This is a genomic window from Thalassovita aquimarina, assembly GCF_018219815.1.
Lineage (GTDB): Bacteria > Pseudomonadota > Alphaproteobacteria > Rhodobacterales > Rhodobacteraceae > Thalassobius > Thalassobius aquimarinus.
Map to the genome: position 1 here is coordinate 1 of NZ_JADMKU010000023.1, position 55,697 is coordinate 55,697.

The 55,697-nt window shown below is 64.1% G+C and carries 55 protein-coding genes, 1 tRNA gene and 1 riboswitch (1 of these 57 running past the window's edge); of the genes, 23 read left to right on the plus strand and 33 right to left on the minus strand.

The features are described from left to right. Window positions 1-379: 379 nt before the first annotated feature. Together IT775_RS18455 and IT775_RS18460 are read right to left on the minus strand one after the other, a co-directional pair. Window positions 380-1,111 carry an NAD(P)-binding domain-containing protein gene (locus IT775_RS18455; RefSeq protein WP_212702716.1) on the minus strand — a complete coding sequence of 244 codons (732 nt, stop codon included), beginning with the start codon at window positions 1,109-1,111 and terminating at the stop codon, window positions 380-382. A gap of 109 nt (window positions 1,112-1,220) precedes the next feature. Beyond that, on the minus strand, window positions 1,221-2,798 hold the full coding sequence (locus IT775_RS18460) for a trimethylamine methyltransferase family protein (protein WP_212702717.1): 1,578 nt from the start codon (window positions 2,796-2,798) through the stop codon (window positions 1,221-1,223). Between the two features lie 161 nt (window positions 2,799-2,959). On the opposite strand from IT775_RS18460, the gene IT775_RS18465 reads away from it, so the two are divergent. Continuing rightward, window positions 2,960-3,871 (plus strand): LysR family transcriptional regulator, encoded by a 912-nt coding sequence (locus IT775_RS18465; RefSeq protein ID WP_212702718.1) that lies wholly within the window; start codon window positions 2,960-2,962, stop codon window positions 3,869-3,871. Between the two features lie 45 nt (window positions 3,872-3,916). Here the strand turns inward: IT775_RS18465 and IT775_RS18470 are convergent, their stop codons facing one another. Next, entirely contained in the window at window positions 3,917-5,800 is a 1,884-nt protein-coding gene (locus IT775_RS18470; RefSeq protein WP_212702719.1) for an acyl-CoA synthetase, read from the minus strand. Window positions 5,801-5,970: 170 nt separating this feature from the next. Beyond that, a complete protein-coding gene (locus IT775_RS18475; RefSeq protein ID WP_212702720.1) occupies window positions 5,971-7,767 on the minus strand; it encodes an ABC transporter transmembrane domain-containing protein in 1,797 nt (598 codons plus the stop codon). Window positions 7,768-8,011: 244 nt separating this feature from the next. On the opposite strand from IT775_RS18475, the gene IT775_RS18480 reads away from it, so the two are divergent. Together IT775_RS18480 and IT775_RS18485 are read left to right on the plus strand one after the other, a co-directional pair. Beyond that, complete coding sequence (locus IT775_RS18480) at window positions 8,012-8,476, plus strand: Lrp/AsnC family transcriptional regulator (RefSeq protein ID WP_212702721.1); 465 nt, start codon at window positions 8,012-8,014, stop codon at window positions 8,474-8,476. Next, entirely contained in the window at window positions 8,469-9,092 is a 624-nt protein-coding gene (locus IT775_RS18485) for a LysE family translocator (RefSeq protein WP_212702722.1), read from the plus strand. The genes IT775_RS18480 and IT775_RS18485 overlap by 8 nt, the downstream gene beginning before the upstream one ends. 5 nt (window positions 9,093-9,097) lie before the next feature. On the opposite strand, the gene IT775_RS18490 is transcribed toward IT775_RS18485, so the two are convergent. From IT775_RS18490 to IT775_RS18510, 5 genes are all read right to left on the minus strand, one after another. Beyond that, a tRNA-Gly gene (locus IT775_RS18490) sits at window positions 9,098-9,171 on the minus strand. A gap of 122 nt (window positions 9,172-9,293) precedes the next feature. Then, window positions 9,294-9,611, minus strand: coding sequence for a 2Fe-2S iron-sulfur cluster-binding protein (locus IT775_RS18495; RefSeq protein WP_212702723.1), 318 nt, complete (start codon window positions 9,609-9,611; stop codon window positions 9,294-9,296). 181 nt (window positions 9,612-9,792) lie between these two features. Then, window positions 9,793-10,332, minus strand: a complete 540-nt coding sequence (locus IT775_RS18500) for a biotin transporter BioY (RefSeq protein WP_212702724.1) — start codon at window positions 10,330-10,332, stop codon at window positions 9,793-9,795. A gap of 34 nt (window positions 10,333-10,366) precedes the next feature. Further along, complete coding sequence (locus IT775_RS18505) at window positions 10,367-10,966, minus strand: energy-coupling factor transporter transmembrane component T family protein (RefSeq protein ID WP_212702725.1); 600 nt, start codon at window positions 10,964-10,966, stop codon at window positions 10,367-10,369. Next, window positions 10,947-11,645: an energy-coupling factor ABC transporter ATP-binding protein gene (locus tag IT775_RS18510; RefSeq protein WP_212702780.1), complete on the minus strand. Its 699-nt coding sequence runs from the start codon at window positions 11,643-11,645 to the stop codon at window positions 10,947-10,949. The genes IT775_RS18505 and IT775_RS18510 overlap by 20 nt, the downstream gene beginning before the upstream one ends. Window positions 11,646-12,104: 459 nt before the next feature. Between IT775_RS18510 and IT775_RS18515 the strand changes: the two genes are divergently transcribed. Beyond that, a complete protein-coding gene (locus IT775_RS18515; protein ID WP_212702726.1) occupies window positions 12,105-13,079 on the plus strand; it encodes a pirin family protein in 975 nt (324 codons plus the stop codon). 38 nt (window positions 13,080-13,117) lie between these two features. Here the strand turns inward: IT775_RS18515 and IT775_RS18520 are convergent, their stop codons facing one another. Both IT775_RS18520 and IT775_RS18525 read right to left on the minus strand, forming a co-directional pair. Further along, on the minus strand, window positions 13,118-13,423 hold the full coding sequence (locus IT775_RS18520; RefSeq protein WP_212702727.1) for a DnaJ family domain-containing protein: 306 nt from the start codon (window positions 13,421-13,423) through the stop codon (window positions 13,118-13,120). A gap of 69 nt (window positions 13,424-13,492) precedes the next feature. Then, window positions 13,493-14,428 carry a GlxA family transcriptional regulator gene (locus IT775_RS18525; protein WP_246525732.1) on the minus strand — a complete coding sequence of 312 codons (936 nt, stop codon included), beginning with the start codon at window positions 14,426-14,428 and terminating at the stop codon, window positions 13,493-13,495. Between the two features lie 77 nt (window positions 14,429-14,505). On the opposite strand from IT775_RS18525, the gene IT775_RS18530 reads away from it, so the two are divergent. Then, window positions 14,506-15,054: a cysteine hydrolase family protein gene (locus tag IT775_RS18530; RefSeq protein WP_212702729.1), complete on the plus strand. Its 549-nt coding sequence runs from the start codon at window positions 14,506-14,508 to the stop codon at window positions 15,052-15,054. Window positions 15,055-15,129: 75 nt separating this feature from the next. On the opposite strand, the gene IT775_RS18535 is transcribed toward IT775_RS18530, so the two are convergent. After that, window positions 15,130-16,689, minus strand: coding sequence for a bifunctional metallophosphatase/5'-nucleotidase (locus IT775_RS18535; RefSeq protein ID WP_212702730.1), 1,560 nt, complete (start codon window positions 16,687-16,689; stop codon window positions 15,130-15,132). Between the two features lie 121 nt (window positions 16,690-16,810). Here IT775_RS18535 and IT775_RS18540 point away from each other — a divergent pair, with 121 nt between their 5' ends. The 3 genes from IT775_RS18540 to arsC are packed head-to-tail and all read left to right on the plus strand — an operon-like array spanning window position 16,811 to window position 18,536. Then, complete coding sequence (locus IT775_RS18540; protein ID WP_212702731.1) at window positions 16,811-17,149, plus strand: DUF952 domain-containing protein; 339 nt, start codon at window positions 16,811-16,813, stop codon at window positions 17,147-17,149. Beyond that, a complete protein-coding gene (locus IT775_RS18545) occupies window positions 17,146-18,204 on the plus strand; it encodes a quinone-dependent dihydroorotate dehydrogenase (protein ID WP_212702732.1) in 1,059 nt (352 codons plus the stop codon). The genes IT775_RS18540 and IT775_RS18545 overlap by 4 nt, the downstream gene beginning before the upstream one ends. After that, window positions 18,201-18,536, plus strand: a complete 336-nt coding sequence (gene arsC / locus IT775_RS18550; RefSeq protein WP_212702733.1) for an arsenate reductase (glutaredoxin) — start codon at window positions 18,201-18,203, stop codon at window positions 18,534-18,536. Before IT775_RS18545 ends, arsC begins: the two co-directional genes overlap by 4 nt. A gap of 79 nt (window positions 18,537-18,615) precedes the next feature. Here arsC and IT775_RS18555 read toward each other — a convergent pair whose 3' ends face one another. Genes IT775_RS18555 through IT775_RS18565 form a run of 3 tightly spaced genes read right to left on the minus strand, consistent with a single transcriptional unit; the run spans window position 18,616 to window position 20,883 of the window. Next, a complete protein-coding gene (locus tag IT775_RS18555) occupies window positions 18,616-19,959 on the minus strand; it encodes an MATE family efflux transporter (RefSeq protein WP_212702734.1) in 1,344 nt (447 codons plus the stop codon). Continuing rightward, on the minus strand, window positions 19,952-20,461 hold the full coding sequence (locus IT775_RS18560) for a PaaI family thioesterase (RefSeq protein WP_212702735.1): 510 nt from the start codon (window positions 20,459-20,461) through the stop codon (window positions 19,952-19,954). The genes IT775_RS18555 and IT775_RS18560 overlap by 8 nt, the downstream gene beginning before the upstream one ends. Then, window positions 20,461-20,883: a PaaI family thioesterase gene (locus IT775_RS18565; protein ID WP_212702736.1), complete on the minus strand. Its 423-nt coding sequence runs from the start codon at window positions 20,881-20,883 to the stop codon at window positions 20,461-20,463. Before IT775_RS18565 ends, IT775_RS18560 begins: the two co-directional genes overlap by 1 nt. A gap of 116 nt (window positions 20,884-20,999) precedes the next feature. Here IT775_RS18565 and IT775_RS18570 point away from each other — a divergent pair, with 116 nt between their 5' ends. The 7 genes from IT775_RS18570 (at window position 21,000) to IT775_RS18600 (ending at window position 28,397) form a co-directional block, all read left to right on the plus strand. Next, window positions 21,000-21,374, plus strand: coding sequence for a MerR family transcriptional regulator (locus tag IT775_RS18570; RefSeq protein ID WP_212702737.1), 375 nt, complete (start codon window positions 21,000-21,002; stop codon window positions 21,372-21,374). Between the two features lie 237 nt (window positions 21,375-21,611). Then, window positions 21,612-22,013 carry a MerR family transcriptional regulator gene (locus IT775_RS18575; protein WP_212702738.1) on the plus strand — a complete coding sequence of 134 codons (402 nt, stop codon included), beginning with the start codon at window positions 21,612-21,614 and terminating at the stop codon, window positions 22,011-22,013. Between the two features lie 24 nt (window positions 22,014-22,037). Then, a complete protein-coding gene (locus tag IT775_RS18580; protein ID WP_212702739.1) occupies window positions 22,038-23,816 on the plus strand; it encodes an acyl-CoA dehydrogenase C-terminal domain-containing protein in 1,779 nt (592 codons plus the stop codon). A 107-nt stretch (window positions 23,817-23,923) separates the two neighbouring features. Next, window positions 23,924-24,136, plus strand: coding sequence for a hypothetical protein (locus IT775_RS18585; RefSeq protein ID WP_212702740.1), 213 nt, complete (start codon window positions 23,924-23,926; stop codon window positions 24,134-24,136). A 161-nt stretch (window positions 24,137-24,297) separates the two neighbouring features. Continuing rightward, window positions 24,298-24,936, plus strand: a complete 639-nt coding sequence (locus IT775_RS18590) for a glutathione S-transferase family protein (RefSeq protein ID WP_212702741.1) — start codon at window positions 24,298-24,300, stop codon at window positions 24,934-24,936. A 20-nt stretch (window positions 24,937-24,956) separates the two neighbouring features. Beyond that, the gene (locus IT775_RS18595) at window positions 24,957-26,168 is read left to right on the plus strand and encodes an acetyl-CoA C-acetyltransferase (protein ID WP_212702742.1); all 1,212 of its coding nucleotides are present in this window, start codon (window positions 24,957-24,959) and stop codon (window positions 26,166-26,168) included. 21 nt (window positions 26,169-26,189) lie between these two features. Beyond that, window positions 26,190-28,397, plus strand: coding sequence for a 3-hydroxyacyl-CoA dehydrogenase NAD-binding domain-containing protein (locus IT775_RS18600; RefSeq protein ID WP_212702743.1), 2,208 nt, complete (start codon window positions 26,190-26,192; stop codon window positions 28,395-28,397). 146 nt (window positions 28,398-28,543) lie between these two features. On the opposite strand, the gene IT775_RS18605 is transcribed toward IT775_RS18600, so the two are convergent. After that, window positions 28,544-29,215 (minus strand): sulfotransferase family 2 domain-containing protein, encoded by a 672-nt coding sequence (locus IT775_RS18605; protein WP_212702744.1) that lies wholly within the window; start codon window positions 29,213-29,215, stop codon window positions 28,544-28,546. Window positions 29,216-29,344: 129 nt separating this feature from the next. Here IT775_RS18605 and IT775_RS18610 point away from each other — a divergent pair, with 129 nt between their 5' ends. The 3 genes from IT775_RS18610 to IT775_RS18620 all read left to right on the plus strand — a co-directional run bounded on the left by IT775_RS18610 (window position 29,345) and on the right by IT775_RS18620 (window position 32,408). Then, a complete protein-coding gene (locus IT775_RS18610; protein ID WP_212702745.1) occupies window positions 29,345-30,970 on the plus strand; it encodes an AMP-binding protein in 1,626 nt (541 codons plus the stop codon). Between the two features lie 125 nt (window positions 30,971-31,095). After that, a complete protein-coding gene (locus IT775_RS18615) occupies window positions 31,096-31,287 on the plus strand; it encodes a YgaP family membrane protein (protein ID WP_212702746.1) in 192 nt (63 codons plus the stop codon). Between the two features lie 101 nt (window positions 31,288-31,388). Beyond that, window positions 31,389-32,408: a hypothetical protein gene (locus IT775_RS18620; RefSeq protein WP_212702747.1), complete on the plus strand. Its 1,020-nt coding sequence runs from the start codon at window positions 31,389-31,391 to the stop codon at window positions 32,406-32,408. Window positions 32,409-32,500: 92 nt separating this feature from the next. Here IT775_RS18620 and IT775_RS18625 read toward each other — a convergent pair whose 3' ends face one another. From IT775_RS18625 to IT775_RS18695, 15 genes are all read right to left on the minus strand, one after another. After that, window positions 32,501-33,337, minus strand: a complete 837-nt coding sequence (locus IT775_RS18625; RefSeq protein ID WP_212702748.1) for a TonB family protein — start codon at window positions 33,335-33,337, stop codon at window positions 32,501-32,503. Further along, window positions 33,334-33,711 (minus strand): ExbD/TolR family protein, encoded by a 378-nt coding sequence (locus IT775_RS18630; protein ID WP_212702749.1) that lies wholly within the window; start codon window positions 33,709-33,711, stop codon window positions 33,334-33,336. The genes IT775_RS18625 and IT775_RS18630 overlap by 4 nt, the downstream gene beginning before the upstream one ends. Window positions 33,712-33,716: 5 nt before the next feature. Then, the gene (locus IT775_RS18635) at window positions 33,717-34,094 is read right to left on the minus strand and encodes an ExbD/TolR family protein (protein WP_212702750.1); all 378 of its coding nucleotides are present in this window, start codon (window positions 34,092-34,094) and stop codon (window positions 33,717-33,719) included. Then, window positions 34,094-34,723 carry a MotA/TolQ/ExbB proton channel family protein gene (locus IT775_RS18640; protein ID WP_212702751.1) on the minus strand — a complete coding sequence of 210 codons (630 nt, stop codon included), beginning with the start codon at window positions 34,721-34,723 and terminating at the stop codon, window positions 34,094-34,096. The genes IT775_RS18635 and IT775_RS18640 overlap by 1 nt, the downstream gene beginning before the upstream one ends. Before the next feature lie 45 nt (window positions 34,724-34,768). Beyond that, window positions 34,769-35,440 carry an adenosylcobinamide amidohydrolase gene (locus IT775_RS18645; RefSeq protein WP_212702752.1) on the minus strand — a complete coding sequence of 224 codons (672 nt, stop codon included), beginning with the start codon at window positions 35,438-35,440 and terminating at the stop codon, window positions 34,769-34,771. Beyond that, a complete protein-coding gene (locus IT775_RS18650) occupies window positions 35,437-36,207 on the minus strand; it encodes an ABC transporter ATP-binding protein (RefSeq protein WP_212702753.1) in 771 nt (256 codons plus the stop codon). The genes IT775_RS18645 and IT775_RS18650 overlap by 4 nt, the downstream gene beginning before the upstream one ends. Beyond that, window positions 36,204-37,193, minus strand: coding sequence for a FecCD family ABC transporter permease (locus IT775_RS18655; RefSeq protein WP_212702754.1), 990 nt, complete (start codon window positions 37,191-37,193; stop codon window positions 36,204-36,206). Before IT775_RS18655 ends, IT775_RS18650 begins: the two co-directional genes overlap by 4 nt. After that, window positions 37,193-37,990: an ABC transporter substrate-binding protein gene (locus IT775_RS18660; RefSeq protein WP_212702755.1), complete on the minus strand. Its 798-nt coding sequence runs from the start codon at window positions 37,988-37,990 to the stop codon at window positions 37,193-37,195. The genes IT775_RS18655 and IT775_RS18660 overlap by 1 nt, the downstream gene beginning before the upstream one ends. Window positions 37,991-38,030: 40 nt before the next feature. Further along, entirely contained in the window at window positions 38,031-39,848 is a 1,818-nt protein-coding gene (locus IT775_RS18665) for a TonB-dependent receptor plug domain-containing protein (protein ID WP_212702756.1), read from the minus strand. 129 nt (window positions 39,849-39,977) lie between these two features. After that, window positions 39,978-40,191: riboswitch (cobalamin riboswitch) on the minus strand. Window positions 40,192-40,282: 91 nt separating this feature from the next. Further along, window positions 40,283-41,617: an SPOR domain-containing protein gene (locus IT775_RS18670; protein ID WP_212702757.1), complete on the minus strand. Its 1,335-nt coding sequence runs from the start codon at window positions 41,615-41,617 to the stop codon at window positions 40,283-40,285. Between the two features lie 68 nt (window positions 41,618-41,685). After that, the gene (gene upp, locus IT775_RS18675) at window positions 41,686-42,318 is read right to left on the minus strand and encodes a uracil phosphoribosyltransferase (RefSeq protein WP_212702758.1); all 633 of its coding nucleotides are present in this window, start codon (window positions 42,316-42,318) and stop codon (window positions 41,686-41,688) included. Further along, entirely contained in the window at window positions 42,315-43,301 is a 987-nt protein-coding gene (locus IT775_RS18680; RefSeq protein WP_212702759.1) for an adenosine deaminase, read from the minus strand. The genes upp and IT775_RS18680 overlap by 4 nt, the downstream gene beginning before the upstream one ends. After that, complete coding sequence (locus IT775_RS18685; RefSeq protein WP_212702760.1) at window positions 43,298-44,512, minus strand: phosphopentomutase; 1,215 nt, start codon at window positions 44,510-44,512, stop codon at window positions 43,298-43,300. The genes IT775_RS18680 and IT775_RS18685 overlap by 4 nt, the downstream gene beginning before the upstream one ends. Further along, window positions 44,512-45,816 (minus strand): thymidine phosphorylase, encoded by a 1,305-nt coding sequence (locus IT775_RS18690; RefSeq protein WP_212702761.1) that lies wholly within the window; start codon window positions 45,814-45,816, stop codon window positions 44,512-44,514. The genes IT775_RS18685 and IT775_RS18690 overlap by 1 nt, the downstream gene beginning before the upstream one ends. Window positions 45,817-45,822: 6 nt before the next feature. Further along, a complete protein-coding gene (locus IT775_RS18695) occupies window positions 45,823-46,215 on the minus strand; it encodes a cytidine deaminase (protein WP_212702762.1) in 393 nt (130 codons plus the stop codon). A 182-nt stretch (window positions 46,216-46,397) separates the two neighbouring features. Here IT775_RS18695 and IT775_RS18700 point away from each other — a divergent pair, with 182 nt between their 5' ends. The 3 genes from IT775_RS18700 to IT775_RS18710 all read left to right on the plus strand — a co-directional run bounded on the left by IT775_RS18700 (window position 46,398) and on the right by IT775_RS18710 (window position 51,211). After that, window positions 46,398-48,677: an NADP-dependent malic enzyme gene (locus IT775_RS18700; RefSeq protein WP_212702763.1), complete on the plus strand. Its 2,280-nt coding sequence runs from the start codon at window positions 46,398-46,400 to the stop codon at window positions 48,675-48,677. Window positions 48,678-48,920: 243 nt separating this feature from the next. Next, a complete protein-coding gene (gene prpE, locus IT775_RS18705; RefSeq protein WP_212702764.1) occupies window positions 48,921-50,813 on the plus strand; it encodes a propionate-CoA ligase PrpE in 1,893 nt (630 codons plus the stop codon). 95 nt (window positions 50,814-50,908) lie between these two features. Further along, window positions 50,909-51,211, plus strand: a complete 303-nt coding sequence (locus tag IT775_RS18710) for a DUF4342 domain-containing protein (protein ID WP_212702765.1) — start codon at window positions 50,909-50,911, stop codon at window positions 51,209-51,211. Between the two features lie 54 nt (window positions 51,212-51,265). Here IT775_RS18710 and IT775_RS18715 read toward each other — a convergent pair whose 3' ends face one another. Both IT775_RS18715 and IT775_RS18720 read right to left on the minus strand, forming a co-directional pair. Continuing rightward, window positions 51,266-53,203, minus strand: coding sequence for a cytochrome c3 family protein (locus tag IT775_RS18715; RefSeq protein WP_212702766.1), 1,938 nt, complete (start codon window positions 53,201-53,203; stop codon window positions 51,266-51,268). A gap of 99 nt (window positions 53,204-53,302) precedes the next feature. Beyond that, window positions 53,303-54,064 carry an NAD kinase gene (locus IT775_RS18720; protein ID WP_212702767.1) on the minus strand — a complete coding sequence of 254 codons (762 nt, stop codon included), beginning with the start codon at window positions 54,062-54,064 and terminating at the stop codon, window positions 53,303-53,305. Between the two features lie 170 nt (window positions 54,065-54,234). Here IT775_RS18720 and glyA point away from each other — a divergent pair, with 170 nt between their 5' ends. Continuing rightward, window positions 54,235-55,518 (plus strand): serine hydroxymethyltransferase, encoded by a 1,284-nt coding sequence (gene glyA, locus IT775_RS18725; protein WP_212702768.1) that lies wholly within the window; start codon window positions 54,235-54,237, stop codon window positions 55,516-55,518. Between the two features lie 10 nt (window positions 55,519-55,528). Continuing rightward, window positions 55,529-55,697 carry the start of a saccharopine dehydrogenase family protein gene (locus tag IT775_RS18730; protein ID WP_212702769.1) on the plus strand. 929 nt of this gene lie beyond the right edge of the window, so the window shows 169 of its 1,098 coding nt (coding positions 1-169); it begins with the start codon at window positions 55,529-55,531; the stop codon falls past the right edge of the window.

Below are 55,697 nucleotides of genomic sequence, written 5' to 3' on the forward strand. Positions count from 1 at the left end.
ATCTGCGTTTCATGGTCCATCCTTTACTTGGACGGATCACTAACACCGCAATGGCCTGAATTCAGGGGGCAACGTCACAACCCAAAGCAATGGCTCAGTGTTCGGGCAACCAGTTGCGACACAAGGTGGAGCGCTCCACCTGTTGGCTGTCGGCATAGCTGGGCCTTTGTCGCCACGGTGTTTTCTACTTTCGCTGCCCCCTGCCCCGAACAGACCCGGCACACCGCTGGGCACGACACTCCCGTCAGACGGCGTTCATCGCGCGGCTTCCAGAGCCCGGTCGTCTTGGAGCGAAGGGCTTTTCATCGAAAAGCGGCAAACCCGGGGCATTGATATGCCTCTCTGGCACTTGGGAATCGGATCGCCACGAACGCGGATTTCAGTCCTTGCCGCCGAGTTTTTCCAGTCCTGCAATCAGATCATCGCTCATGTTGTTTTGCACCATGTGGTCGCGCAATCTCTGGTTATAACCGCCGGGCGTATCCAGCGCCTTGAGCAGCGGCGCGCAGTCGGAACCTGCTAGGCTGGAACTGACCAGATGGCGCAGGAACGCTTCGCCCTGATCCGGGTCGGACACCCGCGCGCCCAGCCATTCGGCGGCATCCGCAACCAGCTTCACCGCCGGCGAAAGCACCGCCTGCGCGGCAAGGTAGGCGGCCATTTCCCCGGCATCCTGCAATTCGTAGACGGTGTTGCGCACGCCAAAGATCGCATTCACCAATCCGGTATCGCCCTGCGCCATGATCGGCGATCCGCCGCGGGCAATGCCCGGAAACGGCATCATGATCGCCGCGGCGCGGGCCGGGGCGACCAGCGCCGCCACGTCTTCCAATGACGCCCCCGCCATCAGGGTGATCACCTGCCGATCGGCGCGGAATGGAAGCCCCGTCAGGACTTCGGCCGCAGTTTCGGCCAGCAGGCCGAGAACAACCACGTCGCTGTCAGCCACCACCTGCGGATTGTCGGCGACGGAAACATTGGCGAACGCGCCCGACAACCGCGCCGCATGGGCCGCGCTGCGCCTGGAAACGGTGATGTCATGGCCGTCGCCCGCGATCCCCTCGACCAGAGCCGAGGCGATGGTGCCCAGTCCCAATACTCCGATTTTCATGCCGTTCTCCGTCTGTCACCACGTTCCGTATCGTCATCCCCAGCATGTGCCGCTCGAGGCCGGCGATCCAGCCCCATCCGCACACGACCGGATTTCCCCGGCCGGGCGGTCAGTACCACGCGTCCAGCATGGAGGTCTTTTTGCGCGCGATGAAGTCCTTCAGCGCCAGGTCGGTGTCTTCCGCCATCGGCGGCGGCTGATAATTGGCCAGCAATTCCTTCCAGCGCCGGTTGGCGCGGATGGCGGAATCCGCACCGCCCTGTTCGGACCAGGTCTCGTATGGCTGATCGTCGTTCAGCGCGCTGTCCCAATAGGCGGCCTTGTAATGGCGCAGCGTGTGGGCGGTGCCGAAAAGGTGTTCGCCCGGCCCCTGCTCGGCCAGCGCGTCGATCCCCAGCGTTTCGTCATCCACCGCAATTCCGTTCAGATAGGCATGCAGCGCACCGCACATGTCGCAATCCATGACGAATTTTTCATAGGACATCGACAACAGCCCATCCAGAAATCCGGCCGAATGCAGGATGAAATTCGCCCCGCCCTGCACCGCCGACATCATTGACATCATCGCCTGCTGCATCGCCTGCCCGTCCGGCATTTTCGAGGTGGCGAAATTCCCCGCGCAGCGCAGCGGCAGCTTGAACCGCCGCGCCATCTGCCCCATCACGAGCGAACCAAGCGCCGGTTCAGGGGTGCCGAAGGTGGGCGACCCCGTCCTCAGCGCCATCGAGCTGAGGAACCCGCCCAGCACGACCGGCGCGCCGGGGCGCACCAGTTGGGTCAGCGCGCAGGCCGTCATCGATTCGGCAAGACATTGCGCGATGGCCCCCGCCATGGTCAACGGTGCCACCGCCCCGCCCAGCAGGAACGGCACGTGGATCGACCCCTGCCCAGCGCGGGCATAAGCGGTGATCGCCTGCGTCGTCACCCCATCCAGAACCAGCGGCGAGGTGGTGTTGAAATTGCCCATGATCACGCAATGACTGTCGACGAAATCCGACCCGAACAGGATGCGGCACATCTCGATCGAATCCTCTGCCCTTTCGGGCGCGGTGATCGACCCGAGAAAGGGCCGGTCGGAATAGCGCATATGGGCATAAACCATGTCGAGATGCCGCTTGTTCACCGCGATGTCGGTCGGTTCGCAGATGGTGCCGCCGGAATGGTGCAGCCAGGGCGAGGACTGGCCCAGCTTCACGAGGTTTTCGAAATCCGCGATGGTGCCGTAACGCCGACCGTTGTCCAGATCCATCACGAAAGGCGATCCGTAGGAGGGCGCGAAAACCATCGCATCGCCGCCGATTTCCACCGAATTGGCCGGATTTCGGGCATGCTGGGTGAACCGTTCGGGGGCGGTTTTTACAAGGTCCCGGATCATTCCCGGTTCGAACTTGATATTCCAGACGGTGCGGCTGACCTCGGTCACCTTGCCGCCTGCCACGCGGAACAGATCCACCGTCGTGGGGTCATCGCGGAACTCGATGCCGATTTCGGACAGGATGCGGTCCATTCCCGCCTCGATCCGGTCCAGCGCCCCCTCGCCCAGCAGGTCGTAGGTCGGAATAGCACGGGTGATATAGGGCACCTGCAAATGCGGGTTCTGTCCGGGGCCGTCGGTCCTGTCCGCCCCCGCCGCGCCGCGCCGCGCCCGCCGCCCGGCCCGTGCCGGTCTGGATCCCTCTGCCAACATGGCCTTCCCCTTCTGTTTTCCATCCGATGGCAAATCCTGCGAAGGGCGGGCTGCATTGACAACGGCAATTAGACTCACCAAGGATTAACTCAGCTAAGCCTGAATGCCGCAATCGGCACACATCCAGCGGCCCGAACGGCCCAGCTCAGGACAATCATTCTATGGCACAGCGCCCCTACAACCTGCCCCCGATGAGCGCCCTTGTCAGCTTCGAGGCGGCGGCGCGCCATGTCAGTTTCAAGGCGGCCGCGCAGGAACTGAACGTCACCCCGGCGGCGGTCAGCCACCAGGTCAAGGCGCTGGAAACCGAGCTCCGGCAGGTGCTGTTCCGGCGCAATCACCGCGGGGTGGAACTGACCGAAACCGGGGCCTACATGCTGGTCGCGCTGCAACGCGGGTTCGAGGAAATTTCCGACGCGGTTGCGCAGCTGCGCTCGGACGCGGCCAGCGCCACCGTCACCATCCGGGCCTCGACCGCAGTCAGTTCGCTGTGGCTTGCGCCGAAACTGGCCGAGTTCTGGAAGACCTACCCGCATATCCCGGTATCGCAGAATGTCACCGACTTTCCCGATCACGCCCCCGCCTGCGACCTGAGCATCAATTATGGCCACATGGACCGCGACAAGGGCGATGTGCGGTTCCTGTTCCGAGACCGGATCGCGGCGCTCGGCAGCCCGCGCTTCGCCGAAAGGCATCCGATTGACGCCATTGCGGATTTCGCCCGCACGCCGCTCATCCACATGGAGATGCCGACATCGGAATGGACACATTGGGGCGATTGGTGCCGGGAACTGGGCTATGACGGACCGGTGGGCGGCGGCTACCGGGTCAATAATTACGTCATCGCGCTGCAGGCGGCGCAGGACGATGTCGGCGCAGTTCTGGGCTGGGGCGGCCTGACCGGGCCGCTGGTGGGATCGGGCGCGCTGGTCAAGCTCTGGCCCGAGGAAGTGGCGTCACCGCGGGATTTCTACATCAAGCTGCACCCGGGCGCCTCGGATCATGCGGCGATCGTGCGCGACTGGCTGCTGAGCTTTGCCGACCGCGACGAAGCACAGCCGTTTTCAATGTAAAACGCGCCCCCGAAGAGGCGCGCTTCCCATCCTATCGGGGCCGGATCAGTCGGCCCATTCCCACGGCCGGGTATAGGCGCCCAGCACATGGCCCACCTCTTCGTCATGCACCACGCCGGTGCGTTCGACCCGGGCGACAAGGCCGCGCTTCTTGTCGTCGATGACCTCGACCACCTTCGCGTTCAGCTTCGCCTCGTCCAGCGCGGCGTTGTAGATGCGGGTGATCGCCCGCTTGCGCAGGTCGGGCTTGAACACCTTGCCGACGGCGGTCTTGGGCAGTTCGTCCAGCACCTCGACATGTTTCGGGATGGCCGCGCGTTCGTGGATATGAACCTTGCAGTGCTTCAGCAGTTCCTCGCCGGTCACGCCGGCCCCCTCGACCAGTTCGACATAGGCGCAGGGAATTTCCCCCGAATGGGCGTCGGGCTGACCGATGGCACCGGCGAAGGCGACGTCGTGATGCGCAAGCAGCGCCTCTTCGATCTCGGCCGGGTCGATATTGTGGCCGCCGCGGATGATCAGATCCTTCGCCCGCCCGGTGATCCAGATGTAGTTGTCGCCGTCGATCCGGCCCAGATCACCGGTGCGCAGGTATTTGTCAAAGTGGTAGAGGTTCTTGTTCTTGTCCGCCTCGGTATAGGTATTATCCGGCCAGACGCCCGGATTGGACACGCAGATTTCGCCGACCTCGTCGGTGTCGCATTCAACCGGTTCGCCGTTCACTTCCTTGAAGATGCGCACATCGGAATAGGGGAAGCGGACGCCGACCGACCCGACCTTCTTGTCCCCGTCGACCGGGTTGCAGGACACAAGGCAGGTCGCCTCGGTCAGGCCGTAGCCTTCGACGATTGACACCCCGGTGGCGCTTTCGAACCGATTGAAAAGTTCCAGCGGCAGCGGCGCCGACCCCGAGAACGAGGTTTTCACGCTGCTGACATCGGCATCCACAGGCCGCTGCATCAGCGCCGAAATGGCGGTAGGCACGGTGATGATGAAGGTGATCTTCCAGCGCTCGATCAGTTTCCAGAAATTGTCGAACACGCCGTCGCCGCGATATCCGGCCGGGGTCGGGAACACCACATGCGCGCCCGAGAAGATCACCGCCATCAGGATCACATGGCAGGCGAAGACGTGGAATAGCGGCAGCGGGCAGATCACGTTGTCTTCGGGCGTGTAAAGCAAGGTACCACCAAGCCAGCCGTTATAGATGATGCCGGAATAGCGGTGCTGCGCCACTTTGGGCATGCCGGTGGTACCGCCGGTGTGGAAATAGGCCGCCACCCGGTCCTCGGTGGCGTCGGCAAAGGACAACGAGCGGGGGTATTTGCGCATCGTCTTGTTGAAATCCAGAACATCGGCGTGATGGTTCCCAGGATTCTTCGGCCGCACCAGCGGCACGATCAGGCTTTTCGGCGGGGTCAGGTAGCGGTTCAGGTCGATTTCCAGCACCGTGTGCACCCCGGGGGCATGGCGCACCGCCTCGGCGGTCTTCTGTGCCACGTCGGTTTTCGGAAAGGCCTTCAGCGTGACCACCACCTTAGCGCCGGTTTCGCGCAGGATGGCACCGATCTGTTCGGGTTCCAGCAGCGGATTGATCGGGTTGACGATCCCGGCGATGGCGCCGCCCAGGATGGTCAAGATGGTTTCGTTGCAGTTGGGCAGGACGCAGGCCACCACGTCGGTTTCACCGATGCCAAGGTCGCGGAACATGTTGGCCGCCTGGCAGGTGCGGGCGTGCAGTTCGGTCCAGCTCAGCGTTTCGGCCTTGTCTGTGGGGCCGCTCAGCAACTGGAACGTCACCGCGTCGCGATCCCCGTGCAGATCCTTGGTCCGGGTCAGCATCTGGTACAGCGTTTTAGGTGTATCACGGCCTTCCCAGGGCATTTCCTGTTCGATGGCGATGGTGTCGTCGATTGACGCGAATGGCATCTTGATGTCCTCCCTCCGTCGGCCCCCTCCGGCCGGCTTGCCTTGCTAGACAATCTGAAAGGGTTTGCAGCCACACACAAGTCAGGCAGCACCCTCTTGCGCAACGTCAACCTGCAAAAAGGACGCCGAAAGCGCCCTTTTCATGCATTTCCGGATGACCTCGGATCAGCTCAGGCCGCGTCGACGGCCCCGTCGGTGAATTGCAGACGCGCCAGCCGCGCGTAAAGCCCGCCCTCGGCCACCAGTTCGTCATGGGTGCCCTGCGCCACGATCCGGCCGTCTTCCATCACCACGATTCGGTCGGCCTTTTTCACCGTGGCAAGGCGGTGCGCCACGATGATCGTGGTGCGGTCCTTCGACAACTCGTCGACCGCGGCCTGCACCGCGCGTTCGCTTTCGGCATCCAGCGCGCTGGTCGCTTCGTCCAGCAACAGAACCGGCGCGTCGCGCAGGATCGCGCGGGCGATGGCGATACGCTGCTTCTGCCCGCCCGACAGCATCACGCCGCGCTCGCCCACCTGACTGTCATAGCCTTCGGGCAGCTTCATGATGAAATCATGCGCCGCGGCGGCATTGGCGGCGGCCTCGACCTCGGCATCGGAGGCGCCGGGACGGCCAAAGCGGATGTTTTCACGCGCCGTCGTGGCAAAGATCACCGGATCCTGCGGCACCAGCGCAAGGTTCTTGCGGAACTCGGACCGCGCCATGCCCTTCAGATCCGCCCCATCGAGCAGGATGCGCCCCGCCTGCGGGTCATAGAACCGCAGGATGATCTGGATGATCGTGGTCTTGCCCGCCCCCGACGGCCCGACCAGCGCCACGGTTTCGCCCGGCCGGATATCCAGATCGACCCCGTCCAGCGCCGACACGTCGGGGCGCGAAGGATAGCGGAAACTCACGTTTTCGAACCGGATATGGCCGCTGACCGGCGCCGGTACCGGCGCGGGGCTGGCCGGATCGGCAACGCTGTCCTCGGCCCGCAGCAGTTCGACCAACCGTTCGGTCGCCCCCGCCGCGCGCTGCAATTCGCCCCAGATTTCCGACAGCGCGGCGACCGACCCGGCGACCATCACCGAATAGATCACGAACTGCACCAGGGCTCCCGCGCTCATGCTGCCCGCGCGCACATCGTTGGCACCGATCCACAGAACGCCGACCACGCCGGCGAAGACGAGAAAGATCACGATCACCGTCATCACCGCACGGGTGGTGATCCGGCGCTTGGCCGAGCCATAGCTGGCCTCGGTCACATTGGCGAAATCGCGCCGGGCGCCGGTTTCATTGGTAAACGCCTGCACCGTCTGCACGCTCAAGAGCGCCTCGGACGCATTGCCAGAACTCTCGGCGATCCAGTCCTGGTTTTCCCGGCTCAGCTTGCGCAGCTTGCGGCCCAGCGTCAGGATCGGCACGATCACCAGCGGCACGATCAGAAGCACCAGCCCGGTCAGCTTGGCCGAGGTCAACAGCATCAGCCCCAGCCCGCCAATACCGATCAGCACGTTGCGCAGCGCTACCGATATCGACGATCCGATCACCGACAGGATCAGCGTGGTGTCGGTTGTGATCCGGCTCAGCACCTCGCCGGTCATGATGTTTTCGAAGAAGGCCGGACTCATGCCGATGACGCGGTCGAACACGGCCTTGCGGATATCGGCAACCACCCGTTCGCCCAGCCGCGTGACCAGCGCGTAACGCAGCCCGGTGCCAATCGCCAGCAGAGCCGCCAACGCCATCGCAGCGCCGAAATACTGATCCAGCAGCGCGCCGTCGGCGCCGCTGAAATTGTCCACCACCCGGCGCACCGCCAGGGGCAGGGTCAGCGACACGCTGGCGGTCAGCACCAGCGCCAGACCGGCACCAACGACCATCCATTTGTAGGGGCTCAGAAACGGCCAAAGTTCGCGCAACGCGCCGACCTTCTTGGATTTCTCGCGATCCTCAGTGACCGTTGTCGGGGTCCGGGCCATCGGCATTCCTTTCCTGTCCTGCGCATTCGGGTTTATGCGACGCCGTCCGCAGGAGCAAGCGGCAGGACTGTCGCGGGTGGGTCGACGCCCGGCGAAACCGTTTGCGCCGGCCAGTATGCGGCGCGTCCCTTCATTTGCCGCAAGACTTGCAGCCTTACCGGAAAAACGCAGGTTCCGGACTTGATTTACCACACCATCACGACAACAATCATTGCAACCAAATCGCTTCTCCGGACTTCTTCCCATGATCGACGCCATTGACCGCAAAATATGCGCCCTCCTGCAGGACAACGCCCGCGCCTCAAGCACCGAGGTCGCGCAGGCCGTATCGCTGTCGGTATCGGCGGCGAATGAACGGATCCGGCGCCTGTCGTCGAGTGGCGCGATCCGGGGCTGGCACGCGTCCTTGTCGCCCGATCTGTTCGGGGCTTCCTTCTGTGCCTTCGTTCTGATCGACATGGATTTCGACGGCGAAGCCGAAGCAGTGGCGGAGCTGAGCGCGCGGCAAGAGGTGCAGGAACTGCATCACGTCAGCGGCCCGCATTCCTACCTGATGAAGCTGCGGCTGGCCGACACCAAGGCGCTGCAGTCCTTTCTGACCGAAGTGGTGAAACCGCTGCCTGCCGTGTCGCGGACGGAAACCATCATTGCGCTGGATACGGCAAAGGAAACGCCTGCCATCGCCCTGCGGGGGAGTGCCGATGCTTGATGTCTTCGTGAAGGGTCTGGGCGTCGGGCTGGCCATCGCCGCGCCGGTGGGGCCGATCGGGGTGCTGTGCATCCGGCGCAGCGTCGCCGAGGGCCGCGCGGCGGGACTGGCCACCGGCTTCGGCGCGGCGGCGGCGGACGGCACTTACGGATTACTGGTGGCGGCAGGGGTGTCGGCCAGCGGGTTGTTGACCCGATACGCCACGCCGATGCAGCTTTTCGGCGGGCTGCTGATCGCATGGCTGGGCGTGATGACGCTGCGCGGTTTCTTCGCCGACCGCCCCGGCGAAGCCGCCGCCCCGCCCGCCAAGTCGGTACTCGGCGCCTTCGGCACCACCTATGTGCTGACGCTGTCCAACCCGATGACCATCCTGGCCTTCGCCGGCATGATCGCCGGGCTCGGGGCCAGCGCGGCGGGCACGCCGAATGCGGCCTATTGGCTGGTGACCGGGGTGTTTCTGGGATCGGCGCTGTGGTGGCTGATTCTTGTGCATGCGGCGCTTTGGGCGCGGGCGCGGATTGCGGCGGACATGCTCAAGTGGCTCGACCTCATCGCGGGCACGATCCTGACCGGTTGGGGTATCAGCCTGGCGCTTGGCGCGATGTCGGGGGGATAGAATGTTGGAGCGGGCGGCGGGAATCGAACCCGCGTCATTAGCTTGGAAGGCTAAGGTCTTACCACTACACAACGCCCGCTCAACAGGTGTACTTCCTATGACATCGGAATTTTGAGGTCAAGGCCGCTCGGACACAGTTTCTGTCGATTGCCGCATCCGTTTCCGACCCCGCCCCGCGACGCCGATTGCCCGGCGTGACGATCACCCCGCAGGCACCCGGATCACCGCCCCGTCCAGATCGGGCGACACCTGCACCTGGCAGGCCAGACGGCTGCAATCCTGCCGTTCGGTTTCGGCGAATTCCAGCATGTCATCCTCATGGGACATGGGCGCGCCCAGCTTGTCGAACAGATCCTGCGGCAGGACGACGTGGCAGGTGGCGCAGGCCAGCGACCCGTTGCATTCGGCAGTAATCCCGATGACGCCGCTGTTCACCGCATTTTCCATCAGGCTCAACCCGTTCTTGGCCTCGACCGGCTTTTCGCTGCCATCGGGTTGGATGAATGTAATCCTGGTCATGTTTCCTCCGTTCAGGCTGACCCAATTGCGATCGCGACGGACCATAAGAAAACGGAAACATTGAGCAATGCGATGGATTGAATGATTTGGATCGAAATATTCGATCCGCCCAGAGAACCACTTCGGAACAAACGAAAACGGGGCCCGCCGGGCCCCGTTTCATCCGTGTTTCAGGCGCCGATCAGGCCTGCAGCAGCCCCGGGCGGGCCTTTTGCAGCCCCTGGGTGATCAACCCGGCCAACACGCATTTCAGCACATCCCCCGGTATGAAGGGCGTCGCCAGCAGCGATGCCTCGACCAAGGTCTTGTCCAGCTTCACCGCCATGCCGGCGATGCCGAGGATGTTCATCACCACGACGCCGCCGATCAGCGCCGCCACCGACGGGAAAATCCAGCCGCCGCGATCACGCCAGGCCTGCGCCAGCGCCCCGGTGACGAATGCCGCCACGGGGAACCCGATCAGGTAACCGACGGTCACGCCGTTGAACACGCCCAGACCGCCGCGGCCGCCCGCCAGAAGCGGCAGCCCAAGCGCGACGAGGCCGAGAAACAGCAGCACCGCCAGCGTGCCGCGCTTTGCGCCCAGAACGGTGCCGCACAGCATGATGCCAAGCGATTGCGCTGAAATCGGCACGCCGCTGGCCAAGGTGAATTTCGGGATCAGCCCGAGCGCGGCAATCAGCGCCGCGAACAGGGCAATCAGGGTCAAGTTGCGTTCCATAGCAGGGGTCCTTCCGTGAGATTCTATTAGCTTATCATAGTCCGCCGCTGCGCGCCTTCAGCGCCTCGGCCACCCGGTCGGCATCGTCCACCGCCAGCAGTGCGATGGGCAGCACCAGCCGCCAGCCGGGCCGTTTCACGCTGCGCGCGCGCCACGCTTCGATCAGCCGCGCGCCCTTCTGCGCCAGAACCGGGGTGAACCGGATCACCAGCGCCACCGCCAGCGCCAGCCGCCGCCGCGCCCGTTCCGACACGCCGATCCGGGCCAGCATCCGTTCAATCACCGCAAGCATGTCGTCGAGCCGCGTCGTCATCGTCACCAGATTGGCCAGCCCCACCGCCGCGATCAGCCGCAGCACCACGATCGCCCCTTCGGCCCATTCACGGATCGCAAGGTGATAGGCCAGAATGATCAGCGCCATCCAGAACACCGGCCGCATCATCCGCAATCCCTGCCGCGCGAAACGCATCCCGCCAATGCCATAGGCCACGGCCACCGCACCGGTCACCGCCAACGCCGCCGCGACGGTATCGAGGTAAAACACCGCGAAGGTGAACAGGCACAGCGCCAACAACTTGCCCCCGGCGGGCAAGGCGTGAAACGGTGTGCGGTATTCAGAGGTCAGCGAAATCATCGCGCCCTCCCCTGTCGCGCATTTCCGCCTCATAGACGGGCAATACGGCATCCGGCCTGCCGTCCATGCGAATTGTGCCCTGATCCAGCCAGACCACCCGGTCATAGCCCCGGATACTGTCGAGGTCATGAGTGATATGGACCAGCCCCGGATCCAGCGCGTCGAGGTAGCGGCTCAACCGTACGGTCGTGGCAAGGTCGAGCCCGGCAAAGGGTTCGTCGAGCACGATCAGCTTGGGCGCCATCACCAGCACCGCCATCAGGCAGACCAGGTGCCGCTGCCCTTGGCTCAGCCCGTGGATGGGCCGGTCGTACCAGTCCGGCCGGTTGAACCGGGCGAGGATGTCCAGCGCCCGTTGCCGTGCCGCGGCCTTGTCCAGCCCCTGCGAGGTCAGGCCGAATCCCAGCTCCTCGCCAACGGTGGGGAAAATGATCTGATGATCGGGATTCTGGAACAGGATGCCGACGGTCGACAGCGCCGCCTTGCGGTCGGTGGCGACCTCGACACCGCCCACCGTGATCGTGCCCGCATCCGGGGCGGCCAGCCCGGCGATGAGCCGCGCCATCTGGGTCTTGCCCGACCCGTTGCGTCCGATGATGCCGACGCGGTGGTCCGACAAGTCAAGGTTCAGCCCGGCAAAGACCTGATGCCCTTCGCGGGCATAGGACAGGTCGCGCATAATCACGCTGCATATTTCCGATGCTGGCTGCTGCATGGCGGCGCCCCGTCCGTTTCACTGGCCGAGGGGCATACAGTTAAAATCCCCCGCAAACAAGCGACGCTGCGACAGCGCGCTTCGCGGGGAAGGCCCGACGCCTAAACAAAAGCGCATTTTGTCCGTATGATTAAGATACAGATGATCGCTCCATCGAGCCCACGCTTGCCGCGGTGGTTTATCCTCCTCCCTGGCCGCGGCCGGATCGATCTCTCCCCGTACGACTGGCCGCGCGACGTTTCGCGCGGTCTTTTTTTGCCACCGCAATCGCGCCGCCCGTTAGGTAGACCCGAGGATTGCGGCTGCGCCGGGCGCGATGGCCGGTGTCGCGCAGTCCCTGTGCGCGGCTGCCCGATGCGATGCCGGGCGTTTCACGCTATCTTCTTTGCAGACCCGACGTATGCGCAAAACAGGAGTTCGGTCATGAGTTGGAATCCGACACAATCCCCCGAAGGTCCGGGCGGTACCGGAGCGAACGGCATCGACACCCTGATCGTCCCGCGCGCCCGCGACATCGGCGGTTTCGAGGTGCGGCGCGCCCTGCCCGCCCCGGCCCGCCAGATGGTCGGCCCGTTTATTTTCTTCGACCAGATGGGGCCGGCGGAATTCATCACGGATGGCGGCATCGACGTGCGCCCGCATCCGCATATCGGGTTGGGGACGGTCACCTATCTCTTCCAGGGCGAATTCGAACACCGTGACAGCCTCGGCACCCACCAGATGATCCATCCCGGCGAGGTGAACTGGATGCTGGCGGGCCGCGGCGTGACCCATTCCGAACGCACCAGCGCGCAAACACGGACTTCCCGGCACAAGCTGTTCGGCATCCAGACATGGGTTGCGCTGCCGGAGGACCGCGAGGATATGGCTCCGGATTTCGAGCATCACAAGCAGGACGCCCTGCCGGTGCTGGAGGATGACGGCAGCCATGCGCGGCTGATCCTGGGGACCGCGTGGGGCGCGCGCGCGCCCGTCACGATGCAGTCGGAAATCTTCTATGCCGACGTGACCCTTGCCCCGGGCGGCCAGCTGCCCTTGCCTGACGATCACGAAGACCGCGGCCTCTATATCACCGAAGGATCGGTCGAAATCGCCGGGGAACGCTTCGAAGCCGGGCGCATGATGGTGTTCCGCCCCGGCGACCGGATCAGCGTCAAGGCGGGGCCGCAGGGCGCCCGGCTGATGGCCCTGGGCGGTGAAACACTGAACGGCCCGCGCTACATCTGGTGGAATTTCGTGTCTTCGTCACCCGAACGGATCGAAGCGGCCAAGGCGGCGTGGAAGGCGGCGGACTGGGAAACGGGGCCGTTTCGGCTGCCGCCGGGCGACAGCGACGAATTCATTCCGATCACCAAGGAAATGGACCGGATGAAGATCAAGAAACGGCCGCGCCCCTAGGGTATGGCAGCAAGGACGCCGACGGACCGGCGGCATGATCAGCGATACGCCTTGCGCGCAAGTTCGATCCGCGTCTCCATCATCGATATGTCCTTGAGGATATCGCGGCGGCGGACGCGGTCGCCGGTTTCGCGCAATTCCTCGCGCAGTTTCTGCAATTCGCGTGACACGCTGACGAATTCCGGCACCCCGCCCGCTTCCTTCACCAGCCGGTTCAGCAGCGCGTTTTCGGGGTCGTCGCAACTGGGCAAGGGTTTGCCCGCCCCTTCGAGATTGTCGAAGGCGCCCTCGGCTTCGGCCTGTTCGATCTTGGCGTTGATCAGGTCAATCAGCGGGTGGTCCATGCGGGAATGATACCGCTGCAGCGGCCGATTGAAAACACGCGGCGGTCCGGCAACCGGACGCAACCGTGATCAGCCCCTTTGCGCCATCCCGCGCAACCCGAAACGGCGCCGATAGTCACCGGCGGAAAGGCCGGTGACCGCCTTGAAAACACGGGCAAAGGCCGACGGATCGGCATAGCCCACATCCCACGCGATCTGCGACACCGGCAAGCGGCTGCGTTCCAGCAGCCCGCGCGCCTTTTCCACCCGCAACTGCTGCAGATAGGCCGAGGGCGACAGCCCGGTCGCCGCTTGGAAACGGCGCAGGAAGGTTCGTGCGCTCAGCCCGGCGTGCGCGGCCATGTCGTCAACCGTCACCGCGTCTCCGACGCGCGTTTCCAGCCAGGTCTGAACCTGCAGGATCGCCGCCTCGCCATGCTGGCGCCGGGGCCGGAAACTGCGATAATTGCGCTGTTCGCGGCCCGACGGATCGACCAGCAAGTGCCGCGAGACCTGAGACACCAGGTGCGGGCCGCCCCACAACCCGACCAGGAACAATCCCAGATCGAGCCAAGCCATCAAACCGCCCGCCGTCACGATGTCGTGGTCATCGACCAGGATCAGTTCGGGGAACAACCGGGCCGTTGGGAATGTATCGCGGAACTCGTCTTCCAGCGCCCAATGGGTGGTGGCCGAACGCCCGTCCAGAAGCCCCGCATGCCCCAGCCAGAACGCCCCGGCGCAGACCGAACAGGCCCGCGCGCCGCGCCGGTGCTGATCCGCGGCCCACCGCACCAGCGGATGATCGGGCGCGCCGCGCGCGCCCTCCAGGTTGGGCGGGAAGAGGAACGCATCGAATGGCTGCGCCACCGGATCCGCGACCGTGGTCACCACGATCCTGCCCTGCCCTTCGGCATAGCGATTGGCGACCTTGAACAGGTCGCTTAGCCCATACAGGGCGGCGGCCTGCGCCCCGGGATAATCCACCAGCGCAATGTTTTGATCAGATTTTGGCGCGTTCTGCATAGCATTGGTCATATTCGCCAATCGGCCTGACGGTCAAGCGCGGGCATAATTGCCGATATGTTGGAAAGGAGCCGATGATGAGTAAAACCGCCCTGATCCTGGTGGATATCCAGAACGACTATTTCGCAACCGGGGCATGGCCCGTCGCCCTGATGAACGAGGTCGCCGAAAACGCCGCCCACCTGCTGGCGCATGCCCGCGCGACCGGTATGACGGTGGTCCATATCCGGCACGAAACGCCGCCCGGCGCGCCGTTTTTCCAGCCCGGCACGGAAGGGGCGGAAATTCATACCCGAGTCGCCCCGGCCGGAAACGAAACGGTGCTGACCAAGCACCGCCCCAACAGTTTCCATGAAACCGAGCTGCTGGACCTGCTGCGCGAAGCCGGGACCGAAACGCTGATCATCTGCGGCGCGCAAAGCCAGATGTGCATCGACGCCACGACGCGGGCGGCGGTGGATTACGGATTTAAGGTGATCCTGCCGCATGACGCCTGCGGCGCGAAAGAGGCCACTTTCGGCGACATCACCGTGCCGCCCGAACTGGTGCAGGCCGCCTTCATGGCGCCGCTGGCGGCGTCCTATGCCAAGGTGGCGGCGACCGAAGATGTTCTGACGCTGATCTGACACACCACGCCGCATGGCCCAAATAAAAAACGCGCGCGGGAGACCGCGCGCGTTTTCATATTGGCCGGGCCGCAGTTACTTCGCGGTGATCCGGCCGTCTTTGTAAGGTTTGAACGGGCTGTGCTTGGCGATGTATTCGGCGGTCACATCGGCCAGGTCGGGGCCGAAATCGTAGACGTTCATCGCATCGCGGAACATCCCGTAACCGTCACCGCCATTGCGGACGAAGTTGTTCGACACCACGCCATAGACCTTTTCCATCTGCAACGGTTCGCCGCCGACCATCACGTCGGAAATCCGGCTGCCCGCAGGCTGCGACTTGTCGAAGGCAAAGGTCATCCCCGCCACCTGGGGGAACCGGCCGGCGCCGTCCTCGATCTGGCTGACGCCGTTTTCAAGCGCCTCCAGGATCGTCGCGCCGGTGACTTGGAAGGTCGACAACGTGTTCTGGAATGGCAGCACGGTCAACACTTCGCCCATCGTCACCGGCCCCGCGTCGATCGAGGCGCGGATGCCCCCGCCATTCTGGATCGCGATCTCGATGCCCTGATCCTTCACCCGGTCCAGCATCGCGTCGGCAATCAGGTTGCCCATCGCGCATTCCACCGCGCGGCATTCCGTTTTCACGCCGATGATTTCCTCGGCGGTTTCGGCGACGACCTTGTTGCGGATTTCCTCCAGCGGAATGGCGGCCTCGGTGATGCGGGCCTTGGTGGCTTCTTCCTCGGCCACGCTGGCATCCATGATGATCGGCTCGCCCTTGGCCTCCACGACCTTGCCGGCATCATCGAAGGTGACGTTCAATTCACCGAGGAACTTGCCATAGGCATACGCCGATACGATCGCCGTGTCGCCCACCATCGTCGGGTACGGCCCTTCGGCCCGGTCTGAGGTGTTGGAAAGATAGGTGTTGGAATGGCCGCCGACGATCACGTCCACGCCGGTGGTGCCGGCAGCGACCTTCTGGTCGACGTGATAGCCCGAATGCGACAGCACGATGATCTTGTTGACGCCCATTTCGGTCAGCTTGTCGACCTCGCCCTGCACCGCCTGCACCGGATCGGTGAAGATGATGTTGGGGCCCGGGCTGGACAGTTCGGGGGTGTCGTGCGGGGTCAGGCCGATCAGTCCCAGCTTTTCGCCGCCGCGTTCGATCACCATCGATTTCGCCAGCTTGCCGGCAAGCATTTCCTCGCCCGACACGTCGGCATTGGACATCAGGACCGGGAAATCGACCGCGTCCATGAAACCGCGCAGGACCTCGGGGCCGTCATCGAATTCGTGGTTGCCCACGGTCATCGCGTCATAGCGCATCTTGTTCATCATCTCGGCCGCCAGTTTACCCTTGTAGTAGGTGTAAAACAGCGTGCCCTGGAATTGATCGCCGCCATCGACCAGAATCGAATTGTTGCTCCGCGCCCGGGCCGCGTCGATCGCGGTCACCAGACGCGCCGAACCGCCGAAGCACTTGCCTTCGGTGTTGTCTTCGGCCGAACAACCGGAATCATACTTGCTGATCGGTTCGAACCGGGCGTGAAAATCGTTGGTGTGCAGGATGGTCAGCGAATAGTCGGCCTGGACCATCCCGGCGGACAGCGCGACAACGGCTGCCCCAGACAGTAAACGAGCAAACATTGGAAATTACCTCCATGGAGTCGAAATAAATGGATGCTGAGTGATCCAGTTGGCGTTTGTCAAACTCCATGTGACAGTTCGGGCGCTTGACCGGAGGTCACGTTGAAGGCACAGAGCGCGCATGCTGATTTTCAAAATATTCCGCGCCGATGAATGGCAGGACCTGGTCGATCAAGGCGAAACCGACGGCGCGGCCGTCGATGTCGCCGATGGCTTCGTGCATTTTTCCACCGCCGGACAGGTGGCCGAAACCGCCGCGAAACATTTCGCAGGCGAAGACGGGCTGGTTCTGCTGGCGCTTGAAAGCGAAACCTTGGGCGAGGCCCTGAAATGGGAAGCGTCGCGCGGCAACGCGCTGTTCCCGCATCTCTACCGCAAACTGCGCTTCGAGGATGTGCTGTGGTCCAAACCGCTGCCACTGTTTGAAGGCGAACACCAGTTTCCCGAGGGCGTGTTATGAATCTGATCGAAAAACTGGGACTGACCGCGCTGCACCGGATCGATCCCGAAACTGCGCATGGGCTGGCGATCAAGGCTCTGCGATTGGGGGCAACCCCGCTGCCCGGGCTGGTCACCTCGCCCCGGCTTCGTACGCGGGTTGCGGGGCTGAGCATGACCAACCCGGTGGGACTTGCCGCCGGGTTCGACAAGAACGCCAGCGCGCTGCTGCCGCTGTCGCGGGCCGGTTTCGGTTTCGTCGAGGTCGGCGCCGCCACGCCCCGGCCGCAGCCGGGCAATCCGAAACCGCGACTGTTCCGGCTGTCCGAAGACCGCGCCGCGATCAACCGGTTCGGCTTCAACAATGACGGCATGGAAAAGATCGGCGCGCGGCTGGCCAAGCGCCCGCGCGACATGGTTCTGGGCCTGAACCTTGGTGCAAACAAAGACAGCGACGACCGCGCCGGAGATTTCGCCCGGGTGCTGACCCATTGCGGTGCGCATCTGGATTTCGCCACCGTCAACGTGTCCTCGCCCAACACCGAGAAACTGCGCGACCTGCAGGGCGCGGCGGCGCTGACCGGGCTTCTGTCCGGCGTGATCGAGGCGCGCAACGCGCTGGAACACCCGATCCCGGTGTTCTTGAAAATCGCCCCCGACCTGACCGACGCGGAAATCGGCGACATCGCCGAAGTGGCCCTGTCCACCGGCATCGACGCGGTGATCGCCACCAACACCACGCTGGACCGGACCGGGCTGCATGGCCCGCACGCGAATGAGGCCGGCGGGCTGTCCGGCGCGCCCTTGTTCGAAAAATCCACCCGGGTTCTGGCGAAAATGTCGCAACGGCTCGACGGGCGGTTGCCGCTGATCGGTGTCGGCGGCATTTCCAGCGCCGAGGACGCCTATGCCAAGATCCGCGCCGGGGCCTCTGCGGTCCAGCTTTACACCGCGATGATCTATCACGGGCTGAGCCTGGGGTCCGAGATCGCCCGCGGCCTCGACCGGCTGCTGGACCGCGACGGTTTCAGCAATGTGGCCGACGCGGTGGGCACCAAAAGGGAGGACTGGCTATGATCACCATCTGGCACAATCCGCGCTGTTCGAAATCGCGCCAAACGCTGGCGCTGATCGAGGATCGCGGCGTGACCATCCGCAAATATCTCGAAGACGCGCCAAGCGCCGATGAAATCCGCGCCGCGCGCGATGCTCTGGGCGTTGAAGCGATCGAGATGATGCGGGTGAAGGAAGCGCGTTTCAAGGATCTCGGCTTGTCCAAAAACGATGATGACGAGGCGTTGATCGCTGCAATGGCTGAAAATCCTGTCCTGATCGAACGTCCCATCGTTTTCAGCGGCGACAAGGCCGCCATCGGACGGCCGCCCGAGGCGGTACTGGATATTCTCTAGCGTAGTGCGCAACCGGGGCGGCTCCGATCGCGCCGTCCCGGTTCTCCACATCTTATCCACAGGGCAAGCCCTGTGGAAATCATCCCCCCGCCACGCCGGCAGGCATCGCCCGGCGTTCCAGGGACGGGTAACGCAGGCCCAGCGTCACGCCTCGCGCCACGAAGGATATCAACAGGGATATCCACAGGCCATGATTCCCGAAAATCGGCAAAAGCACAGCCAGCGCAATCAGATAGACGGCGAAGCTGACCAGCATCATGTTGCGCATGTCGCGCCCGCCGGTGGCGCCGATGAAAATCCCGTCCAGCATCCAGGCCGCGACGCCGGAAACCGGCGCCAGCACCATGTAGAACAGGAACACCCGCGCCTCGGCCCGCACGGGTTCGGATGTGGTCATGATGTCGATGATAGCGCCCCCCGCGATGGCGAAGAACAGCGTCATCACCAGCCCCACCATCAGCCCCCAGAAACTGCTCAGCAGCGCGGCGCGGCGCATCTTCAGATGGTCGCGCGCGCCCATGTAGCCGCCCACCAGCGCCTCGGCGGCGAAGGCGAACCCGTCCATCCCGTAGGCGGTGATGTAGAGGAATTGCAGCAGCACCTGGTTCGCCGCCAGCGTGGTGTCGCCGAAATCCGCGCCCAGCATCACGAAGGACAGGAACATCAGCTGCAACAGGGCCGAGCGGATCAGGATATTGGTGTTGAGCGCCATCATGTGGCGCAGGCGTTCGCCGTCGAACACCCGTGGCCAGTCGCGCCAAGCCGGCACAGCGAAGGCGCCGCGGCACAGGTAGAGGGCCAGCCCGAAGGCGCTCCATTCCGACAGGAATGTGGCCCAGGCTACCCCTTGCACGCCCCAATCCAGCCCCAAAACGAAGACGAGGTCGAGAAGGATGTTCAAGCCGTTCATCCAGAACTGGATCAGGAACATGCTCTTTGCCCGTTCCTGAGCGATCAGCCAGCCGGTCAGCCCGTAAATGGAAATCGCCGCCGGGGCGCTGAACACGCGGATCTGCATGTATTCGCGCGCCAGAGATTCGACCTCCGACGTGGCCGGCGACATCCAGAACGCGGCGGCGAAGATCGGCAGTTGCAGAAGGATGATGGCCAGCCCGGCCGTCCACGCGATCAGCAGCGCCCGGGTCAGAAGCGCCGCGACCTCGCCGGTCTGCCCGGCGCCGTGCGCCTGGCTGACTAGGCCGGTCGTGCCCATGCGCAGGAAGCCGAAGATCCAGTAGATCGCGGTCAGGATGATGGCACCTACGCCCACCGCGCCGATCGGCGCGGCCTGCCCCATCTGCCCCACCACGCCGGTGTCGACCGCGCCCAGCAGCGGCACGGTTGCGTTCGACAACACGATGGGCAGGGCGATTTTCAGCACCCTGCGATGCGTCAACGGACGCGCCGCCGCGGCCTCAGCCATCGCTTTGCGGCATCAGGAAATGCCCGGTCGCCTGGGCGAAGGGGCGGCCGCGATTGTCCTGCCAGGCTTCGACATGCACAGAGGCATAGCGCCGCCCCGACCGGTTCACCCGGGCGCGCGCATAGGCATCGCGCGGCAGGCCGGAACGCAGGTAATCGACGGTGAAATCGATCGTCTTCGGCAGGCTGGGCAAGTTGCCCGCGACCAACGCTTCGGCATCGATTTCGCCGCTTTCGATCTTTTCCCACAGAATCGACCAGCTCAGCCCGATGATCGACGTCACTTCCAGAAACGCCGCGGTCGCGCCGCCGTGGATCGCCGGCAACATCGGGTTGCCGATCAGCATTTCCTTGAACGGCATGATCGCGGTCAGTTCGTCGCCACGGCGGTCGAATTCGATTCCGAGGAACTGGATATAGGGCACGCCGTTGACCAGCGCGTTGAGCGCGGCATCGCGGCGCTGCTTGACCACCTGAACGGGTTCCATCGGTTTGCGGCCCATCAGTTGCCCCCCACGGTGAAGGTTCCCGTGGCGGTCGCCACCGGGTTTTCGTCATTGTCGTCGAGCGCCTCGGCCCGCACGAAGGCGACCGAGCGCGTCATGCGGTAGCAGGTCGCGCGGGTGCGGATGGTCTGGCCGGGGGCGGCCGGGCGCATATAGTCGATTCGCAGGTCGATGGTGGCGGTATGCCCCTTCATCTTGGGATGGCTCATCACCGCAGCGCCGCAGGTGGTATCGAGCAATGCGAATACCGCGCCGCCGTGAATCACCTTGGTCTGGGGATCGCCAACGAAGCGTTCGTCATAGGGCATCTGCATCGCGGCATAGCCTTCGGCCACCTCGGTATACTCCATCCCCAGTTCCTTGGAATGGGGAATGGCTGCAATGAATTGCTGAGCCATTTTCGTCTGATCGCCCGACATCGGCTGCTCCTGATTTTTCACGTAACGTTTATGGGCTTCAAACGCCGGAATCCGCAAGGGCGGCGGTTGCCCTCGCCGAATCTTGATCCTACCCTATGCGCCAAGGGAGCGATGCAATGTCCGAAACTCGACTATCATTCAAGGAAATGTGCGCAAAGTTCGACGTAACGCCGCGCACTCTGCGGTATTACGAATATATCGAACTGTTACAGCCTGATCGCGAAGGTCGGGCGCGGTTTTACGGCCCGCGCGAAGTTGCCCGAATGACCCTTATCCTGCGCGGGCGGAAGTGGGGCTATTCGCTGGAAGGCATGCGCCAGTGGCTGCTGATCTACGATCAGGAAGGGTCCAAGGCACAGATGGAAGCCTGGGTCGAAAGTGCGACCAAGCAGCTGTCGGAACTGATCGAGCAGCGCCACCAGCTGGACGAGGCGATCGCGGAACTGACCAAGTCCCGCGACGATACGGTCGAAGCGCTGAAATCCATGTGATCCGAGTGAAGGATCAGCATGTGCAGGGCCGGATTTTTCCGGCCCTTTTATTTTTTTGACCAAGCATTCGAAATTTTTTCTCGAAAAGATTTTTCGTTCCGCTAAGGTTACCTTGGTTGATCTTACGTCAAGCTGGAAAGTGACGCAACGTACCGCTTACGTAAACGTCAACCACTGGTGTAACCACCGGTCAGAGGTCCAAACTTTGATCCGGTGACGCAATCCGCGAGCGATAAAATGACCGAAAAGACAATGACGATCCGTGAAATGTGCGATGCATTTCAGGTCACACCGCGCACCTTGCGCTTTTACGAAGCCAAGGAATTGCTGTTCCCGATCCGCGAGGGTCAGAAACGGCTGTTCACCCGGCGCGACCGGGCGCGGCTGAAACTGATTTTGCGGGGCAAGCGGTTTGGCTTCAGCCTCGAAGAAATCCGGCAATTGCTGGACCTCTACAACATGGGCGACGCACAGCTGACCCAGCTGAGCCGCACCTTTGAAGTCGCAAAGGATCGGCTGCGCGACATGGAAGAACAACGCGATGAGCTGAACAAGGCCATCGCTGAATTGAAAGAGCAGATGAAATGGGGCGAAGAGATGATTGCTTCGCTCCGCCAGGAGAAGAAAGCCGCCGAATGACGGTGGCCTGAAAGGGAGACAGAAATGCCCAGCTACACCGCCCCCACCAAGGACATGCAGTTCGTGCTGCACGAATTGCTGAAGGTCAGCCAGACGGATATTCCCGGCTATGCCGATCTTGAGGCCGACTTCACCTCGGCGGTACTGGAAGAAGCGGGCAAGATCACTTCCGAGGTTCTGGCGCCGCTGAACGTCGTCGGCGACACCGAGGGCTGCGTGCTGGAAAACGGCGTGGTGCGCACGCCGACCGGGTTCCAGGAAGCCTTCGACCAGGTCCGCGAAGGAGGCTGGACCGGGCTCGACATGCCGGAAGATTTCGGCGGCCAGGGCCTTCCTTACGTGATGGGCACGGCGACCGGTGAGATGTTCAGCGCGGCCAACCAGGCCTTCACCATGTATCAGGGCCTGACCCACGGCGCGGCTTCGGCGATCCTTGCCCATGGCAGCGACGAACAGAAGGCCACCTATCTGCCCAAGATGGTCAGCTGCGAATGGACCGGCACCATGAACCTGACCGAACCGCATTGCGGCACCGACCTGGGCCTGATGCGCACAAAGGCCGTGCCGCAGGACGATGGCAGCTACAAGATTTCCGGTCAGAAGATCTTCATCTCGGCCGGTGAACACGAAATGTCGTCCAACATCATTCATCTGGTGCTGGCCAAGATTCCCGGAGGCCCCGAGGGCATCAAGGGCGTGTCGCTGTTCATCGTGCCCAAGTTCATGGTGAACGAAGACGGCACCCCCGGCGCGCGCAACGGCGTCAGCTGCGGCAAGATCGAAGAAAAGATGGGCATCCACGGCAATTCCACCTGCGTCATGAACTATGACGAAGCGACCGGCTACCTGCTGGGCGAGGAACACAAGGGCATGCGCGCCATGTTCACCATGATGAACGAAGCCCGCATCGGCGTCGGCATGCAGGGTCTCGCGCAGGCCGAGGCGGCCTATCAGAACGCGCTGATCTACGCCAAGGACCGGCTGCAGGGCCGCGACGTGACCGGGGTGAAGAACCCCGATGGGCCGGCCGACCCGCTGATCGTGCATCCCGATATCCGCCGCAGCCTGATGGACCAGAAGAGCTTCATCGAGGGCGCGCGCGCCTTCATGCTGTGGGGCGCGATGATGATCGACCGGGCGCACCGGATGGGCGACAAGGATGCCGACGGGCTGATCAGTCTGCTGACCCCGGTGATCAAGGGTTTCCTGACCGACGAAGGCTACGACATGACCGTGCAGGCACAGCAGGTCTATGGCGGTCACGGCTACATCGAGGAATGGGGCATGTCGCAGTTCACCCGCGACGCCCGCATCGCGATGATCTACGAAGGCGCCAACGGCGTTCAGGCGCTCGACCTGGTGGGCCGGAAACTGGCCCAGGACGGCGGCAAGCACGTGATGGCCTTCTTCGACATGGTGAAGAACTTCATCAAGGACAACGCCGACAACGAAGCGCTGAAGGCCAATTTCCTCGACCCGCTGAAACAGGCGTCGAAGGACCTGCAGGCCGCTGGCATGTTCTTCATGCAGAACGGCATGAAGAACCCCAACGCGGCGCTGTCGGGCTCGTACGACTTCATGCACCTCTTCGGTCATGTCTGCCTCGGCCTGATGTGGGCGCAGATGGCCAAGGCAGCGCAGGAAGCGTTGGATGCAGGCGCCTCGGACAAGGCGTTCTATGAAACCAAGCTGGCGACCGGGCGCTACTACATGGCGCGCCGCCTGCCCGCTACGGCGATGCACCTCGCCCGCATCAACAGCGGCGCGGATCCGGTGATGGCGCTGGACGCCGGCCAGTTCTGAGCACGGGGACCAACCCGCGCCTTGACTTACCGACAGGGGCGGTGCCCCGCTCGCGGCGCCGGCGCGCAGGGGATGCGCGCCGGTTGACCCCGGCAAGGAGGACCGACATGCCCAAACGTTTCCGACTGACCCGGCGTATGCCGATCGCGATGACCGAGGATGCCTATCGGCGGCTGAGGAAATTCGCGGCCGAGGCCGGGCTGGACGAGGGCGAGGCGATTTCCTTCGTCTTCGAGAATTTCGACGGGATCATCGATCACGAGAATTTCGGCCACAAGCTGCGGCTGTTCAATTCGACGTTGGACGCGCGGAAACGCTAAGCAAAGCGGGAGGCCGGAATTGACGCGACGATCGATCACCAAGATTTGCATCGAAGCGGTCGTAGCGGAACTGTGGACGCAAGCGAACGTTGCGCGCATCTATTGGGGGAACACCGCGCCGGGCCTGGCCCCGCGGAGAACAAACTGAGGAGGACCCCGAAATGACGATCAAACTCTACTGCTTCGGCGAAAGCGGCAATTCCTACAAGGCCGCGCTGGCGCTGCAGCTCAGCGGGCTGGAGTGGGAACCGGTTTTTGTCGATTTCTTCAACGGCGAAGGCCGCAGCCCGGAATACCTGCAAAACGTCAACGAGCTGGGCGAAGCCCCGGCGATGATCGACGGCGACCTGAAACTCAGCCAGTCGGGCGTGATCCAGCAATATGTCAGCGACAAGACCGGCAAGTTCGCGGGCCAGACCCAAGAAGAGAAATACGAGGTTCTGCGGTGGATTCTGTGGGACAACCACAAGCTCAGCTCGCAAGCCGGAATGACCCGCTTCCTGATGAATTTCCTGCCCGAGGACAAGCGCCCGGCCGAAGTGATCGGCTTCATGCAGGGTCGCCTGAAAGCCGCTTACAAGACGCTGGATCACCACCTCGAGGGCCGTGACTGGATCGTCGGCGATGGCATCACCAATGCCGATCTGTCCTGCTGCGGCTACCTCTATTATCCGGAACCCTTCGGGTTCGACCGCGCCGACTGGCCCAATATCGACCGCTGGCTAAGCAACATCAGCGACCAGCCCGGTTGGAAACACCCCTATGACCTGATGCCCGGATCGCCTGCCGATCGGGCCTGAAACGAAAAGGAAGGCATGAGATGACCGACGCCTACATCTATGACGCCGTGCGCACCCCGCGCGGCAAGGGCCGCCCCGACGGCAGCCTGCACGAAGTGACCTCGGTGCGGATGTCCAGCACCGTTCTGAACGCGCTGAAGGACCGCAACGGCCTGGACGGTCACGCGGTCGAGGACGTGATCTGGGGCAACGTCACCCAGGTGATGGAACAGGGCGCCTGCCTGGCGCGGACCGCCGTTCTGGCCTCGGATCTGGATGAATCGATCCCCGGCCTGGCGATCAACCGGTTCTGTGCATCCGGCATGGAAGCGGTGAACCTGGCCGCCAACCAGGTCAAGGGCGGGGCCGGTGAGGCCTATATCGCCGGCGGCGTGGAAATGATGAGCCGCGTGCCGATGGGCAGCGATGGCGCCGCCGTGGCCGCCGATCCTTCCGTCGCGCTGGACCAGTATTTCGTACCGCAGGGCATTTCCGCCGACATCATCGCCACCGAATACGGCTTCACCCGCGATCAGGCCGACGCGCTGGCGGTGGAATCGCAGCGCCGCGCCAAGGCCGCGTGGGACGACAACCGGTTCGCAAAATCGGTGATCCCGGTCACCGACGTGAACGGTCTGACCATTCTGGATCACGACGAATTCATCCGCCCCGGCACCGACATGCAGACGCTTGGCGCGCTGAAGGCTTCGTTCAAGGACATGGGCGAGGTGATGCCGGGCTTCGACAAGGTGGCGCTTCTGAAATACCCGCACCTGGAAAAGGTCAACCACATCCACCATGCCGGCAACTCCTCGGGCATCGTGGACGGATCGGCCGGCGTTCTGGTCGGCAACGCGGAATTCGGCAAGAAATACGGGTTGAAACCGCGCGCCCGCATCCGCGCGACCGCCAAGATCGGCACCGACCCGACCATCATGCTGACCGGCCCGGTTCCGGCGACGCAGAAGATTCTTGCCGAAAGCGGCCTGTCGATTTCCGATATCGACCTCTTCGAGGTGAACGAAGCCTTCGCCTCGGTGGTGCTGCGCTTCCAGCAGGCCTTCGACGTCGACCCCGAGGTGATCAACGTCAACGGCGGTTCGATCGCGATGGGCCACCCGCTGGGCGCCACCGGCGCGATCATCATCGGCACGCTCTTGGACGAACTGGAACGGTCGGACAAGGAAATGGGCCTTGCCACGCTGTGCATCGCGTCCGGCATGGGCGCGGCGACCATCATCGAACGCGTGTAAGCAGGGGCAGGAGTGAGAGACATGACTGATTTCACCATGAAAAAGGACGCCGACGGCGTCGCCATCGTCACCTGGGACTGCCCCGGCAAATCGATGAACGTGATGAGCGGCGAAGCCCTGGAAGAGCTGAGCAGCCTGATCGACGACGCGCTGGCCGATGAGGCCGTCAAGGGCATCGTGATCACGTCCGGAAAGAAAGACTTCGCCGGCGGCATGGACCTGAACGTGCTGGCCGACATGAAATCCGCAGCCGGTGACAACCCGGCGCAGGGCCTGTTCGATGGCATCATGCAGATGCACGGTCTGCTGCGGAAAATCGAGCTGGCGGGGATGGATTTCAAGACCAAGAAAGGCGGCAAGCCGATCGCATCCGCCCTGCCCGGTACCGCCGTTGGCATCGGGCTGGAACTGCCCTTGTCGACCCACCGCATCTTCGCCGCCGACAATTCCAAGGCCAAGATCGGCCTGCCGGAAATCATGGTCGGCATCTTCCCCGGCGCGGGCGGCACCACCCGTCTGGTGCGCAAGATGGGCGCGATGGCAGCCTCGCCCTTCCTGCTGCAGGGCAAGCTGGTCGATCCGAAGAAGGCCAAGGGCGCGGGCATCATCGACGAAGTGGTCGACGATCCGGTCGCCGCGGCCAAGGACTGGGTGCTGAACGCCAAGGACGCCGACCTGGTGAAACCGTGGGACGCCAAGGGCTACAAGATGCCCGGCGGCGCGCCCTACCACCCGGCCGGTTTCCAGACCTTCGTCGGCGCCTCGGCGATGGTCAACGCCAACACCAACGGCGCCTTCCCGGCGGCAAAGGACCTGCTGAGCGCAGTCTATGAAGGCGCGATGGTCCCCTTCGACACCGCGCTGAAGGTCGAGGCGCGCTGGTTCACCCATATCCTGATGAACCCGTCGTCGGCGGCGATGATCCGGTCGCTGTTCCTCAACAAAGAAGCGCTGGAAAAAGGCGCTGTTCGTCCCAAGGGCATCGAGGACCAGTCGGTCAAGAAAGTCGGCGTGCTGGGCGCGGGCATGATGGGCGCGGGCATCGCGCTTGTGTCGGCCATGGCCGGGATCGAGGTCGTGCTGATCGACCAGAAGCAGGAAGCCGCGGACAAGGGCAAGGCCTATACCGAGACCTTCATGAACAAGGGCATCAAGCGCGGCAAGGCGACGGCGGAGAAGAAGGAAAAGGTCCTGGGCCTGATCACCGCCACCACCGATTACGACGCGCTGAAAGACGCCGACCTGATCATCGAGGCGGTGTTCGAAGATCCGGGCATCAAGGCCGAGGTGACCAAGAACGTCGAAGCGGTGATCCCTGAGGATTGCATCTTCGCGTCGAACACCTCGACCCTGCCGATCACCGGGCTGGCCAAGGCATCGTCCCGCCCCGAGCAGTTCATCGGCATCCACTTCTTCTCGCCGGTCGAGAAGATGCTGCTGGTGGAAATCATCAAGGGCAAGGAAACCGGTGACCGAGCGGTGGCCAAGGCGCTCGATTACGTGCGCCAGATCCGCAAGACCCCGATCGTGGTCAACGACGCGCGGTTCTTCTACGCCAACCGCTGCATCATCCCCTACCTGAACGAAGGCGCGCGGATGGTGGCCGAGGGCGTCGCACCGGCGCTGATCGAGAACGCCGCGAAACAGCTCGGCATGCCGCTTGGCCCGCTGCAGCTGGTGGATGAAACCTCGCTCGATCTGGGCGTGAAGATCGCCAAGGCGACCAAGGCGGCGATGGGCGATGCCTATCCGGCCGACATGAAGCCGGTGGACGACCTGATGTTCTCGATGGTCGATGAGGGCCGGTTGGGCCGCAAGTCGAAGGCAGGGTTCTACAGCTACGACGAAAAGGGAAAGCGGACCGGTCTTTGGGAAGGTCTGGCCGAAAAATGTCCGGTCGCGGACGAACAGCCCGACCTGATCGAGGTGCAGCACCGGCTGATGTTCTCGCAGGTGCTCGAAGCGGTGCGCGCGCTGGAAGAAGGCGTGCTGGAAGACATCCGCGAAGGCGATGTCGGCGCCATCCTGGGCTGGGGCTTCGCGCCGTGGTCGGGCGGCCCGTTCAGCTGGCTCGACATCCTCGGCACGCCTTATGCGGCGGAACGCTGCGATCAGCTGACAGAGGCTTATGGCGATCGTTTCGCCTGCCCGGCTCTGCTGCGCGAAATGGGCGAGAAGGGTCAGACCTTCTATGGCCGCTTCGGCAAGCAGGACAAGGCGGCGGCGTAAGCCGCAGCCCATCGGAAGAGCTCAGCGCGTCCCTTCGGGGGCGCGCTTTTCTTTTGCAGGGAAAGAAAAAGAGGCCGGCGCCTGACCGCGGGCGGGCGCCGCTGTTCGGTCTGGGTGAGAATGTGAAGAATGGCTCCCGCCCTTGTTCAAATCGCAGCGCGCATATCCACCGGATCAAAGGCATACCCGAACCGCTCGATATCCTCGGCGCAGATATCGGCCAGAAACGCTGCGTCGCTGTCGCTGTAATAACTGCGGTAATCCGTCCGCCGCGCCGATGCATTCACCCGCGGCAGGCTCAGCTTGAATCCCAGGTGATCGGCCAGCGGCGCCGCGTCCTCCTCCGCCCGTTCCAGCCGGATATAGAGATCGCACACCTCGTTGCCGCGCGCATCGGTCATATAGGACCGCGCCGGGCTTTCCTTCAGCGACCGCCAGGTCTGCGGATGGCTGAGAAAGCCGCTGAAATCCTCGCCCCGCGCCAGCGTCACCGCCGGGTGGTCGAATACCTGATCACGCAGCCAGTGATAGTAGCTCACCGCCCGGTCCCAGGGATTGCGCACCATGGTGAAGGTGAAATAACGCTCGATCTCGTCAGCGCCGACCAGGCCCTCGATATCGGCCAGGGTGGAATGTTTCCACAACCGCCCGCGCGTATCCGCCGCCTGAAACTTGCGCCGCCGCTTCGCCGCCTTGGGCGTATCGCCGATCAGGATATCGTCCTTCTTCCCACGGTCCTCCAGCGCCAGCGCCATCGAGGTACCGCCGGTTTTCGGGATGTGGATGAAGATGTATTGCCGCCCGTGCGAAATGAACATGGCCGCGACGCTAGCGCAAACTGCGCGACGGGAAAAGTCCCCCGCGCCCCGCGCCAGATTGGTAGTCATACGGACTTTTCAACGCTGCGATTGCCGCGCAATATGCGCCACGAAAGAGGAGGATATTTCATGGGTTGGATGGCTGACGAAACCGGTCTGGGCAAGACGGACGCGAATTACGTGCCGCTGACGCCGCTGTCCTGGCTGAACCGCGCCGCGGCTGTGTTCCCCGATCACCCGGCGGTGGTCTATGGGACGCATCGCAAGACTTACGTGGAATACCGCGAACGGGTGACGCGGCTGGCCTCGGCGCTGACCAAGCTGGGGGTGGAACCGGGCAACGTGGTCGCCACCATCCTGCCCAATATCCCGGCCCAGGCCGAGGCGCATTTCGGCGTGCCCGCCTGCGGTGCCGTATTGAACACGATCAACACCCGGCTCGAAGCCGACACCATCGCCTACATCCTCGATCACGGCGAAGCCAAGGTCGTGCTGGCCGATCCACAATTCCTGCCGGTGCTGGCCGAGGCCGTCGAAATCATGGACGGCCCCGCCCCTATCGTGATCGAGGTGGCCGACGATCAGGCCGGCGTCCACGCGATGAGTGACCATATGGAATACGAGGCCCTGCTGGCGACCGGCGACCCGGATTTCGAATGGATCATGCCCGAGGACGAATGGGAATCCATCGCGCTCAACTACACCTCCGGCACCACCGGGCGGCCCAAGGGCGTGGTGTACCACCATCGCGGTGCTTACCTGAACGCGATGGGACAGGTGATCAGCTGGCGGATGACGCTTCATCCGCGCTACCTGACCATCGTGCCTCTGTTCCACTGCAACGGCTGGTGCCACACTTGGATGATGCCGGTTCTGGGCGGTACCGTGGTGTGCTGCCGCGACATCACGGCACGCGCGATCTTCGACGCCATCGCGGATGAAAAAGTGACCCATTTCGGCGGCGCGCCGATCGTGCTGAACACGCTGGTCAATTCGCCCGAATCCGACCGCCGCGAATTCGATCACGTGGTCGAGGTCTTCACCGCCGGCGCCCCGCCCGCCCCCGCGACCCTGGCCAAGATCGAACCGATGGGGTTCAACGTAACGCAGGTCTATGGCCTGACCGAGGTCTACGGCCCGGCCACCGAATGCACCTGGGGCGACCGCTGGGACGATCTGCAGGGCGACGACCGCGCCGCGATCAAGGCGCGCCAGGGCGTGGCGATGCCGATCTATGAACACATCACCGTGGTCGACGAAAAAATGCAGCAGATCCCGATGGACGGGGTAACGCAGGGCGAAATCGTGATGCGCGGCAACGGGGTGATGAAGGGATACCTGAAGAACCCCGACGCCACGGCCGAGGCCTTCGCCGGCGGCTATTTCCATTCCGGCGACATCGCGGTGCAGCACCCAGACACCTACGTGCAGATCGCCGACCGGGCCAAGGACATCATCATTTCAGGCGGTGAAAACATCAGTTCGGTCGAAGTCGAGGGCGTACTGATGGCACATCCCGACGTGCTGCTGTGTGCGGTGGTAGCGAAGCCGGACGAAAAATGGGGCGAGGTGCCCTGCGCCTTCGTCGAGCTGAAGGATGGCCATTCGGCGGAGGAGGCCGACCTGATCGCCTTTGCCCGCGAACGTCTGGCCGGGTTCAAGACGCCGAAGAAGGTGGTGTTCCAGGAACTGCCCAAGACCTCGACCGGCAAGATCCAGAAATTCGAGCTGAGGACGATTGCCAAAGGGCTATGATCGGCCCGCCTCTTGTATTGCAGAAAAACATTCCATATATGGAATATCAATACACGCACCGGGTCTGCGCAAACACCGTTTTGCGGTTTCTTCGCCCGGTGCGCCCCACACAAGAGGATATAGAAATGACCGTCAATCAAGCCGTTACCGCCTTTGCGGGCTTCATGGTTCTGCTGTCGCTGGTGCTGACCTACTTTGTTCACCCGGGCTTCGTCTGGTTCACCGCCTTCGTCGGCGCCAACCTGTTCCAGTCGGCCTTCACCGGGATGTGCCCGGCCGCGTCCATCTTCCGCAAGATCGGCCTGAAAAACGCCTGATCCGCGCTAGGCAGGTGTCACGTCACCTGTCCTAGCCGATGGACGCCCCACCCCACGCCATGTTATTCAGGGGCCAAAGCACTAGGCAGAGCAGCCCCTGAATGACAGCCCTGACGAAATACCAGCGGATCGAGGCATCCGGGCTCTGGCGCGCGACGCCCGAGGATCAGCGCCGCGAGGTGATCGTGTCGATCGGCGACGCGACGCTGATGATTTCCGACCTGCGCGACCGGGCGCTGACCCACTGGTCGCTGCCAGCCTTGGTGCGGGTCAATCCCGGCGACTGGCCGGCGATCTATCACCCCGACGGCGATCCCGGCGAAACGCTGGAACTGACCGAAGACGAAAGCGAAATGGTCGCGGCGATCGAAAAGCTGCGCCAGGCGATCGAACGGCGCAGACCGAAACCGGGGCGGCTCAGGACGGTGATGATGGCGGCCTCGCTTGCCTCGGTGCTGGCGGTGGGGGTGTTCTGGCTGCCCGGTGCGATGATCGATCACGCGCTGTCCGTGGTCCCCGAGGTCAAGCGACAGCAAATCGGGCAGCGCCTGCTGGCCGATATTGAACGCGTGGCCGGCCCCGCCTGCAACGCAGCGGGATCACGCCCGGCACTGGACCGGCTGGCCAGGCGTCTGACCGGGGACGGATTGCGGCTGAACGTGGTGCAGACCTCGGTTTTCGACGCCGCGATGCTGCCCGGCAACCTGATGGTGCTCAGCAGCAGCCTGTTCGAGGATTACGAAGAACCCGATGTCGCCGCCGGGCACATCATCGCCGAACGGCTGCGCGCGCGCGAAATCGATCCACTGGAACGACTGCTGAGCGAAAGCGGCATGTTCAGCAGCCTCAGGCTGCTGACCACAGGCCGGTTGCCCGACGAAGTGCTGAAAGCCTATGCCGAAACGCTGCTGACCCGTCCCGCGACCGATCTGTCCAGCGAGGTGCTGCTCAACGGTTTTAACGAGGCGGGAGTGAAATCGACGCCCTATGCCTATGCGCTGGACGTATCGGGGGAAGCCACCCTGCCGCTGATCGAAGCCGATCCTTTCCCCGGCCAGGCGCCCAGCCCGGTGTTGTCGGATAGCGACTGGATCAGGCTGCAGGGGATTTGCGAAGGCTAGAAGGTTGTGGGCGACCAGTCATCGCCGGATCGTCGCCTGAGGAACAGTTGTGCAGCGCAACATGAAAGCACCGCCCCCCAATCGGAGTTCAGCTATCTGGTGAAGGAAATCGACAAGGTGAAGCGATAGATGCCCGCCTCAATTCCCTTGGGGGCCCGGGGCAACGCGGCGCGGCGGACGGTATGGAGCGCAGCACTGTCGAAGGCCGGGTTGCCCGACGACTGAACGATTCCGACATCATGCAATTTCCCGGCGGCCGAAACCCTGAGCCAAAGCTGGGTTCTGCCCTGCCCGGTCGCCCCTCCCGGATATTGCTTGCGTCTCTCGACCCGGGCGCGGATCGCGCTGCTCCAGCGTGACATTAGGCTGGCACTGGATTTCACGGCGGTCTCGCTCGCCGCGGATATGTCCGACTGACCTGCAACCGATCGCCCGCCGGTTCCTGCGGCTTTCTGTATGGCTGCGGCGGGCGCAGGGGCCGGATTCGCTGCGGCCTGCTGCTTCGGCCGTTGCGGTTGTGCCCGGCGCGGTTTCGGCCGCGGAGATGTTTCAGGGGCAAGCCGCGAAAGTGGCGCGGGTGGTGTCGCATCGTCGATCCGGGGCAGCACGGGTAAAGTGCCTGACGCCAGCGGAACTGCTGCGGGCGGAGTCGCCACCGGGACCGCTTGGCGCGCGGACAGGACCGGCGCCGGCCTGGTAGCATCCGGCACAGGCAGACCCGCGGGTACCGGCGACAGGTCCAGCTCGGGCGACCGGTCCCATTCCGCGACCAGGGCCTGCAGCGCTGGCGTGCCGCCGATCACGGTGACCGATGCCATCCCTTCCTCCCCGGCCGAGCCGTGCACGCCACCTGCCGTGCCCTGCCAGAAGGCCAGATGCGCGGCCACCGACAGGCCGAGAAAGCCTATGAACTCGACCACGGGTTTCATTTCGACCGCACCGCAAGCGTGACCTCGGTGATCCCCACGGCGGCCAGCCGGCCAAGCGTTTTGGCCAGCACGGGCGCCGGCAGATCCAGATCGGCCCGCAGGATCAGCGGGCCGCTCCCTGCGGCCGACAGCGCCGGCCAGACGGCATCGCCGAGCAACGGACCAAAGGCCAGTTCGCCCTGCTTCGACAGGTAAAGCACACGCTGACGGTCAAGCGCCCTCTCGCTTTCCGCTTGCGGAGGGGTCAGGTCGAAGGGCCGCGGCGGCGCGATCCGCGCCGTCATCATGAAGAAGATTAGCAACAGGAATACCACGTTGATCATCGGCACGATGCTTTCCGTGGGGCGCCTGCGGGAGGGTGTGGCAAAACGCATCGCTTCTACTCCACGATTGCCAGCGACCCGAAGCCGGCGGCGCGCAGGCTGTCGGTCACGTCGATCAGCCGTTGCAGGCTCACCCCTGCTTCGGAGCGCAGAACGATGATGTCATCCGGCGTTGCGGTGAGATCCGCCAAGGCCCCGGCCAGCCCGTCCTGTGCCACCGGGGCGCCGTTGAGCGTCAGGCCTTCGGCGGCGATCTCGATCAGGCGCGGCGGGCCGCTGTAATCGGTCCCCGATCCGCCCGTCGACAGGGGCAGCGCCGCCTCGCGCCCGAACTGCGATGCCAGCATGAAGAACACCAGCAACAGGAACACCACGTCGATCATTGGTGTCAGGCTGGGCCTTCGGCGCGGGCGCGTGGTGGCGAAGGAAAACATCAGGCGGCCTCGTCACCTTGGGCACGGCTGGTGAAGAACCGCGTCGCCATCTGTTCCAGGTCGGCCTGCACGCGCTCGCCGATGCCTTCGAACCAGCTCAGCGCGACGGCGGCGGGGATTGCCACCGCCATCCCGGCGGCAGTGGTCAGAAGCGCCTCCCAGATGCCGCCCGCAAGGACCGACGGATCGGCCTGACCGCCGCTTGTTTCCAATGCCTGGAACGCCTCGATCATGCCAAGAACCGTGCCGAGAAGCCCGATCAGCGGCGCGATCGTCATGATCAGTTCCAGCGGGCGCAGCCCCGCGCGCAGTTGTCCCAGTTCCCGTTGCGCAACGCTGGTGATCTGTTCACGCGCCAAGGCATTAGGCAGGTCACGCCCGGATTGCAACGCCGCGACAAAGCGCAGATGCAGGTTTCGTGTGCCGGGGCGCGCGGCGCCCGGTTCTCCGGCCAGCGCGTCCCGCAGGGCGCGTTCCGCCCGCCCCTTGGCCCAGACCCCGTCCAGCGTCAGGCGCCAGATCTTCCAAAGCACGATGGCGACGGTCAGCACCGACAGCGCCGCGATCGCCCAAAGCGCCGGGCCACCGGTATCGAGAAATCCTCGCAGGGCAATCATGTCGAGGGTCATTGTTCCGTCCCCTTGGTTGCGGCACCGACCGGCATCGCATTCACGTCACGCATCCAGTGCCATCCCGTTCAATCGCGGTTCCATATTGGCACGCCAATCGCGCGCCCCGGCCAGCGTCGCGTCATAGACCGCCGCGCCGATCGCTTCGCCCGTTTCGGTGTGCAGCCCGGCATAGTCCTGCGCGCCGTGCGGGGCGGCGATGGCGATGCAATCGGTGCCGGTACCGGTCGCGATGCCGGTGGGCAGGGCGAGGCCGACCTCGATCACCGCCGCCGTCCGGGCCTGCGTGGCGATGCTCATCGCCTCGATCAACCCGGCCTGCGTCAGCCCGCAATCCAATTGTACCGCGATATTGATGGTTCCGAAATCGCCCGGTTTGCGCAGCACCCTGCGGCCGACACGTTCGGCGTTCGACAGGCCCACGGTGGCGACGCAATGCGCGCTGCAGCCCCCGGCGCTGGCGGTCGCCTCGGTAAAGCTGCCGACATCGCGCGAGGTCAGCAGCGCCACCGCATCCTGCGCCTGCACCCTATCCAGTTCGCCCGACAGCCAATTGCGCACATCCAGGTCGGGGGTCAGGTCGGCATTGCGCACCTCGCGCCAAAGGATGCGGCGGGCGGAAGCGAAACCGGGGCGGTTGAGGCTCCAGCTCAGCACCTGATGCTCGGCCCCCAGGTCGAATTCGAGCCAGGGGCGGGTCAGCGTGACGCGCGTCATTCAAGCACCTCCAGCGGTTGGAACACCGGGCCCTGGTCGGTGTGTTCGAACCAGGCGGTGATTCCGAAAACGTCGCGGATCAGGCTGGGGGTCAGCACCGTGTCCGGTGCGCCATCGGCCACGATGCCGCCCGCGTCCAGAACGATCAGCCGCGTGCAATGGCGCGCCGCCAGCCCCAGATCGTGCAGCGACACGATGACCGAACGGCCCGCTTCGGCCAGCCGGGCGAAACTTTGCATGGTGGCGATCTGATGCGCCGGATCGAGCCCGGCAATCGGTTCGTCCGCCAACAGCAGCGGCGTGTCCTGCGCCATCGCGCGGGCCAGCAGCGCGCGCGCCTGTTCGCCGCCGGACAGGCGGGTGGCGGTGCGTTGGCGGAAGGCTTCCAGCCCCATCTCTTTCAGCGCGTGGTACACCGCCAGCCGGTCGGTTTCGGAAGCGCGCTGGCGCGGGCCCAGATGCGGAATACGCCCCAGCATCACCAGCGTTTCAACCGTCACCGGCCAGGCGATTTCGCGCGCCTGCGGCATCCATGCCGCCCTGCGGCTGCGATCCTGCGGCGGCAGATCGGCAAGGCTGGATCGCCCCTGATACGGGATCAGGCCGAGACAGGCGCGCATCAACGTGGTCTTGCCCGCGCCGTTGGCCCCGATCAATCCGATCAGTTCGCGCCGCCCCACCTCGAAGGACAACTCCGACAGAACCGGGCGCCCGCGCAGGGTCACGCTGAGTTCGGACACGGCAAGAAGAGTTTCATCGCCGGTCATAGCCCTTCCCTCCGTGTCCGGTAGATCATGTGCAGGAACAGCGGCGCACCGACCAGCGCGGTCAGCACGCCGAGCTTCAGGTCCTTCGACGGCACCACGATCCGCACCGCGATGTCGGCGGCCAGAACCATCGCCGCGCCACCCAGTGCCGATGCCCCAAGCAAGCGACCGGGACGGGCATCCACCCAGCGGCGCAGGATGTGCGGCACCACCAGCCCGACGAAGCCGATGCTACCGGCCACGGCGGTCGAGGCACCGATGACGCAGGCGGTGCCGAAGACCAGCGTCAGCCGCAGCCGGGACAGGCCGATGCCCATCGCCGCAGCGCTGTCTTCGCCCAGCGTCAGCGCGTCCAGACCGCGCCGCAGGCTGGCCAGCAGGACCGCGCCCAGCAGGGCGAAGGGCAGCGCGATCCAGACATGGGTCATCGACCGGTCGGCCAGCGACCCCATCATCCAGAACACGATTTCATTGGCCGCGAACGGGTTGGGCGACAGGTTCAGCACCAACGAAATCAGCGCCCCGGTCAGCGATGAAATGGCGATCCCGGCAAGGATCAGCGTCAGCGACGTGCCGCGCGGCCCGGCCAGCGCCAGCACCACAAAGACGCCCGCCAGCGCCCCGGCCAGCGCCGCCAGCGGCAGGCCAAGCGCGAAACCGGCGGCAAATCCGGTCTGGATCGCCAGAACCGCGCCCAGGGCCGCCGATCCCGACACCCCGATCAGCCCGGGATCGGCCAGCGGGTTGCGCAGATAGCCCTGCATCGCCGCCCCCGCCAGCCCGAGGCTGCCACCGACCAGCAGCGCCAGCAGCGCGCGCGGCAGGCGGATTTCGCGCATCACCAATGTAAGCGGCCCGCCGTCACCGGCGATCAGAGAGCGCAGGCTCTCCATCGGGCCGATCTGCGCGGGACCGATCACCAGAGACACCGTGAACAGGACCAGAACGGCCAGGATCAGGCCGGAAAAAAAAACCCGCCCGCGCATTATTGCCCCTCCTGTTCGATACGGCGGCGCAGCGCGGCGATGTCTTCGATCGCGCGCAGCACATAGGGCGTGCCGCACAGCCAGTCGTGATCGGCGATCCGGGTTCCCGGCAGGGTGTGGCGCAGGGTTTCGACCACCGGGTGGTCGAGAATTTCCTCGGACCGGGACGCCCCGGGATAGGGGGTACCGGTGACCAGCGCCTCGGGCGCGGCCAACGCCAATACCTCCAGCGGCATCACGCCGCCCGAACTCAGACCGGCTTCGGACGCGACATTCGCCAATCCGGCGGCCAGCAGGATTTGCCCAGACAGGGTGCGGTCGCCGGTGGTATAGCCGTTGGCGTGGTAAATCGCGGTGCGTGGGCGGCGAGTGACCTCGGCCTGCAGGTCGGCCAGCCGGGTATCGAAATCGCGCAGCATCGCGGCGGCCCGTTCCTGTTGCCGCAGCGCCGCCCCCATTTCGGTGATCCGGGCGCGCACATCGTCGAGCGAATAGGCCGGATCGAATACCGCAACGGGAATGCCCAGCCGTTTCAGCATCGATACCGTGGCCCGGTCCGAATAGCGCCCGGCAAGCACCAGACCGGGGTCGAGCAGATAAATCTCTTCCGCCAATTCATGGTTCTTGTGGTAGCCCCTGGCGTCTTCCGCCATTGCCGAACTGCGCGGATCATAGGCCAGATGCGAAACGGAAAGAAGCTGGCCGTCCCCGGCCAGCATCATCGCAAGCTGATCCGTGCACAGGTTCAAAGACACGACACGGGCGGGCCGGGCCGGGTCTTCGCCCGCCACGGCCATGGCCCCCGCCAGCAAAAGGGCGGGGACAAGGGATATCAGCCTAGAACTCCGCACGAAGCCCGAATGCGAAGCTGCGGCCCGGCATGTTGTAACCGCCCGCGGTTTCGTAGTCTTCGTCGAGCGCGTTTTCAATCCGCAGATAGGCCTTGGCGGTATCGGTCACGTCATAGCTGGCCGACAGGTTCACCAGCGTGTAATCGCCCACCTTGTGACCTGCGGGCGCATAGGGGCTTGGCACGATGTCGGCGGTGCGCTGCAACTCGAGGCTGCCCGAAGCGCGGTTCCCGATTGCGGCTTCGACGCCCAGCACCAGATCATGGCGCGGCACCCGAGTCAGCCGCTCGCCGCTGTTGCGTGCGTCGGTGTAGGTGTAGTTGCCGTAAACCGAAACGCGGTCATTCAGGTCGTATTGACCGGCCAGCTCCACGCCCTTGCTGACCGTGGTGCCCGGCACTTGGGCATAGCAGCCCCAGCCGCTGCTGCAAGCGGTGGAGGTGCCGTCGAATTCGATCAGGTCATCGACCTCGGTGTAGAAGGCGGTGACCTTGAGCATCCCCATTCCGCCGAAATCGTGTTCGACGCCCAGCTCGGCATTGCGACTTTGTTCCGGCTGCAGGGCCGAATTGCCGTAGGGGCTGAAAAGTTCGTAAAGCGACGGCGCGCGGAACCCGGTGCCGATGACGGCGCGCAGGGTGGTGGCGTCGGTCACCCGCCAGACCCCGGCTACACGCCCCCCGAAATTGTCGCCGAAGATGGAATGATCATCGTAGCGGGCGGTCAGCGACAGGTCGACGTTCCCCGCCGGGGCCAGCTGCAGTTCGGCGAAGGCCGAATTGGTGTCATATGCACCGCTATCGGTATCGGTGGCGAAGCTTTCCTCGGTCCGGTCGAGGCCGAAATTCAACGTCGCGCCATTGTTCAGGTCGGCATTGGCCAGATAGGAGAACTGTTTCCGGTCTCCGTCGAACATCGTCGTCCAGCCGCCCGGGTCACGCCGTTCGGAGGTGAATTTGGAAAAGCTCAGCGTGTGTTTGACAGCGCCGGTCGCCAGTTCGGCAAAGACGCGCGCGCCCGTCTGATCGGTAAAGTTTTCACCGCTGTTGTCGGTGGGAGAGCGGTCGATTTCGGCCTCGGCGTCGCGCCACAGGGCCGAGCCGCCGAGGGTCAGAACGTCGCTGACCTCGTGCCGTGCCGACAGGGTCAGCATGTGCTGTTCGAACCCGTCCTTTTCACTGTCGCCGGACCGCGCCGAAATACCTTCGGAGGTGACGGCGGAATAGGTCAGGGCAACCTCGCCCCGGTCGGATTTCTGCGCCAGGCTCAGGCTGCCGGTATAGGTGCCGAAGCTGCCCGCTTCCAGCGCGGTGCTGCCCGAAAAGCCCAGTTCCTGCGCGCGCGGAGTGGTGATATCGATCACGCCGCCGATCGCTTCGGACCCGTAAAGCGCCGATTGCGACCCTTTCAGAACCTCGATCCGGCCCAACGCCCCGGTGGTGAAGCCGCCGAAATCGAAACTGGTCTGGGTGCCGGACGGGTCGGTCACGTCGATCCCGTCGATCCGCACCCCGATATAGCTGTTGTTGAAGCCCCGGATGCGTAGATTGGTGGTGCTGCCAAGACCGCCATTGGCCGACAGGCTGACCCCCGGCACCCGGGTCAGCGCCCGGGCCAGCGAACTCGATTTATCAAGGTCTTCGGCGTCCACGACATCGACGCTGGCGCCACTACGCGACAGCGGCAATGGTGTCAGGTTGCCCGATACGGTGATTTCACCGAGATCATAGGTATCTTCGGACAGGGCCGGGGTGGATAGAAGCGCGAAACCGGCCACCGAGGCCAAAAGCATAGAGCGGGTCATTTCAAGTCCCTCATGGACGGCCCTGCGGGCCGGTCGTTCTTGTCATGTCCTTGGGGGAACGCTTGTCCTCCGCAGACGGTGGACACCACGACGGAAGGATTCCGCAGCCCATGACGCCCCTCGCGCACGGACAGGGTGTTGGCTTCGGCAGGTCTCCTGACTTGCGGGTCTCGGTTCAGCCGGGCCTTCCCGCCGTGTTTTGCACAGCAGTGGCATTTGCCGGCTTCACTCGCCGCTCACAGTTGCGGGGGCAGTCGCGGAATTGGCGCCTGTTGGCTACACCTCACCACGTTCCCTATTATCCGGGCGACTCATTGCCCAGACCGAAGCGGGGTCCAATTAATCATGGCCAGCGACGTTGTAAAGCGCGCCGACGGATAGAAAGACCCCCCGCCCTGAGGGCGGGGGGTCGCGGGAACTTTGTTCGTGTCACGTCAGCGGCGCAGGAATGCGTCCGCGAATCCGGCCTTGCGAACGGTGCCGAGCGCCTGCTGCGCACCGGACGCCGACGGGAAAGGACCGGCCACCACGACCTGATAGGGTTTGCCCTTGCGCTTCGTGGTCCAGACCCGCACAGGCAACCCGGCGCCTTTCAGACGCAGCGCGGTATTGCGGGCATTGTCCGGCACTCCGAAGGTGCCGACCTGCACGTAGGTTCGGCCATTGGCCTGCTCCGTCCGGGCCGTCTTCGCCGCCGGGGCCGATCTGACCGGCGCCCGCGATTTCGTCGACATCACCCCTTGGGTCTTCTTCTCGGCCTTGACGCGCTCGGCCGCGGCGACCGTTCTGACCTGCGTGGTCAGGTCGGTGAAGGGATAGCGAAGGTTCGGATGCTGACGGGTCACGTCGCGGCCGCTGGTCCGGTCGATCAACTGGCGCGGCACGGTCCGGGTCCACACCAGATCCATCTGCGCCATGCCACGGGCGTCCCGGCCACCCCGATAGGGATTGAGCCGGTCGTCGTCCCAGACCGGTCGATAGCCCTCGGGGATTGGATTGGCATCCCGGACGTGGACCGGGTTGTCATAGACGCGGCCCAGCATGATCCGGGATTTGGCGGAGGCACTGACGGCCACCGGCCTTGCCGACACGGGGCGCGCGGCAGGGGCGGCCGCCGGAAAAGAGGGGGCGACGCGACCCTGCCCGGTGCCGCGGGTGGCGCTGAACGGCGATTCCGCCTGCGGGCCACAGCGCAGCCCGGAACCGGTCATGTATTTCCGACCGATTTCAGAAATGTTCCGACAAGTGGTTGCAGCGGGGGCCGGGGCCGGGTTCGCCGCCGGACGGGCTTGCGGCGCAGGCCGCACCGGCTTGATCATCTTGGGCGGCGTGAAGATCGACGCGATGGTCGTCATCGGTTTGCGGGTTGTTCGCGGCTTCGAAGCCGGTTCGGTTTGCCGAACCACTTTCACCCGTTTTTTAACCGGCTGCGACGCGGCCGTCACCTTTTCCGCAGCAGCCGGTTGCGTCGGCTGGGCGGGTTTGTCGGCGATCACCGGCAGGTTCTTCGCTGCGGGCTTGGCGAATGTCGGCTGGGCATCGCAAATATGCTTGCGCCCGCGGGTCACCCGCGGCACCCAGGTGACGTTGCCGTCGATACCCGCACGGATGTAAACGCAGCCGCGGCTGTCGACGTAATGCTGCCCCTTGTAACTGGCCGGAGGGAATTCCGCCGGTTCATCGGCATTGCGCAGGGTGGCTGTTTGACCGGCCCCTGCCGCCGCGCAGGCGAGGAAAGCGGCGCTGGCGAAAACTCTGGTAAATTTCATTTGTGCCCCCACACGAAATGTGAGGACACTGTGCACGAATTGATTCGACGAGTAAAGCGAATCACAGCCTATTTTGTGCCGAACATGCGGTCACCCGCATCCCCTAGTCCCGGAACAATATAGCCTTTGTCGTTCAGCTTCTCGTCGACGGCGGCGGTAATGATCGGCACATCCGGGTGTGCTTCCTTCATCCGCGCCACCCCTTCGGGAGCCGCCAGAAGGCACATGAAACGGATATTTGTAGCGCCCGCTTCCTTCAGCAGATCGATCGCGGCGGCCGAACTGTTGCCGGTGGCCAGCATCGGGTCAACGACGATGACCAGCCGGTCGTCGAGCCCTTCGGGAACCTTGAAGTAGTACCGCACCGGCTTCAGCGTTTCCTCGTCGCGGTAAAGCCCGACGAAACCGACCCGGGCCGAGGGGATCAATTCCATCACCCCGTCCAGCAGGCCGTTGCCTGCGCGCAGGATCGAAATCAGGGCCAGCTTCTTGCCCTTCAGAACCGGGGCTTCCATTTCCTGCATCGGGGTTTCAATGGCGCGCGTCGTCAGCTCCATATCGCGGGTGACCTCATAGGCCAGCAGCAGGCTGATTTCGCGCAGCAGGTGGCGGAATTCCCCGGTCGAGGCGTTTTTGTCGCGCATCAGGGTCAGTTTGTGCTGTACCAGCGGGTGGTCGACGATGGTCAGGTGATTGGTCATGCTCGCTCCAGTCTTTCCTTGATGCGATTTCGTGTGTCATCGTCACAAAAGGCCGCTTCGATGGCAACTCTATTCAGTTCCGCGAAGTCCTCCGCGCCCCAGCCGAAGGCGCGTTCCAGTGCTTCGTATTCGCGGGTCATGGTGGTGTTGAAAAAGGGCGGATCGTCGGTCGATACCGTCACCTTGACGCCGGCATCGCGCAGCTTGGCGATGGGATGGGCCCCAATGCCAGGATAGAGCCCCAGAACCACGTTCGATCCCGGACAGACCTCGAGCACGATTTCCCGTTCGGCCAGGATGTCGACCAGGGCCGGGTCCTCGATGGCGCGCACCCCGTGGCCGATCCGTTCCACCCGCAGGTCCTCGACCGCCTGCCGCACCGAGGCGGGGCCTGCGAATTCGCCGGCATGGGTGGTCAGCCGCAGCCCCGCTTCGCGGGCGCAATCGAAGGCCCAGGCGAAATCGCCCTGCCTGCCCATGCCTTCGTTGCCGCCCATGCCGAAGCCGGTGATCCAGTCGCCGGCGGTTTCGGCGGCGCAGATCGCCGTCTGCTTGGCCTTGTCCGGGCCAAAATGGCGGATGCAGGTGACGATGCCGCGCAGGGTGATGCCCATTTGCGTTTCGGCCGCGTCAGCGGCTTCCTGCATCGCGTGCAGGTATTCCTTCCAGGCCGTCACGTCACGGCCGCCGCAGAATTCTGGGCTGAGGAAGCTTTCGGCATAGACGACGCCGTTTTCGGCACATTGTTCCAGCACGGCCAGCGTCAGGCGGCGGTAGTCGTCGGGCGTTTTCAACACCTGCGTCGCGGCTTCGTAAACCTGCAGGAAATGGGGGAAATCGCGGAAGGTGTAATTGCCCCGCTCGTCGAACACCCCCGTCAGGTCAATGCTCTTTTCCTGCGCCAAGCCGCGGACGAAAGCAGGCGGCGCCGCACCTTCCAGGTGCATGTGCAGCTCGACCTTGGGAAAATCCTTCCAACTCATAAAAAGCTCCGTCCCGGCCCCTGCGCGGGCACATTCAAATGATCGGCCACGCTGGCCGCGACATCGACATATTGGACCAACCCGCAGCTGCCCGCGCCCTTGCCCGCGATCAGCACCGGCACCCGTTCGCGGGTGTGGTCGGTGCCGCTCCAGCTGGGGTCATTTCCGTGATCGGCGGTGATCAGCAACATGTCGTCCGGGCGCAACCTCGGCAGGACCTTGGCCAGTTCCGCGTCGAACCATTCCAGCGCCCGGGCATAGCCCGATATGTCTCGCCGGTGACCGTAAAGGCTGTCGAACTCGACGAAATTGGCGAAGGTCAGGCTGCCGTCTTCGGCCTCGTCGACCAGATCGTTCAGATGGGTCATCAGCTGCGCGTCGCTGCCCTTGCGCACCTCGTCGATGCCGTGCATGGAAAAGATGTCGCCGATCTTGCCGATGGCATAGACGCGGCGCCCCTGCCCCTGCACCCAATCACACAGCGTCAGTTCGGGCGGGGCGATGGCGTAATCGTGGCGGTTGGTGGTGCGGGTGAAACCGTTCTCCACCGTGCCGACAAAGGGCCGCGCGATGACGCGGCCCACCTTCATCTCGTGCACGATGGGGGCGACGTCCTGGCAGAGCTTCAGCAACCGGTCGAGCCCGAAATGCTCCTCGTGTGCTGCGATCTGCAACACGCTGTCGGCGGAGGTATAGCAGATCGGCCAGCCGCTGCGGATATGTTCGGCGCCGAGGTCGGCGATGATCTTCGTTCCGCTTGCATGACAATCGCCGAGGATGCCATCGGTGCCCGCCAGTTCGGCCACCTTGGCCGACAGATCGGGCGGGAAGGACGGTTTCGTATCGGGGAAGTAATGCCAGTCCCAAGGCACCGGCACGCCCGCCAGTTCCCAATGGCCCGAGGGCGTGTCCTTGCCCGGACTGACTTCGGACGCCGCGCCCCAGAAGCCGGTGGGGGCACCCGCCCCCAACCCCGGGGCGGCCTCGCCTGAGGCCAGCTCGACCGTCGCGCCAAGCCCCAAGGCGTCGAGCGTCGGCAGATGCAACGGGCCGCTGCGCCCGTCCTCGGCCCGCCCCTCGGCGCAGGCGCGGGCGATATGGCCGACGGTGTTGGCGCCGGTATCGGGCTTGTCGCCGTTGAAAAATTGGTCGGCATCCGGCGCACCGCCGATGCCGACGCTGTCGATCACGATCACGAAGGCGCGCGCCATCAGCCGATCCTTTCATGCACAAGCGGCGGCAGATCGGGTGCCTTTGGCGCCAGCGTCACCGCCGACAGGACCGAGGCGCAGGCCGCATCCGCCGCCGCTTCGCGCGCCGCGTGGACTCGCGCCAAAGGTTGGCCTTTCTGCACCTTGGTCCCCAGCGGCAGAACGTCCGAAATGCCCACCGCGGGGTCGACGACATCGCTTTCCACCTGTCGGCCGCCGCCCAGTTCGACCACGGCAAGGCCCAGTTCCTGACCGTCCATCGCCGCGACATAGCCATCGCATCGCGCCAGAACTTCGCGGATCACCGGCGCTTCGGGCAGGAAACGCTGCCAGTTGTCGACGAATTGCACCGGCCCGCCCTGCGCCGCGACCATGCGGCCGAAACACTCCGCGGCGCGGCCGTCGGCAATCGTGCCGACGATCATTTTCGCGCCGGCCTCGGCATCCTTGGCCAGCCCCGCATTGGCCAGCGCCACGCCGCCCAGTTGCGCCGTCAGTTCCAGCAGAGGCCCCTGCGCCTGTCCGGTCAGCACCCGCATGGAGCTTGCCACTTCCAGCGCGTTGCCCAGTTCGGGCGCCAGCGGCTGGTTCATGTCGGTGATCAGCGCCGAGGTCTGGCACCCGGCGGCATTGGCGGTGGTGACAAGCGCCTGCGCCAGCGCGCGCGCCTCTTCGGGAGTTTTCATGAAGGCACCGGTGCCGACCTTCACGTCCAGCACCAGCCCTTCCAGACCGGCCGCAAGTTTCTTGGACAGGATCGAGGCGGTGATCAGATCAAGGCTTTCCACCGTGGCGCTGACATCGCGGATCGCATAAAGCCGCTTGTCGGCGGGCGCGATATCGCCGCTGGCCGACACGATGGAACAGCCGACCTTGCCGACCACGTCGCGGAACTGCGCCTCGCTCAGGTCGGTGCGGTAGCCGGGGATCGCTTCGAGCTTGTCGAGCGTGCCGCCGGTATGGCCCAGACCGCGGCCCGAAATCATCGGCACGCAGGCGCCGCAGACCACCAAGGCCGGGGCCAGCACCAAAGACACGCAATCGCCGACGCCGCCGGTGGAATGCTTGTCCAGCACCGGGCGATCCATGTTCCATTTCAGAACATCGCCGGAATCGCGCATCGCGAGCGTCAGCCCGACCCGCCCTTCTTCGTCCAACCCGTTCAGCAGCGCGGCCATGGCAAAAGCCCCGGCCTGCGCGTCGCTGACCGTGCGGTCGGCCAGACCTTGGGCGAACCAGTTCAATTCGTCGCGACTGACGGCTTTCTTGTCGCGGACCTTGGCGATGATGGCACGGGCATCCATCGCGGATCAGCTCCGTTCCATCTGGGACTTCTTGAACGCCCCAGGCAGCAGTTCCTCCAAGGTCACGGTAACCTCGGGCCCGTCCGTCGTCGCCATGCGCACCGGTACGTCGCCCTTGCCGAACTCCGACAGTTTCTGCCGGCAACCGCCGCAGGGGGTGACGGGTGTGGGGGAGTCCGCGATCACGCAGACCTCGATCAGTTCGGTTTCGCCGGCCGCCACCATCGCGGCAATCGCCCCGGCCTCGGCGCAGGTGCCTTCGGGATAGGCGGCGTTTTCGACGTTGCAGCCTTTATAGATCGCACCCGATTTCGACCGGATCGCCGCGCCGACCTTGAAATTGGAATAAGGTGCATAGGCCCTTTCGCGCACATCGCGTGCCGCATCCAGCAATGACATATTGATACCTCCTGACCGGATCGCAGGCCCGGATCGCGCCCGCTTTCGCTTTTTACCTTTTGGAAAACTCTGACCTGCCCCGCGGCCATTTGCAAGCTCGGCCCTGACGCCAACGAAAAAACATCATCTTTCATCCCCTCAAAAAGTAGTTTAACGCTAAACTAACCCGAGCGGAGGATCCCATGAGTGACAACCAGAATGAATCCCTGCGCCAGGCGGCGCTGTTTTACCATGAACACCCCAAGCCCGGTAAGCTGGAGGTCCGTGCAACTAAACCCCTGGCCAATGGCCGCGACCTGAGCCGCGCCTACAGCCCCGGCGTCGCCGAGGCCTGCCTCGAGATCAAATCCGACCCGGCCAATGCCAGCCGCTATACCGCGCGCGGCAACCTGGTGGCGGTGGTGTCGAATGGCACCGCCGTTCTGGGGCTGGGCAATATCGGTGCGCTGGCGTCCAAGCCGGTGATGGAAGGCAAGGCGGTTCTGTTCAAGAAATTCGCCAATATCGACTGTTTCGACATCGAGGTGGATGAAAGCGATCCGGAAAAGCTGGCCGATATCGTCTGTGCGCTTGGCCCAACCTTCGGGGCGATCAACCTGGAAGACATCAAGGCGCCCGATTGCTTCATCGTCGAAAAGATCTGCCGCGAACGGATGAACATCCCCGTTTTCCACGACGATCAGCACGGCACCGCCATCGTCGTGGGAGCTGCCGCCACCAACGCGCTCCGGGTGGCGGGCAAGGCCTTCGAGGATATCAAGATCGTGTCCACCGGTGGCGGCGCGGCTGGCATCGCCTGCCTCAACATGCTGCTGAAACTGGGGGTGAAGCGGGAAAACGTCTGGCTCTGCGATATTCACGGGCTTGTCTACGAGGGCCGAAGCGAAGACATTACCCCGCAAAAGGCGGAATTCGCCCAAGCCAGCGACAAACGTACGCTGGACGATGTGATCGACGATGCCGACATGTTCCTTGGCCTGTCCGGTCCCGGCGTCCTGACCCCCGACATGGTGGCCAAGATGGCCAAGCGGCCGATCATCTTCGCGCTGGCCAACCCGACCCCGGAAATCATGCCCGACGCGGCGCGCGCGGTCGCCCCCGACGCGATCATCGCGACGGGGCGGTCGGATTTCCCGAACCAGGTCAACAACGTGCTGTGCTTCCCCTTCATCTTCCGCGGTGCGCTGGATGTCGGTGCGACCGAGATCAACGACGACATGTCGCTGGCCTGCGTCGCCGGGATCGCGGAACTGGCCCGCGCAACCACCAGCGCCGAGGCCGCGGCGGCCTACAAGGGCGAGCAATTGACCTTCGGCGCCGATTACCTGATCCCGAAGCCCTTCGATCCGCGCCTTGTCGGCGTGGTGTCGGCCTCGGTCGCCAAGGCCGCGATGGACAGCGGCGTCGCCACAAGACCGATCGAGGATCTGGACGCCTACAAGCACAAGCTGAACCAGTCGGTGTTCAAATCCGCGCTGCTGATGCGCCCCGTCTTCGATGCCGCCCGCGCCGCCGCGCGCCGGATCGTCTTTGCCGAGGGCGAAGACGAACGGGTGCTGCGCACCGCGCAGGCGGTGCTGGAGGAAACCACCGAAACCCCGATCCTGATCGGTCGCCCGGACGTGATCGAAACCCGCTGCGAACGCGCCGGGCTGACCATCCGTCCCGACAAGGATTTCGAAGTGGTGAACCCCGAAAGCGATTCCCGCTACCGCGATTACTGGCAGTCCTATCACGAACTGATGCAACGCCGGGGCGTCACGCCGGATATCGCTAAGGCGATCATGCGCACCAACACCACCGCCATCGGCGCGGTGGCGGTGCATCGCGGCGACGCCGACAGCCTGATCTGCGGCACTTTCGGCGAATATCGCTGGCACCTGAACTACGTCACACAGATCCTGGGCAGCGATGAGCTGTCGCCGCACGGCGCGCTTTCGTTGATGATCCTCGAGGGCGGCCCGCTGTTCATCGCCGATACTCAGGTGCATGAACTTCCCAGCCCCGAAAGCATCGCCAGGATCACCGAAGGCGCCGCGCGCCACGTGCGCCGGTTCGGGCTGGAACCCAAGATCGCGCTGTGTTCGCAATCGCAGTTCGGCAATCACAGCGAAGGATCGGGCAAGCGCCTGCGCGAGGCACTGGCGATCCTCGACAGCAAGCCCTGCGATTTCACCTATGAGGGCGAAATGAACCTCGAAACCGCGCTGGATCCGGAGCTGTGCAACCGCATCTTCCCCAATTCGCGCCTGCGCGAAGCGGCCAACGTTCTGGTCTTTGCCCATGCCGACGCCGCGTCGGGCGTACGCAACATCCTGAAGATGCGTGCCGACGGGCTGGAGGTCGGGCCGATCCTGATGGGCATGGGCAACCGCGCCCATATCGTGTCGCCTTCGATCACCGCGCGGGGGCTTTTGAACATGGCCGCCATCGCCGGAACCCCGGTGGCGCATTACGGCTGAGACACAGGAGGCCGGGCGGTTCGCGCTGCCCGGCCGAATCCCAAAGTTTGCAAATCTAAGATAATTTCCAAAGTTTCGCGAATAATTACGGAAGGTTTGCAAAGGATTTCCGGTCATATTTTGCAATTTCTGCAAATATTCGGGCTAATCCGCGTAAATCGGCCACTGTGACCGGTAACGCGCTTGCGGGAAAACTTGTCGCTCCGATACACCTGTTTCCACCGATGCAGGAGGAGGCATGTGATGGCGTATAAGGACGTTTACCAGGGGTGGCAGAAGGATCCCGAAGCATTCTGGCTGGATGCGGCAAAGGCGATCGACTGGGTCGAGCCCCCGAAAAAGGCGCTCTCGGACGAAAACGCACCGCTGTACGAATGGTTCAAGGACACGAAGGTCAACACCTGCTGGAACGCCGTTGACCGCCATGTGGAAAACGGGCGCGGCGATCAGGTCGCCATCATCCATGACAGCCCCGTCACCGGGTCGAAGAAATGGATCACCTATGTCGAATTACGCAACCGCGTGGCCAGCCTGGCCGGCGCGCTGCGCGCCAAGGGCGTCGAAAAGGGCGACCGCGTCATCATCTACATGCCGATGATGCCCGAAGCGCTGGAGGCGATGCTGGCCTGTGCCCGACTGGGAGCGATCCACTCGGTCGTGTTCGGGGGCTTTGCCAGCAACGAACTGGCGGTGCGGATCGACGACGCGAAACCCAAATGCATCATCGCCGCGTCCTGCGGTATCGAACCGGGCCGGGTGGTGCATTACAAACCGCTGCTTGACGGGGCCATCGACCTGGCCGAGCACAAGCCCGAATTCACCGTCATCTTCCAGCGCGAAAACGAGGTCGCGCATCTGGAAGAGGGCCGCGACTTCAACTGGCACGGCTTCCAGTACGGCGTCGATCCGGCAGACTGCGTCCCGGTCGAAGGCGATCACCCCGCCTATATCCTCTACACCTCGGGCACCACCGGCCAGCCCAAGGGCGTCGTCCGCCCGACCGCGGGGCATCTGGTGGCGCTGAACTGGACGATGAAGAACGTCTACAATGTCGATCCGGGCGACGTGTTCTGGGCGGCTTCCGATGTCGGCTGGGTCGTCGGGCACAGCTATATCTGCTACGCCCCGCTGGTGCATGGAAACACCACCATCGTGTTCGAGGGCAAACCCATCGGCACCCCGGATGCGGGCACCTTCTGGCGGGTAATTTCCGAACATAAGGTGAAAAGCTTCTTCACCGCCCCCACCGCCTTCCGCGCGGTGAAGCGCGAGGATCCGAAGGGCGAATTCGTCAAAAAATACGACCTCAGCGGCCTGAAGCAGGTCTACCTCGCCGGTGAACGCGCCGATCCCGACACCATCGAATGGGCGCAGGCTCAGCTGGGCGTGCCGGTGATCGACCACTGGTGGCAGACCGAAACCGGCTGGGCCATCGCCGCCAGCCCGCTGGGGATCGAGGAATTGCCGATCAAGCTCGGCAGCCCCTCGGTGCCGATGCCGGGCTACGACGTGCAGATCCTCGACGAGGGCGGCCACCCGGTGAAGGACGGAGAACTGGGCGCCATCGCGATCAAGCTGCCGCTGCCGCCGGGCACCCTGCCGACCCTGTGGAACGCCGAGGAGAGGTTCCGCAAATCCTACCTGAATACCTTCCCCGGTTATTACGAGACCGGCGATGCGGGAATGAAGGACGAAGACGGCTATCTCTACATCATGGCGCGCACCGATGATGTCATCAACGTCGCCGGGCACCGGCTGTCGACGGGCGGCATGGAGGAGGTTCTGGCCGGCCATCCCGACGTTGCCGAATGCGCGGTGATCGGAGTCAGCGACGACCTGAAGGGGCAATTGCCGGTGGGCTTCCTGTGCCTCAACGCCGGATCGAACCGCCCGCATGAGGACGTGGTCAAGGAAGTGGTACAGCTGGTGCGCGACAAGATCGGCCCGGTGGCGGCATTCAAGCTGGCCGTGGTGGTCGACCGGTTGCCGAAAACCCGGTCGGGCAAGATTCTGCGCGGCACCATGGTGTCGATCGCCGACGGCAAGGATTTCAAGATGCCCGCGACCATCGACGACCCGGCGATCCTCGATGAAATCAAGGACGCGCTGCAGTCCATCGGTTACGCCAAGGCATAATTCCGCGGCAACGTGCCTGACCTGATTTGAATCAAGCCCAGACCTCGCCCTTTCGGCTAGTCTGGGCTTAATTTTGTCATTCAGAGGGTACGGACATGACTGAAGAGTCCCAAGACAGGAAAACCTGGAAGGAAGAGATCGAAATTTCCAGCGAGGCCCTGATCGCCAAGATCAAGGAACTCGCCGCCGAGACGCAGGTGCGCCGGGTGCGCATCATCGAACCGGACGGCGATGTGGCCGTCGACATCCCGCTTTCGGTCGGCGCGATCGCTGGCGGTGTCGTGGTCCTTGCCGCCCCCGTGCTGGCGATCATCGGCGCCATCGCGGCCTTTGCCAGCAAGGTAAAGATCGAAATCGTCCGCGAGGAAGACGAGGAAGGCGAAGACACCTCTGCTTAAAACAGGGCCTGAAACCAGGCCGCGCAGGATTGCCGGGCGACGCGATGACGGGGCCTATTCGGCCACTTCGTAGCGTCGCGCCTCCTCCGCCCGGCCCGCGGCATTGAGATGGGCGCGGAATTCGTCGCGCAGCGCGCGCGCGCCCGGTTCGATGTCAAGCGCCCGCAGATATGCGTCGATCGCAGCCTCTCCCTCGTCCGCGCGCACCGCGATGCGGGCCAGCAGCCGCCAGGCGTGCCAATGGGTGCTTTGCAGCCGGATCGCCTCCTGCGCCTGTTGCCGCGCCTCTATCATCCGGTCGGTGCCGAAGTAGAACAGCGCCAGGTCATAGCGCGCATGGGCGTAGTCGGGAAAATCCGTCACCAGGCGCTCGGTTTCGCCGATCGCCTCGTCGCGCCGCCCCGCGGCGAACAGCGCCGCCGCATGTTGCAGCCGCAACTGGGCAATATCGGGGGCAAGCGCCAACCCTTGCTCCGCCGCATCCGCCGCTTTCTCGAAGTTCTTCTGCTGGTAATAGGCCCGTGACAGGGCCATCCAGGGCTCGTAGTGCTGCACCTCGCCCGAGGCCATGACATTCGCTATCGCGGCGGCCGCATAATCCGCCTTGTAACCCTGGTTGACCAGAACGCCATGCGCCTTGGCCAGCAGCTTTTCCGCCTCGTTGAGCGGTGTGTCGGGATAAAGCAGGCTGACCTCGATCACCTCGGCCGGAACTTTTGTCAGCGGCCGGGTCAGCGCCTGCAACGGGCCGGGATCGCGCACGATCCGATGATCGGTCATGGTGGCATGGATCACGTCCTGGGTGCGGCGTGCGGGCATGTGGCAGGTGGTGCAATCGGCATCCGCGGCGATATCGGGGTGCGGATCGCCGCCCTGCATGACCGGCAGCCCCCGGTCGTCGCTGTCGTGACAGCTCAGGCAGGCGGCACGGTAATGCGCGGCGCGTTCCTGCGGTTTGATCTTCACATGCGGGTCGTGGCAGGTCAGGCATCCCAGCTGCCCTTCGCTTTCGATGAAACACCGGCTTTGTTCCATGCGGAAGGGATGGTGGTTGATGTCGAACCGGTCCTCGCGCATCCGCAGGGCGTCGTCGATATCAAGGAAGACCTTGTAGTCAGACAAGCGCTGCCCGGGCCGGAAGGAATAGACCGAGCGGCCGAGCCTGAGTTCGGGCGTCACCGCAACGCTGGGCTGCATGTGGCAGCCATAGCAGATGCCATACAGGCGATCATCGGGCAGCTTGCCGGGCTGCACGATGGCCGCCCGGATTTCTTCCAGTTCGCTTTCGCCCGCCAGCACCTTTTCGACATGGTCCGCCCCCGGCCCGTGGCAGCGCTGGCAACCGATCCCTTCGGGCAGGTGGGCCGTGAAAACCTCGGGCATGCCGGGACGATCGCTGCCCTCGGGGACGTCGGGAAAGGCGTTGTGGCAGGCCATGCAGCGTTTGCGCACTGCCCGGTTCACACCAAGATGGTCGGCGAATTCGAACCCCGGCGCCATTTCCCATTTGCCCGCGCCCTGACTGTACCAGGCCAGCGGCAACTGAAACAGCGCACCATTCGCGGTCTGGTAAAGGTAGATCCGGCTGTGATGCCCAGATCCGAGGATCCAGTCGACTTTCTGTTCGAACATGTGGATGCGGTCGCCATCGGCATTCAGCTGGTAGCGGACGAACCAGTATTCGCCGTCGCGCAGTTGCATTTCGTAATGCCGCCGGGACGGTTCATGAAAGAAATGCGCGTTATCGAAATCTTCGATGACCTTGTCTGGCGATGGCCGGTAGAAACTTTTCGCCATGCCCATTTCGGCAAAGCTTTCCGCCTTGTCCTGATGGCAATCGGCGCAGGTTTCATCCGGGACGTATCCGGCTGCCGCGCCTTCGGTGACGGCAATGCCGTAGTCGCCCAGAACATCCGAAGCCCTGGCAGAGGCCACAAGCTGCACCGTCAGGCCAAGCGCCGCCACAAGGTTAAAAAAGCGTTTCGGAAGCATGGCCAAGCCTTGAATGGGATCAATGAAATCGCGGCCATGCTAGGCGAGCGCCGCCTGCCGGACAAGCATCTGCAGCGCCGCGAAACCCACCCCCACCGGTCAGACGAATTGTTCGCGGATCAGCCGCTCTTCCAGCCCGTGACCGGGATCGAACAGAATGCGGTGTTCGATGCCGGGTTCCGAACGGATTTCGACACTGACCACATCGGCGACAAGGTTGCTGTCGGCCTCGGCCATCACCGGGCGCTTGTCAGCCTCCAGAACGTCGAATCGCACATGCGCCGTCTTCGGTAGCAGCGCCCCGCGCCAGCGGCGCGGCCGGAACGGCGCGATCGCGGTCAGCGCCAGAACGTCCGACCCGATCGGCAGGATCGGCCCGTGGGCGGAATAGTTATAGGCGGTCGATCCGGCCGGCGTCGCCAGCAGCGCGCCGTCACAGACCAGTTCATCCATCCTGAGCCGGCCATCCACGGTGATCTTCAGCTTGGCCGCCTGCGGCCCGCTGCGCAGCACCGACACCTCGTTCAGCGCCAACGCTTCGTGCACGGTGCCGTCGGCGCAGGTGGCGCGCATCGACAGCGGGTTGATGACCTCTTCCTCGGCCGCCTTCAGCCGGTCCTTCAGGTCGGATTCGGAATATTCGTTCATCAGAAACCCGACCGTACCGCGGTTCATACCATAGACCGGGATATCCAGATGCTGTGTCCGGTGCAGCGTGCTCAGCATGAACCCGTCGCCGCCTAGAGCCACGATCACGTCGGCCTCTTCCTCGGGGACCTGGCCGTAACGGCCGACAAGCGCGGCGTGGGCTGTTCGGGCCGTCGGGCTGTCGCTGGCGACGAAGGCGATACGGAGTGACATGCGGCGGCCCTGTTTCCGATTGGGGTCAATTCGCGCCAATCGAACCACAAGTTGCGGGGAGGCGCCACCCCTGCCGCACGTGTTCGCCGTTGCGTCGCAATAGGGCCTTCCCCAATCGTCGTATTTCCTTTACCTAGCGGCCAATCCAACTTCCCATGACGGAGTACCCGATGTCCGATACCGGTTTCTTCACCGAAGCACTGTCTTCCCGCGATCCCGAGCTGTTCAACTCGATCACCCACGAGCTTGACCGCCAGCGTAACGAGATCGAGCTGATCGCCTCCGAAAACATCGTCTCCGCGGCGGTGATGGAAGCGCAGGGTTCCGTCATGACGAACAAGTACGCCGAAGGCTATCCCGGGCGGCGTTATTACGGCGGTTGCCAATATGTCGACGTGGCCGAAAACCTGGCCATCGAACGGGCCAAGCAACTGTTCGGCTGCGGTTTCGCCAACGTGCAGCCCAATTCCGGGTCGCAGGCCAACCAGGGCGCCTTCATGGCGCTGATCAAGCCGGGCGACACCATCCTGGGCATGAACCTGGCCTCGGGCGGTCACCTGACCCACGGCGCCGCCCCGAACCAGTCGGGCAAGTGGTTCAACGCGGTCCAGTACGGCGTGCGCAAGCAGGACAGCCTGATCGATTATGACGAGGTCGCGGCGCTGGCCAAGGAACACCAGCCCAAGCTGATCATCGCCGGCGGTTCCGCCATCCCGCGCCAGATCGATTTCGCCAAGTTCCGCGAAATCGCCGACAGCGTCGGCGCGTTCCTGATGGTCGACATGGCACACTTCGCCGGTCTGGTCGCGGCGGGCGAACATCCCTCGCCCTTCCCCTATGCCGACATTGCCACCACCACCACGCACAAGACCCTGCGCGGCCCGCGCGGCGGCATGATCCTGACCAATGACGAAGCGATCGCCAAGAAGGTCAACTCGGCCATCTTCCCCGGCATCCAGGGCGGCCCTCTGATGCATGTGATCGCCGCCAAGGCAGTGGCCTTCGGCGAAGCGCTGCGCCCCGAGTTCAAGACCTACCAGAAGCAGGTTCGTGCAAACGCCGTGGCGCTGGCCGATCAGCTGATGAAGGGCGGCCTGGACATGGTCACCGGCGGCACCGACACCCACGTGATGCTGGTCGACCTGCGTCCCAAGGGCGTGAAGGGCAACGCCACCGAAAAGGCCCTGGGCCGTGCCCATATCACCTGCAACAAGAACGGCATTCCGTTCGACCCGGAAAAGCCGATGGTGACCTCGGGCATCCGCCTCGGCACCCCGGCCGGCACCACCCGCGGCTTCGGCGAGGCCGAGTTCCGCCAGATCGCCGACTGGATCGTCGAAGTGGTCGACGGGCTGGCCGCAAATGGCGAAGAGGGCAACGGTGAGGTCGAGGCCAAGGTGAAAGCCGAGGTCGAGGCGCTCTGCGCGAAGTTCCCGCTCTATCCCGAGCTGTAAGGCCGGAACGATGAAACAACCGCGTGCCCCCAAGATCCTGATCCTTGGGGGCACCGGCGTTTTCGGATCGAAACTGGCCCACATGCTATTGCAGGACGGCTGGGACTTTTCCGTCACCAGCCGTTCTTTTTCCACGGCGCAGCGCTTCACCGACGCCCACGGCGGCACCCCGGTCGAAT

Bases quoted from the DNA above. Each gene is read 5' to 3' on its own strand.
- IT775_RS18455 (WP_212702716.1), bottom strand. From the start codon at position 1,111: ATGAAAATCGGAGTATTGGGACTGGGCACCATCGCCTCGGCTCTGGTC.
- IT775_RS18460 (WP_212702717.1), bottom strand. From the start codon at position 2,798: ATGTTGGCAGAGGGATCCAGACCGGCACGGGCCGGGCGGCGGGCGCGG.
- IT775_RS18465 (WP_212702718.1), top strand. From the start codon at position 2,960: ATGGCACAGCGCCCCTACAACCTGCCCCCGATGAGCGCCCTTGTCAGC.
- IT775_RS18470 (WP_212702719.1), bottom strand. From the start codon at position 5,800: ATGCCATTCGCGTCAATCGACGACACCATCGCCATCGAACAGGAAATG.
- IT775_RS18475 (WP_212702720.1), bottom strand. From the start codon at position 7,767: ATGGCCCGGACCCCGACAACGGTCACTGAGGATCGCGAGAAATCCAAG.
- IT775_RS18480 (WP_212702721.1), top strand. From the start codon at position 8,012: ATGATCGACGCCATTGACCGCAAAATATGCGCCCTCCTGCAGGACAAC.
- IT775_RS18485 (WP_212702722.1), top strand. From the start codon at position 8,469: ATGCTTGATGTCTTCGTGAAGGGTCTGGGCGTCGGGCTGGCCATCGCC.
- IT775_RS18495 (WP_212702723.1), bottom strand. From the start codon at position 9,611: ATGACCAGGATTACATTCATCCAACCCGATGGCAGCGAAAAGCCGGTC.
- IT775_RS18500 (WP_212702724.1), bottom strand. From the start codon at position 10,332: ATGGAACGCAACTTGACCCTGATTGCCCTGTTCGCGGCGCTGATTGCC.
- IT775_RS18505 (WP_212702725.1), bottom strand. From the start codon at position 10,966: ATGATTTCGCTGACCTCTGAATACCGCACACCGTTTCACGCCTTGCCC.
- IT775_RS18510 (WP_212702780.1), bottom strand. From the start codon at position 11,645: ATGCGCGACCTGTCCTATGCCCGCGAAGGGCATCAGGTCTTTGCCGGG.
- IT775_RS18515 (WP_212702726.1), top strand. From the start codon at position 12,105: ATGAGTTGGAATCCGACACAATCCCCCGAAGGTCCGGGCGGTACCGGA.
- IT775_RS18520 (WP_212702727.1), bottom strand. From the start codon at position 13,423: ATGGACCACCCGCTGATTGACCTGATCAACGCCAAGATCGAACAGGCC.
- IT775_RS18525 (WP_246525732.1), bottom strand. From the start codon at position 14,428: ATGCAGAACGCGCCAAAATCTGATCAAAACATTGCGCTGGTGGATTAT.
- IT775_RS18530 (WP_212702729.1), top strand. From the start codon at position 14,506: ATGAGTAAAACCGCCCTGATCCTGGTGGATATCCAGAACGACTATTTC.
- IT775_RS18535 (WP_212702730.1), bottom strand. From the start codon at position 16,689: ATGTTTGCTCGTTTACTGTCTGGGGCAGCCGTTGTCGCGCTGTCCGCC.
- IT775_RS18540 (WP_212702731.1), top strand. From the start codon at position 16,811: ATGCTGATTTTCAAAATATTCCGCGCCGATGAATGGCAGGACCTGGTC.
- IT775_RS18545 (WP_212702732.1), top strand. From the start codon at position 17,146: ATGAATCTGATCGAAAAACTGGGACTGACCGCGCTGCACCGGATCGAT.
- arsC (WP_212702733.1), top strand. From the start codon at position 18,201: ATGATCACCATCTGGCACAATCCGCGCTGTTCGAAATCGCGCCAAACG.
- IT775_RS18555 (WP_212702734.1), bottom strand. From the start codon at position 19,959: ATGGCTGAGGCCGCGGCGGCGCGTCCGTTGACGCATCGCAGGGTGCTG.
- IT775_RS18560 (WP_212702735.1), bottom strand. From the start codon at position 20,461: ATGGGCCGCAAACCGATGGAACCCGTTCAGGTGGTCAAGCAGCGCCGC.
- IT775_RS18565 (WP_212702736.1), bottom strand. From the start codon at position 20,883: ATGTCGGGCGATCAGACGAAAATGGCTCAGCAATTCATTGCAGCCATT.
- IT775_RS18570 (WP_212702737.1), top strand. From the start codon at position 21,000: ATGTCCGAAACTCGACTATCATTCAAGGAAATGTGCGCAAAGTTCGAC.
- IT775_RS18575 (WP_212702738.1), top strand. From the start codon at position 21,612: ATGACCGAAAAGACAATGACGATCCGTGAAATGTGCGATGCATTTCAG.
- IT775_RS18580 (WP_212702739.1), top strand. From the start codon at position 22,038: ATGCCCAGCTACACCGCCCCCACCAAGGACATGCAGTTCGTGCTGCAC.
- IT775_RS18585 (WP_212702740.1), top strand. From the start codon at position 23,924: ATGCCCAAACGTTTCCGACTGACCCGGCGTATGCCGATCGCGATGACC.
- IT775_RS18590 (WP_212702741.1), top strand. From the start codon at position 24,298: ATGACGATCAAACTCTACTGCTTCGGCGAAAGCGGCAATTCCTACAAG.
- IT775_RS18595 (WP_212702742.1), top strand. From the start codon at position 24,957: ATGACCGACGCCTACATCTATGACGCCGTGCGCACCCCGCGCGGCAAG.
- IT775_RS18600 (WP_212702743.1), top strand. From the start codon at position 26,190: ATGACTGATTTCACCATGAAAAAGGACGCCGACGGCGTCGCCATCGTC.
- IT775_RS18605 (WP_212702744.1), bottom strand. From the start codon at position 29,215: ATGTTCATTTCGCACGGGCGGCAATACATCTTCATCCACATCCCGAAA.
- IT775_RS18610 (WP_212702745.1), top strand. From the start codon at position 29,345: ATGGGTTGGATGGCTGACGAAACCGGTCTGGGCAAGACGGACGCGAAT.
- IT775_RS18615 (WP_212702746.1), top strand. From the start codon at position 31,096: ATGACCGTCAATCAAGCCGTTACCGCCTTTGCGGGCTTCATGGTTCTG.
- IT775_RS18620 (WP_212702747.1), top strand. From the start codon at position 31,389: ATGACAGCCCTGACGAAATACCAGCGGATCGAGGCATCCGGGCTCTGG.
- IT775_RS18625 (WP_212702748.1), bottom strand. From the start codon at position 33,337: ATGAAACCCGTGGTCGAGTTCATAGGCTTTCTCGGCCTGTCGGTGGCC.
- IT775_RS18630 (WP_212702749.1), bottom strand. From the start codon at position 33,711: ATGCGTTTTGCCACACCCTCCCGCAGGCGCCCCACGGAAAGCATCGTG.
- IT775_RS18635 (WP_212702750.1), bottom strand. From the start codon at position 34,094: ATGTTTTCCTTCGCCACCACGCGCCCGCGCCGAAGGCCCAGCCTGACA.
- IT775_RS18640 (WP_212702751.1), bottom strand. From the start codon at position 34,723: ATGACCCTCGACATGATTGCCCTGCGAGGATTTCTCGATACCGGTGGC.
- IT775_RS18645 (WP_212702752.1), bottom strand. From the start codon at position 35,440: ATGACGCGCGTCACGCTGACCCGCCCCTGGCTCGAATTCGACCTGGGG.
- IT775_RS18650 (WP_212702753.1), bottom strand. From the start codon at position 36,207: ATGACCGGCGATGAAACTCTTCTTGCCGTGTCCGAACTCAGCGTGACC.
- IT775_RS18655 (WP_212702754.1), bottom strand. From the start codon at position 37,193: ATGCGCGGGCGGGTTTTTTTTTCCGGCCTGATCCTGGCCGTTCTGGTC.
- IT775_RS18660 (WP_212702755.1), bottom strand. From the start codon at position 37,990: ATGGCCGTGGCGGGCGAAGACCCGGCCCGGCCCGCCCGTGTCGTGTCT.
- IT775_RS18665 (WP_212702756.1), bottom strand. From the start codon at position 39,848: ATGACCCGCTCTATGCTTTTGGCCTCGGTGGCCGGTTTCGCGCTTCTA.
- IT775_RS18670 (WP_212702757.1), bottom strand. From the start codon at position 41,617: ATGAAATTTACCAGAGTTTTCGCCAGCGCCGCTTTCCTCGCCTGCGCG.
- upp (WP_212702758.1), bottom strand. From the start codon at position 42,318: ATGACCAATCACCTGACCATCGTCGACCACCCGCTGGTACAGCACAAA.
- IT775_RS18680 (WP_212702759.1), bottom strand. From the start codon at position 43,301: ATGAGTTGGAAGGATTTTCCCAAGGTCGAGCTGCACATGCACCTGGAA.
- IT775_RS18685 (WP_212702760.1), bottom strand. From the start codon at position 44,512: ATGGCGCGCGCCTTCGTGATCGTGATCGACAGCGTCGGCATCGGCGGT.
- IT775_RS18690 (WP_212702761.1), bottom strand. From the start codon at position 45,816: ATGGATGCCCGTGCCATCATCGCCAAGGTCCGCGACAAGAAAGCCGTC.
- IT775_RS18695 (WP_212702762.1), bottom strand. From the start codon at position 46,215: ATGTCATTGCTGGATGCGGCACGCGATGTGCGCGAAAGGGCCTATGCA.
- IT775_RS18700 (WP_212702763.1), top strand. From the start codon at position 46,398: ATGAGTGACAACCAGAATGAATCCCTGCGCCAGGCGGCGCTGTTTTAC.
- prpE (WP_212702764.1), top strand. From the start codon at position 48,921: ATGGCGTATAAGGACGTTTACCAGGGGTGGCAGAAGGATCCCGAAGCA.
- IT775_RS18710 (WP_212702765.1), top strand. From the start codon at position 50,909: ATGACTGAAGAGTCCCAAGACAGGAAAACCTGGAAGGAAGAGATCGAA.
- IT775_RS18715 (WP_212702766.1), bottom strand. From the start codon at position 53,203: ATGCTTCCGAAACGCTTTTTTAACCTTGTGGCGGCGCTTGGCCTGACG.
- IT775_RS18720 (WP_212702767.1), bottom strand. From the start codon at position 54,064: ATGTCACTCCGTATCGCCTTCGTCGCCAGCGACAGCCCGACGGCCCGA.
- glyA (WP_212702768.1), top strand. From the start codon at position 54,235: ATGTCCGATACCGGTTTCTTCACCGAAGCACTGTCTTCCCGCGATCCC.